The 56,455-nt window shown below is 71.1% G+C and carries 54 protein-coding genes and 1 pseudogene (1 of these 55 cut by a window edge); 27 read left to right on the forward strand and 28 right to left on the reverse strand.

All coding sequences use genetic code 11. From position 1 onward, the window contains the following. The coding region (locus tag ABD901_RS45960; RefSeq protein ID WP_345137976.1) for a transposase at positions 1 to 715 on the reverse strand (715 nt) is incomplete at its 3' end. Between the two features lie 200 nt (positions 716 to 915). On the opposite strand from ABD901_RS45960, the gene ABD901_RS45965 reads away from it, so the two are divergent. The 3 genes from ABD901_RS45965 to ABD901_RS45975 all read left to right on the forward strand — a co-directional run bounded on the left by ABD901_RS45965 (position 916) and on the right by ABD901_RS45975 (position 3,303). After that, a complete protein-coding gene (locus tag ABD901_RS45965) occupies positions 916 to 1,707 on the forward strand; it encodes a hypothetical protein (RefSeq protein ID WP_345137978.1) in 792 nt (263 codons plus the stop codon). A gap of 314 nt (positions 1,708 to 2,021) precedes the next feature. Then, positions 2,022 to 2,525, forward strand: coding sequence for an RNA polymerase sigma factor (locus tag ABD901_RS45970; protein ID WP_345137980.1), 504 nt, complete (start codon positions 2,022 to 2,024; stop codon positions 2,523 to 2,525). After that, positions 2,518 to 3,303, forward strand: coding sequence for a DUF4232 domain-containing protein (locus ABD901_RS45975; protein WP_345137982.1), 786 nt, complete (start codon positions 2,518 to 2,520; stop codon positions 3,301 to 3,303). The genes ABD901_RS45970 and ABD901_RS45975 overlap by 8 nt, the downstream gene beginning before the upstream one ends. 598 nt (positions 3,304 to 3,901) lie before the next feature. Here the strand turns inward: ABD901_RS45975 and ABD901_RS45980 are convergent. Next, positions 3,902 to 4,192 carry a hypothetical protein gene (locus ABD901_RS45980; protein ID WP_345137984.1) on the reverse strand — a complete coding sequence of 97 codons (291 nt, stop codon included), beginning with the start codon at positions 4,190 to 4,192 and terminating at the stop codon, positions 3,902 to 3,904. Between the two features lie 1,080 nt (positions 4,193 to 5,272). Further along, positions 5,273 to 5,749, reverse strand: coding sequence for a hypothetical protein (locus tag ABD901_RS45985; RefSeq protein ID WP_345137986.1), 477 nt, complete (start codon positions 5,747 to 5,749; stop codon positions 5,273 to 5,275). 305 nt (positions 5,750 to 6,054) lie between these two features. Here ABD901_RS45985 and ABD901_RS45990 point away from each other — a divergent pair, with 305 nt between their 5' ends. Further along, the gene (locus ABD901_RS45990) at positions 6,055 to 6,831 is read left to right on the forward strand and encodes an IclR family transcriptional regulator (protein ID WP_345138154.1); all 777 of its coding nucleotides are present in this window, start codon (positions 6,055 to 6,057) and stop codon (positions 6,829 to 6,831) included. 12 nt (positions 6,832 to 6,843) lie between these two features. Here the strand turns inward: ABD901_RS45990 and ABD901_RS45995 are convergent, their stop codons facing one another. Next, a complete protein-coding gene (locus ABD901_RS45995; protein WP_345137988.1) occupies positions 6,844 to 7,386 on the reverse strand; it encodes a hypothetical protein in 543 nt (180 codons plus the stop codon). Between the two features lie 123 nt (positions 7,387 to 7,509). Between ABD901_RS45995 and ABD901_RS46000 the strand changes: the two genes are divergently transcribed. Next, positions 7,510 to 8,037: a hypothetical protein gene (locus ABD901_RS46000; RefSeq protein ID WP_345137990.1), complete on the forward strand. Its 528-nt coding sequence runs from the start codon at positions 7,510 to 7,512 to the stop codon at positions 8,035 to 8,037. Here the strand turns inward: ABD901_RS46000 and ABD901_RS46005 are convergent. Together ABD901_RS46005 and ABD901_RS46010 are read right to left on the reverse strand one after the other, a co-directional pair. Next, positions 8,034 to 8,513: a discoidin domain-containing protein gene (locus tag ABD901_RS46005; protein ID WP_345138156.1), complete on the reverse strand. Its 480-nt coding sequence runs from the start codon at positions 8,511 to 8,513 to the stop codon at positions 8,034 to 8,036. The genes ABD901_RS46000 and ABD901_RS46005 overlap by 4 nt on opposite strands. Continuing rightward, positions 8,468 to 9,022, reverse strand: a pseudogene (locus tag ABD901_RS46010) (GDSL-type esterase/lipase family protein); the annotation flags it as partial. The gene ABD901_RS46005 and the pseudogene ABD901_RS46010, both read right to left, overlap by 46 nt. Before the next feature lie 215 nt (positions 9,023 to 9,237). Here ABD901_RS46010 and ABD901_RS46015 point away from each other — a divergent pair. Further along, positions 9,238 to 9,456: a hypothetical protein gene (locus tag ABD901_RS46015; RefSeq protein ID WP_345137992.1), complete on the forward strand. Its 219-nt coding sequence runs from the start codon at positions 9,238 to 9,240 to the stop codon at positions 9,454 to 9,456. Between the two features lie 15 nt (positions 9,457 to 9,471). Next, positions 9,472 to 9,627, forward strand: a complete 156-nt coding sequence (locus ABD901_RS46020) for a hypothetical protein (RefSeq protein ID WP_345137994.1) — start codon at positions 9,472 to 9,474, stop codon at positions 9,625 to 9,627. Between the two features lie 103 nt (positions 9,628 to 9,730). On the opposite strand, the gene ABD901_RS46025 is transcribed toward ABD901_RS46020, so the two are convergent. From ABD901_RS46025 to ABD901_RS46035, 3 genes are all read right to left on the reverse strand, one after another. After that, entirely contained in the window at positions 9,731 to 13,045 is a 3,315-nt protein-coding gene (locus tag ABD901_RS46025) for a glycosyl hydrolase family 95 catalytic domain-containing protein (RefSeq protein ID WP_345137996.1), read from the reverse strand. 67 nt (positions 13,046 to 13,112) lie between these two features. Beyond that, positions 13,113 to 15,632, reverse strand: coding sequence for a galactose-binding domain-containing protein (locus ABD901_RS46030; RefSeq protein ID WP_345137998.1), 2,520 nt, complete (start codon positions 15,630 to 15,632; stop codon positions 13,113 to 13,115). Positions 15,633 to 15,939: 307 nt separating this feature from the next. Next, entirely contained in the window at positions 15,940 to 17,166 is a 1,227-nt protein-coding gene (locus tag ABD901_RS46035) for an ROK family transcriptional regulator (RefSeq protein ID WP_345138000.1), read from the reverse strand. A 79-nt stretch (positions 17,167 to 17,245) separates the two neighbouring features. Here ABD901_RS46035 and ABD901_RS46040 point away from each other — a divergent pair, with 79 nt between their 5' ends. The 5 genes from ABD901_RS46040 (at position 17,246) to ABD901_RS46060 (ending at position 24,298) form a co-directional block, all read left to right on the forward strand. Then, on the forward strand, positions 17,246 to 18,094 hold the full coding sequence (locus tag ABD901_RS46040) for a LacI family DNA-binding transcriptional regulator (RefSeq protein WP_345138002.1): 849 nt from the start codon (positions 17,246 to 17,248) through the stop codon (positions 18,092 to 18,094). Positions 18,095 to 18,598: 504 nt separating this feature from the next. Continuing rightward, entirely contained in the window at positions 18,599 to 19,909 is a 1,311-nt protein-coding gene (locus ABD901_RS46045; protein ID WP_345138004.1) for an ABC transporter substrate-binding protein, read from the forward strand. Between the two features lie 65 nt (positions 19,910 to 19,974). Continuing rightward, positions 19,975 to 20,928: a carbohydrate ABC transporter permease gene (locus ABD901_RS46050; RefSeq protein ID WP_345138006.1), complete on the forward strand. Its 954-nt coding sequence runs from the start codon at positions 19,975 to 19,977 to the stop codon at positions 20,926 to 20,928. Beyond that, a complete protein-coding gene (locus tag ABD901_RS46055) occupies positions 20,925 to 21,752 on the forward strand; it encodes a carbohydrate ABC transporter permease (protein WP_345138009.1) in 828 nt (275 codons plus the stop codon). The genes ABD901_RS46050 and ABD901_RS46055 overlap by 4 nt, the downstream gene beginning before the upstream one ends. Next, on the forward strand, positions 21,749 to 24,298 hold the full coding sequence (locus ABD901_RS46060) for a glycosyl hydrolase 2 galactose-binding domain-containing protein (RefSeq protein ID WP_345138010.1): 2,550 nt from the start codon (positions 21,749 to 21,751) through the stop codon (positions 24,296 to 24,298). The genes ABD901_RS46055 and ABD901_RS46060 overlap by 4 nt, the downstream gene beginning before the upstream one ends. A gap of 95 nt (positions 24,299 to 24,393) precedes the next feature. Here ABD901_RS46060 and ABD901_RS46065 read toward each other — a convergent pair whose 3' ends face one another. Both ABD901_RS46065 and ABD901_RS46070 read right to left on the reverse strand, forming a co-directional pair. After that, the gene (locus ABD901_RS46065) at positions 24,394 to 24,948 is read right to left on the reverse strand and encodes a hypothetical protein (protein WP_345138012.1); all 555 of its coding nucleotides are present in this window, start codon (positions 24,946 to 24,948) and stop codon (positions 24,394 to 24,396) included. Continuing rightward, on the reverse strand, positions 24,945 to 25,553 hold the full coding sequence (locus ABD901_RS46070; protein ID WP_345138014.1) for a hypothetical protein: 609 nt from the start codon (positions 25,551 to 25,553) through the stop codon (positions 24,945 to 24,947). Before ABD901_RS46070 ends, ABD901_RS46065 begins: the two co-directional genes overlap by 4 nt. A 307-nt stretch (positions 25,554 to 25,860) precedes the next feature. Here ABD901_RS46070 and ABD901_RS46075 point away from each other — a divergent pair, with 307 nt between their 5' ends. Both ABD901_RS46075 and ABD901_RS46080 read left to right on the forward strand, forming a co-directional pair. Then, the gene (locus ABD901_RS46075) at positions 25,861 to 26,277 is read left to right on the forward strand and encodes a lipocalin-like domain-containing protein (RefSeq protein ID WP_345138016.1); all 417 of its coding nucleotides are present in this window, start codon (positions 25,861 to 25,863) and stop codon (positions 26,275 to 26,277) included. A gap of 9 nt (positions 26,278 to 26,286) precedes the next feature. Next, positions 26,287 to 27,129 (forward strand): MBL fold metallo-hydrolase, encoded by an 843-nt coding sequence (locus tag ABD901_RS46080; RefSeq protein WP_345138018.1) that lies wholly within the window; start codon positions 26,287 to 26,289, stop codon positions 27,127 to 27,129. A 58-nt stretch (positions 27,130 to 27,187) separates the two neighbouring features. On the opposite strand, the gene ABD901_RS46085 is transcribed toward ABD901_RS46080, so the two are convergent. The 8 genes from ABD901_RS46085 to ABD901_RS46120 form a co-directional block, all read right to left on the reverse strand. Continuing rightward, positions 27,188 to 27,643, reverse strand: coding sequence for an enoyl-CoA hydratase/isomerase family protein (locus ABD901_RS46085; RefSeq protein WP_345138020.1), 456 nt, complete (start codon positions 27,641 to 27,643; stop codon positions 27,188 to 27,190). A 190-nt stretch (positions 27,644 to 27,833) separates the two neighbouring features. Next, positions 27,834 to 28,319, reverse strand: coding sequence for a TOBE domain-containing protein (locus tag ABD901_RS46090; RefSeq protein ID WP_345138022.1), 486 nt, complete (start codon positions 28,317 to 28,319; stop codon positions 27,834 to 27,836). A 143-nt stretch (positions 28,320 to 28,462) separates the two neighbouring features. Then, positions 28,463 to 29,194, reverse strand: coding sequence for a substrate-binding domain-containing protein (locus tag ABD901_RS46095; protein WP_345138023.1), 732 nt, complete (start codon positions 29,192 to 29,194; stop codon positions 28,463 to 28,465). Positions 29,195 to 29,432: 238 nt separating this feature from the next. Continuing rightward, a complete protein-coding gene (locus ABD901_RS46100; RefSeq protein ID WP_345138024.1) occupies positions 29,433 to 30,893 on the reverse strand; it encodes a M1 family metallopeptidase in 1,461 nt (486 codons plus the stop codon). 178 nt (positions 30,894 to 31,071) lie between these two features. Then, complete coding sequence (locus ABD901_RS46105) at positions 31,072 to 31,902, reverse strand: class I SAM-dependent methyltransferase (protein WP_345138026.1); 831 nt, start codon at positions 31,900 to 31,902, stop codon at positions 31,072 to 31,074. Positions 31,903 to 32,105: 203 nt separating this feature from the next. Continuing rightward, positions 32,106 to 32,615, reverse strand: coding sequence for an EXPERA domain-containing protein (locus tag ABD901_RS46110; RefSeq protein WP_345138028.1), 510 nt, complete (start codon positions 32,613 to 32,615; stop codon positions 32,106 to 32,108). Between the two features lie 61 nt (positions 32,616 to 32,676). Then, positions 32,677 to 34,143: a COG1470 family protein gene (locus tag ABD901_RS46115; RefSeq protein WP_345138030.1), complete on the reverse strand. Its 1,467-nt coding sequence runs from the start codon at positions 34,141 to 34,143 to the stop codon at positions 32,677 to 32,679. A gap of 3 nt (positions 34,144 to 34,146) precedes the next feature. Beyond that, a complete protein-coding gene (locus tag ABD901_RS46120; protein WP_345138031.1) occupies positions 34,147 to 34,563 on the reverse strand; it encodes a hypothetical protein in 417 nt (138 codons plus the stop codon). A gap of 257 nt (positions 34,564 to 34,820) precedes the next feature. On the opposite strand from ABD901_RS46120, the gene ABD901_RS46125 reads away from it, so the two are divergent. Beyond that, complete coding sequence (locus ABD901_RS46125) at positions 34,821 to 35,015, forward strand: hypothetical protein (RefSeq protein WP_345138033.1); 195 nt, start codon at positions 34,821 to 34,823, stop codon at positions 35,013 to 35,015. 56 nt (positions 35,016 to 35,071) lie between these two features. Here ABD901_RS46125 and ABD901_RS46130 read toward each other — a convergent pair whose 3' ends face one another. The 4 genes from ABD901_RS46130 to ABD901_RS46145 are packed head-to-tail and all read right to left on the reverse strand — an operon-like array spanning position 35,072 to position 38,803. Continuing rightward, the gene (locus ABD901_RS46130) at positions 35,072 to 35,923 is read right to left on the reverse strand and encodes an acyl-CoA thioesterase (protein ID WP_345138035.1); all 852 of its coding nucleotides are present in this window, start codon (positions 35,921 to 35,923) and stop codon (positions 35,072 to 35,074) included. After that, positions 35,920 to 36,732, reverse strand: coding sequence for a DUF1295 domain-containing protein (locus ABD901_RS46135; RefSeq protein ID WP_345138037.1), 813 nt, complete (start codon positions 36,730 to 36,732; stop codon positions 35,920 to 35,922). The genes ABD901_RS46130 and ABD901_RS46135 overlap by 4 nt, the downstream gene beginning before the upstream one ends. Further along, the gene (locus ABD901_RS46140) at positions 36,729 to 37,607 is read right to left on the reverse strand and encodes an SDR family NAD(P)-dependent oxidoreductase (protein WP_345138039.1); all 879 of its coding nucleotides are present in this window, start codon (positions 37,605 to 37,607) and stop codon (positions 36,729 to 36,731) included. Before ABD901_RS46140 ends, ABD901_RS46135 begins: the two co-directional genes overlap by 4 nt. Beyond that, complete coding sequence (locus ABD901_RS46145) at positions 37,604 to 38,803, reverse strand: acetyl-CoA C-acyltransferase (RefSeq protein ID WP_345138041.1); 1,200 nt, start codon at positions 38,801 to 38,803, stop codon at positions 37,604 to 37,606. The genes ABD901_RS46140 and ABD901_RS46145 overlap by 4 nt, the downstream gene beginning before the upstream one ends. Positions 38,804 to 38,920: 117 nt before the next feature. Here ABD901_RS46145 and ABD901_RS46150 point away from each other — a divergent pair, with 117 nt between their 5' ends. The 5 genes from ABD901_RS46150 to ABD901_RS46170 all read left to right on the forward strand — a co-directional run bounded on the left by ABD901_RS46150 (position 38,921) and on the right by ABD901_RS46170 (position 44,084). Beyond that, entirely contained in the window at positions 38,921 to 40,147 is a 1,227-nt protein-coding gene (locus tag ABD901_RS46150) for an acetyl-CoA acetyltransferase (protein WP_345138044.1), read from the forward strand. A 32-nt stretch (positions 40,148 to 40,179) separates the two neighbouring features. Then, on the forward strand, positions 40,180 to 41,703 hold the full coding sequence (locus ABD901_RS46155; RefSeq protein ID WP_345138046.1) for a carotenoid oxygenase family protein: 1,524 nt from the start codon (positions 40,180 to 40,182) through the stop codon (positions 41,701 to 41,703). Beyond that, positions 41,700 to 42,656 carry a winged helix-turn-helix transcriptional regulator gene (locus ABD901_RS46160; RefSeq protein WP_345138047.1) on the forward strand — a complete coding sequence of 319 codons (957 nt, stop codon included), beginning with the start codon at positions 41,700 to 41,702 and terminating at the stop codon, positions 42,654 to 42,656. The genes ABD901_RS46155 and ABD901_RS46160 overlap by 4 nt, the downstream gene beginning before the upstream one ends. Before the next feature lie 61 nt (positions 42,657 to 42,717). Then, positions 42,718 to 43,392, forward strand: coding sequence for an AMP-binding enzyme (locus ABD901_RS46165; RefSeq protein ID WP_345138049.1), 675 nt, complete (start codon positions 42,718 to 42,720; stop codon positions 43,390 to 43,392). Then, positions 43,389 to 44,084, forward strand: a complete 696-nt coding sequence (locus tag ABD901_RS46170; RefSeq protein ID WP_345138051.1) for a VOC family protein — start codon at positions 43,389 to 43,391, stop codon at positions 44,082 to 44,084. Before ABD901_RS46165 ends, ABD901_RS46170 begins: the two co-directional genes overlap by 4 nt. Positions 44,085 to 44,105: 21 nt before the next feature. Here ABD901_RS46170 and ABD901_RS46175 read toward each other — a convergent pair whose 3' ends face one another. The 5 genes from ABD901_RS46175 to ABD901_RS46195 are packed head-to-tail and all read right to left on the reverse strand — an operon-like array spanning position 44,106 to position 49,453. Beyond that, the gene (locus ABD901_RS46175; protein WP_345138053.1) at positions 44,106 to 45,650 is read right to left on the reverse strand and encodes a long-chain-fatty-acid--CoA ligase; all 1,545 of its coding nucleotides are present in this window, start codon (positions 45,648 to 45,650) and stop codon (positions 44,106 to 44,108) included. After that, the gene (locus ABD901_RS46180; protein WP_345138055.1) at positions 45,647 to 46,678 is read right to left on the reverse strand and encodes an NAD(P)H-dependent amine dehydrogenase family protein; all 1,032 of its coding nucleotides are present in this window, start codon (positions 46,676 to 46,678) and stop codon (positions 45,647 to 45,649) included. The genes ABD901_RS46175 and ABD901_RS46180 overlap by 4 nt, the downstream gene beginning before the upstream one ends. Next, positions 46,678 to 47,409: an SDR family oxidoreductase gene (locus ABD901_RS46185; RefSeq protein WP_345138058.1), complete on the reverse strand. Its 732-nt coding sequence runs from the start codon at positions 47,407 to 47,409 to the stop codon at positions 46,678 to 46,680. Before ABD901_RS46185 ends, ABD901_RS46180 begins: the two co-directional genes overlap by 1 nt. Beyond that, on the reverse strand, positions 47,406 to 47,918 hold the full coding sequence (locus tag ABD901_RS46190) for a nuclear transport factor 2 family protein (RefSeq protein ID WP_345138060.1): 513 nt from the start codon (positions 47,916 to 47,918) through the stop codon (positions 47,406 to 47,408). The genes ABD901_RS46185 and ABD901_RS46190 overlap by 4 nt, the downstream gene beginning before the upstream one ends. Beyond that, a complete protein-coding gene (locus tag ABD901_RS46195) occupies positions 47,918 to 49,453 on the reverse strand; it encodes an AMP-binding protein (protein WP_345138062.1) in 1,536 nt (511 codons plus the stop codon). The genes ABD901_RS46190 and ABD901_RS46195 overlap by 1 nt, the downstream gene beginning before the upstream one ends. A 260-nt stretch (positions 49,454 to 49,713) precedes the next feature. Between ABD901_RS46195 and ABD901_RS46200 the strand changes: the two genes are divergently transcribed. The 7 genes in view from ABD901_RS46200 to ABD901_RS46230 are tightly spaced (at most 29 nt apart) and all read left to right on the forward strand, a layout consistent with a single transcriptional unit that may run on beyond the window. Then, positions 49,714 to 50,442 carry an ABC transporter ATP-binding protein gene (locus tag ABD901_RS46200; protein ID WP_345138064.1) on the forward strand — a complete coding sequence of 243 codons (729 nt, stop codon included), beginning with the start codon at positions 49,714 to 49,716 and terminating at the stop codon, positions 50,440 to 50,442. Positions 50,443 to 50,471: 29 nt separating this feature from the next. Further along, a complete protein-coding gene (locus tag ABD901_RS46205) occupies positions 50,472 to 51,182 on the forward strand; it encodes an ABC transporter ATP-binding protein (RefSeq protein WP_345138066.1) in 711 nt (236 codons plus the stop codon). A 13-nt stretch (positions 51,183 to 51,195) separates the two neighbouring features. Next, positions 51,196 to 52,092 (forward strand): branched-chain amino acid ABC transporter permease, encoded by an 897-nt coding sequence (locus ABD901_RS46210; protein ID WP_345138068.1) that lies wholly within the window; start codon positions 51,196 to 51,198, stop codon positions 52,090 to 52,092. Beyond that, positions 52,092 to 53,219: a branched-chain amino acid ABC transporter permease gene (locus ABD901_RS46215; protein WP_345138070.1), complete on the forward strand. Its 1,128-nt coding sequence runs from the start codon at positions 52,092 to 52,094 to the stop codon at positions 53,217 to 53,219. The genes ABD901_RS46210 and ABD901_RS46215 overlap by 1 nt, the downstream gene beginning before the upstream one ends. After that, complete coding sequence (locus ABD901_RS46220) at positions 53,155 to 54,459, forward strand: ABC transporter substrate-binding protein (RefSeq protein WP_345138072.1); 1,305 nt, start codon at positions 53,155 to 53,157, stop codon at positions 54,457 to 54,459. Before ABD901_RS46215 ends, ABD901_RS46220 begins: the two co-directional genes overlap by 65 nt. Positions 54,460 to 54,475: 16 nt before the next feature. After that, positions 54,476 to 56,191, forward strand: coding sequence for a class I adenylate-forming enzyme family protein (locus tag ABD901_RS46225; protein WP_345138074.1), 1,716 nt, complete (start codon positions 54,476 to 54,478; stop codon positions 56,189 to 56,191). Further along, positions 56,188 to 56,455: the 5' portion of a nuclear transport factor 2 family protein gene (locus ABD901_RS46230; protein WP_345138076.1), read on the forward strand. It continues 125 nt past the right edge of the window; 268 of the gene's 393 nt are visible here — the first part of the coding sequence; its start codon is at positions 56,188 to 56,190; its stop codon lies beyond the right edge, outside the window. The genes ABD901_RS46225 and ABD901_RS46230 overlap by 4 nt, the downstream gene beginning before the upstream one ends.

A 56,455-nucleotide genomic window follows, 5' to 3' on the forward strand; every position in this document is an offset into this window, starting at 1 on the left:
ACGGGTCGGCCGCCCGGATCGCCTGCGGGCAGTGCGTGGCGATGACCTCGTTCATCCACCGCGCGCTGTCGGAGGAGATGTGGGTCAGCTGCGCGCACCGGCGCGGTCCCAGCAGCGTGAAGAACGCTGTCAGGCCGGCCTGATCGCGGCCCTTGCCCACCCACACCAGGCGACCGGTGTCGTGGTCGACCACCACCAGCAGGTACTTGTGCCCCTTGCGGTAGGAGATCTCGTCGATGCCGATCCGGCGCAGCCCGGCCAGCAGGTCCACTCGACCGGCGGTGTCGGCCCATACCCGAGCCACCACCGCGCCCACCGTGCGCCAGGCGATGCGCATCAACTGGGTCACTGCGCTCTTCGAGCACACCGTGGCCAGCCAGGCCACCGTCTGATCGAAGGCCAGGGTGTGTCCAGCACCATGCCGCGCCCACGGCACCGCGGCGACGACTACGCCGTGCACCGGGCAGGACACCCGCGGCGCGTCCGCCTCGACGAACGCGCGGATTGTGCCCAGATCCAATGCTCGCCACCGCCGGCGACCCTCGCCCTGGTCATAGCCCGCACAGCGCCGCCGGCACACCCCGCACCGCCGCCGCTGTCCGCGCCCTGGGCGCACCGACACGACAACAACGCCCTCGTCCTCGTCGAACTCGACACGCTCAACCATCGCCTTGTCGACGCCGAGCAGCCCAGCCCATAACCTTGCAGTACGCACGCCGTTCTCCCGCCACCGCAGTTCTGACCTTCGACAAGCCAGAACCTAGGCAGGACAACGGCGTGCGCTATTCACGACGCGCCGAGCCGCCCATGGAAGCGTCAGAAGCGCCTCTTTTGATGTTTAGCGTTCGTTAGGCCCGGCCGGTTTGGCGGGTCCCGACCTGGCGAGGCCGGAACCCGCCTGGAACCATCTGAATCATGACGACCTTCCGTTTGCTGAGGCAGACGAATCGCTCATCGCGATTTGCTCAGGTCACCGTCGAGGTGGCGGCATCGAGCCGGTCGGAGGTCGAGGTGGCCGCCAGCGCTGCCGGCGAACACAGGCGGGAAGCTGAGCTGGGTGCTCGGTGGGCTTTGCGTGGCCTGCCCGCAGCGGCGAAGGTAACCGTGACTGATGTGGTCATCACCGAGGTCGACACCAGCCCAGGCGACGTCTACGAGGCCACCGCCCGCGCCGTGTGGCAGGCACTACGCGTCGAGCACAGGGCAGGGTACGTAGGCTTCAGCGATCCGGAGATAGTCGCAGCGTGGCTGAAGCGTATGTTCGGCCGACGGCTCGACGCCGTGACGGAGGCCCGGCAGTGGTACGAGGGACGGCGTAGGCCGGACGCCGAGAGCCTGCTGCACGCTTGGCTGTTCTTCGAATACGCGGTGCCGGTCCGCCTACACGGCCACGGCGACCAACTCCTGCTTGCGAAGGAGGATCCGTACCATTCCTACGACATGGACGAGCACGGAGAGACCAGGGTCGGCCCGGCACGGCCTCCAGACGTACTCTCCGGGTTCATCGGGGCCCGGCTCACCGACGGCGCCGTGATCGTCGGCCACGACGGCGACGCGGTCTGCGCTGGTCTCGTGCTGCGGTTCGAGAACGGCGACCTCGTTATCGGCACGCTCGGCGACGAGTGGGTCCTCGCCGTCGGCTCGGTGCCGGCGGACGCGGCTCACTACTGGGCTGTGCAGCCCTTCGTGCGCGGCGGCTGTCGGTAGCGGTCTCTTCTTCGTCTCCCAGCGGACCAGGCCGTGCGTGCCGGTCTCGCAGTAGCCGGTGCGGCCAGCGTGGCAGCGCCCAGACCGCGATAGCGACCATCCGCTTCTGCCGCTGACAGAGTGCGCCAGGCTGCCCGAATCGGTCACGCTTCGTGACCAGCATTCGGCGCCAGCGGGCGCCCGGAACTGCCGATGTGCGCGCGTCATCCGGTGTGACCTCGTCGCCGGATTGCCGCATGGAAGATCTTGGTCATGGGGCTCAACCGCGGTGGGTGGCGTGACGTCGCAGATTCGTGACGGTAACGGTGGCGGGGGTGCAGCGAGAGGCGGGCCGGGCGGCGATGCACGAAGACGTGCGACGCGACTTCTTCGCGGCGAACTACGCCCGCCTCGCCGGTTGGGTGCGTCGGCAGGTCGACGACGACGAGACCGCGCACGACATCGCCGCCGAGGCGTTCACCCGGCTGTTGTCGCGCTGGTCCGACTCGTACGATCCGCACGCCTACCTGTACAAGGTCGCGGTGAACCTGCTGCGCGACCACTGGCGGCGCTCGGTGCGGGAGCGCCGCGTGCTCAGCCTGGCCGCGGCCGACCAGCGCGACGTCCCGGACGGGCGGCCCGAGCGGGGCGACGACCTGCGCGCGACGCTGCAACTGCTGCCGGAGCACCAGCGCACCGCGCTGCTGCTGCACTACCTGGCCGGCTTCTCGGTCCGGGAGGTCTCGGCGATCGTCGGGCGCCCGGAGGGAACGGTGAAGTCGGATCTGTTCCACGCAAGGGCACGGATCCGAGCGGAACTGGATGGCACCGATGACTGACCCCGACGACCAGTTCGACGAGCGGTTCGAGGGCTGGCTGGACCGGCACCAGGTCGAGCCGCTCGGCCCTGCCCCCGGCGCGTACGAGCGGATCGCCCGCTCCGCCCGCCGCCGGCGCACGGTGCGGGTGACCGCCGTCGCCGCCGCTGTGGCGGTGGCACTCACCGGCGCCACCGGCGTCGCGTACCGCATCGCCACCGGACCAGGCCCCGTGCTCCCGCCGGGTGCCTCGGCGTCGCCGACGCGCTCCGCGCCGTCGTCGCACGAATCGCCATCGCCCTCGCTGGAGCCGCCGGTCTCGGCCGAGTCGCCGTCCACGTCCGCGACAAGCACGCCGGTCCAGTCCACGCGTTGCCGCACCGGGGAGCTGCAGGTGACTGCGCAGGGCTCTCCGGGTGGCGGGGCGGCCGGGAGCGTGTACCACTGGCTGGTGTTCCGCAATGTCTCGGCGCGCACCTGCACGCTGTACGGGTACCCGGGGGTCTCGTGGGTGACCGGGCCGTCGGGGCAGCAGGTCAACGACCCCGTCCAGCGAATGACGGACGTGACACCGGTCCGGGTCGTGCTGGCGCCGCAGGGGGTCGCCCACGCGGTGGTGCGGCAGGGGCAGCCGGGCGCATTCGAACCTCAGTGCCACGCGGTGCAGGTGGCCGGGTTCCGCGTGTACCCGCCCGACGAGACGGCCGCGGTGTTCGTGCCGTGGGCGAACCAGGCGTGCTCAGCGAAGGGCATCGACGTGGGCACCGTCTCGCCGATCGTGGCCGGGCTCAACGAGTAACAGGCGCCGGCGCGGGCCCGGCAGCGGCGCGGTGCGCACGGTGGTCGGGGTGTCGGGCGCACCCCGCCCGCATGCCCGACCATGCCCGGGACGGCCGCGGCGACGTTGAGGAAACACCCCAAGATCAGGTGCACGGATCTGGTTGATACGCAGGTGGTCGTGAGGGACGCAGTACCACGTCGCTGTCGTCCATTGAATCCGGATGCAGCGGCCGCCAGCGCGGTCAGGCTCAACACGGCCGTCAGCGCATCCTCCCGGACCGCGGCTTCCGCGATGTTGTGGACGTCGGCATCCTCATCGGCAAGGTAAGCCGCGACCCCGTCGACCGCAGCCCGCCACGATTCCGTCTTCACCTCTGGACACCAACCCAGTGTCTCGTAGGCATCATCTTCTGCCGCCGTTGGTGCACGGCGGCCGGCCCGTGCACGTCACAGCGTGTGACCAGCACGGCGAGGCCAAGGCTTCCTATCCCGCCGATGTGCGGATACACCGTGCCGTCCAGCGCCGATTGCGGTACAGGCTCCGCCGCCCCGGCAGCGTTCGTGAACACCGAGGACCCCATATGCTTACGGGTGCCGGCGGTCGGGCGGCGATTCGGCTACGGCACCTCTTCCACGCCGTCGTCGGTTAGTGGAACCGATAGCATGCCCGGGATCCGCCGGTCATAGCGTTCGATCTCCAGCTCGGCCTTGCGCACCTCCAGCGCGGTCTGTCGGTTCTGCTCCTCGGCCAGCTTCGCCTTCGCCTGCTCCAACTTGACCTTCTCCTTGGCCATCGCCAATTTGAACCTGTGCCGGCGGGACTGGAGGTGCTGGACGAACCCAGCGATACTGCCGCTGAAGAGGAACAGGAATATGACGATGTACCAGAACACGTCGTCGAACTTCACAGCACCTCCGTAGGCCGGGCGACTTCCTGGGCGAATCGACGGAACCACGATGCGGCAAGGCCACCATACGGGGATGCGTCAAGTTCGATGGTCCGAGTGACGCCAAGTCATCGCCGAGGGCAAGGTGCTGGCGATTACGTCGCTCGTCTAGCGGTCGGCGGCACCGCCAAGCCAATCCGACGAAACGCCCTCTGGAGTGTCCTGATCTGCCGCCGACCGCGAGCGCAAGGTATCGAAGTTCACGGACCCCATCGACTTCGAGACCACCAGCAGGCAGTACACCACCTGGGAAATCACCCTCAAGGCGTCCGCCGGCGGCAACGCACACACCGACTCGGTCGACCCGGCCGACTAGCCACAATGACCCGGCACCGCTGTGCAGGCCGGAACTGGGCAAGTCGTGCAGGCCGTGTCACCGCATCCGCTCCTGGCCGGCCGCACTCGACCGCGGGGCTCTACTGATTACGTGAGGCGTCCTCATCTCATTCGGCGGGCTGCGGATGACAGCGGCGCCGACCGCCGGATCTTGGCTTCCGCTCATGCCGCGGCGAGCGCTCTGGAGTTCATCCCCGCTGGTGACGCACGGTGATGTATGCCTACCATTCCTGTCTCCGACGCCCGTGTTGCGGCCCCTCGGTGAGCTCCTACTGCATGCGGCCCACCCCAACTAAATCCTCGCCGCCTACATGGCCTCCGGAACCTGAGGACACCGGCATGGTCCTCGCTGCCCTTCCCGGCCAGCATCACCTCCTGGGCTGGCACATCACGGCTGCGGATCTGGCATTCCTGGTCTCGATCCACGCCGATCTCGACGTCGACGAGTACGGCTGATACACCCATGAACGTCGGCTCTGTGAAGGTAACGCCGACCTCGCAGCATCTGCTCATGTCGCGAAGAGCGCGCTGCCTGCGGCAGTAGCCAGTTGGGATGACGAGCACCCGGGACCAGTCCTCGCGACCGGGGCGCGTTGCTGGTGTCCGCCTGTCGAGCGGCGCGCCCATCGAAATGGCGCGCCTCGCACTCGATGCTCGATCGTTGAGCGAGCCAGCTCGGCAAGCCTCTCGACGGAGCGACGGACACTAGCTGCTGGATGCGTGGACGAAGAGGTCGGCGAGCGGAGTGGTGTCCAGGTCGGTGGCGAGTTCCACAGTCGCCGGTGAGGTCCGGTTGGCGGCGATGGAGTAGCCGGTGAGGAGTCGGTTGTCCGGCCAGCCACACGCATCAGGCGCTTCGGTGACGAACGTCGGCGGCCTGTCCTCAGCGTCGATGAGTTCGGCAGCGTTCACTGACAGGAACTGTTCGATGCATCCACGCGACGCGGAGATCCGCATCAGCATGTCGGCCTCGCCGAAGATGTTGCTGTAGTACCCGTACCGCAGCCCGCGCTCGCCGCACTCCGGCAGCTCTAAATGGGCCCAAGTCAGCGCGTTCCAGAGCATGACGTGGTCGCTGCCTGGGTACTGCCGCGGGTCGTACACGCGGCGCCAGAGCACGACCACCGCCGTCGCCACAATGGCAATCGCGAGCACGGTGAGACCAGCGATCCAGCGGCGCACGAGCAAGATTCTTCCCGCGGTCGCCACCGGGCGCAAGCGCGCTCTGCCGTGCTGTCGCTCTGCTTGATTACGTGCGTGCTCATGCCGCAGGCGGTGCGCGGCGGAGTCCGAGTTGGCGACGGTCCGTGACGGGGCTACGCGGCGCGAAGGTGCCAGGTCCGCTACGCCTTCAAATAATCCCCCCTAAGCTGATCACCTGACGGCCGCTGACCCGCGCCGACTTCTTCCTGCTGCATCGCTGGCTCAAGACACCCCACGTGCAGACCTGGTGGCGAGGAGAACCGGTCACCCACGAGCGGGTGACAATGGTGCGGGGCCGGAAGACGGCCGGGGAGGGCGTGTTGGACGACGACCACACGGTGATCGGGCGGGTCTTCTCGATCCTCGACGCGGTGACGGCGCTCGGGGACCGGGCCACGCTCGGTGCGCTCACGCGCAGCACCGCGATCCCGAAGCCGACCGTGCGGCGCATCGCCGGGCAGCTCGTCGAGCGCGGGGTGCTCGACCGCAGCGGCAATGTGTACCGGCTGGGATCGCGCCTGCTGGAGTTCGGGGCGCTGGCCGGCGAGCAGCGCGGGTACCGGCCCGCCACCGCCTACCTGCAGGACCTGCACGCCAGGTCGGGAGAGATCGCCTTTCTCATGGTGTCGACCGAGACGACGAACGCGATCGTCGACTCGGTGTTCGGTGCGAACCGCCTCGCCGACGTGCGCCGTCCCTGGCCCAGCCTGATCCGGGACCCGGTGTTCCTCGCCTCGGCCTCGGGCCGCATCGTGCTGGCGGACCGGCCCGCCCTGGTCGACGACCTGCGCGGCCGGTCACTGGGGCGCGCCACGACCCGTACCGTCACGCACTGGCGCGCCATGGAGGCCGTGCTCGCGACGATCCGCGACACCGGTATCGCCGTGGAGCACGAGGAGGCGACCCTCGGCTTCAGTTGCGTGGCGGCGGCCGTGCGGGATTCCAGCGGCCGGGTGGTCGCCGCGGTCGGCGTGACCGGTCGCACCCCGACGCTTCGCCCGCAGCTGCTGTCCCGGCCCCTGCTTGCGGCCGCGGACGCCATCGGCCGGACGATGGTGTGACCGGGTGCCGGCTCAGCAGACGAACTCGGTGGTGACCGCCGAGCCGCCTTCGTCGGCGAGCCGGACGTAGAACCGGTTGCCAGAGAACCGGCCCCGGATCTGCACGATCTGGGTCTGTTTGTCGTCGAGCCGGCCGGACGCGGGGTCGATGACCACGTCGGGCGCGATGCCGCCGGTCGGGGAGTTGCTCAGCGCGGTGCCGGTCCACCGGGCCCGCCCCCCGTACGCCTCCAGCCGGACGTCGACCTTGATGTTCCCGCACGCCGCGACCGCCTTGCCCGACGAGTCGAAGACGTTGCCGCTCGTCCCCCGGTACGACGTGGTGATCCGGCCCGGGAAGGCCTCCGGGGTACGCGCCGGGGTGGTCTTCGGCGCCGCCGAAGTGCGCTCGACGTCGACCTTGGGACCCCGGCCGCCGCCGTCGCCGCCGTCGTGCCGCTCGTCGTCCGGCCCAGCCGCTTGGGTCGGCAGGTGGACGTCAATCCGGCCGGTCGCGACGTTGTAGGCGAGGACCGCGAGAACCACGACGAAGGCAATTTGCAGCAGACGCTTCACGTGATCGATTCTCGGCAGCGCCGGGGTGCGGCCGACATGCCGTCGTGTCACTGAATGACCCGGTCGAACGGGGTCATTCAGGTCGTGCCCCACGACAACCGCTGCGTGGTCTACAGTTCGGCCATGATCGACGCGCCCGCGCCCGCGTCTCGCACCCGTCAGGGCAGACTCGCGCTCGTACTCGCGAGCGTTAGCCTCGTGCTCTCACTGCTCTCGTGCGGCGTGGCGGGTTTTGTCGCGGACGCTGCCGGCGTCAACCTGCTGCCGACGCAGTCCAAGCCGGAGATGGCGAGCGCGTCCCAGGTGGAGGCGGTGGCCCACGTGACCCTTCCACCCGGGACAGTGCTGCTCGCCGCCGTCTACAGCAACGGTCTGGAAACCTATCTCTCGGCGAAGTTCCGCATCCCGCGCACCGGACTCGACGCGTTCGTCGCCGGCGGGAAGTTCACCGCACCCCCGACACCGGGGCTGCGGGCCATCACCGCGAAGCACAACCTCGGTGGGGGCAACCTCTGGGATCCCGAGACCGCCAAGTCCGTCTCCGGCATCAAGGAGGACCAACCGACGACCGACGGCACATACCGATCGGTGATGTTCAACCTCGATGCCGAAGACGCCATCACGGTGTACCTCTACGCCAGCCGCGGCTAGGAGCCGAGCACCTGGAACGACCAGAGGGAGTACCCCCACTGCGTGGCCCGCTGGGTGCCGTACATCCGCACATAGCGCCCGGTGCCGGAGACCGTCAGGTCGTCGACGCCGCCGTCCCCCGACGCCGTCGAGTAGACCGTCGTCCAGCTGCTGCCGTCCGGCGATGTCTGGATCTGGTACGCCCGGCCGTACGCCGCCTCCCAACTCAACCGGACCCGGCTGATCGAATACGTGGCACCCAGATCCACGACCAACCACGACGGGTCCACGTAGTCACTGCTCCACCGCGTCGCCTCCGAACCGTCGACCGCATTCGCCGCACCCAGACCTGTGCCAGGGCCGACGCTGACGCCTGCGCCGGTCGGCCCTGCGCCAGATCCCGCACCCCGCCGCCGGAGCCGAAGATGGCGGGAATGTCGACGGCGTTGGCGATGGCCTGGTAGCCGGCGTCGTTGGGGTGCAGGTGGTCGCCGCAGTCGTACGCGGGCAGGAACGCCTGCGGGTTGCCGGGGTCGTGCGTGGCGGTGTCCTGGTCGAGGACGTGGTCGCATCCGCTGCCGGCGCCGCGGATGAAGCTGTTGATCGCCGCGCGGCCGTTCTCGCCGGTCTGGGTCCAGTAGCCCGCGCCCTTGAACGGGGTGAGCGTGGAGCAGATGAACTTCAGGCCGGCGGCGTGCGCCTGCGAGATCAGCTGCTGGATGCCGCTGATGAGCTGGGCGGCGGTCGGCGGGTTGGGGTCGCCGAGGTCGTTGATCGGGTCGTCGGAGAGGACCACCCACTTGGCGCCGGGCTGCTGGAGCACGTCGCGCTGGAAGCGGTTGAGCGCGCTGGGTCCGGCGCCGTCCTTGAGCAGGTCGTTGCCGGAGATGCCGGCGTTGAGCACGCCGACGGTGTGCCCGGCGCTGTTGAGCCGGCCGGCGAGCAGGTTGGGCCAGCGGTGGTTGGCGCCGAAGGTGGAGGCGTAGCCGTCGGTGAGCGAGGCGCCGAGCGTAACGACGGCCTTCCGCGGCCGGGTTCTGCACGTCGACGTTGGTCAGGAACGAGTACGAGCCCGTCGTGGCGGCCCCCGACAGCGTGGTCTGCCCCGCCACGTCGCCCGCGACGACGTAGTTGTTCTGGTTGCCGAGCTGGTGCTGGGTGGCGTTGCCGGTCGCCGAGGGCAGGTAGAAGCTCACCGCGACGTCCGACTCCGCGCCGACCGTGAAGGCGACGGAGTCGCTGAGCACCGAGCCGCCGGCCGGTACCGTCACCGATCCCGCGCCGTTGAACGTCACGGTGCGGGTGGATCCGGCGACGACGGACGATCCGCCGGAGTACTGGGCCAACTGGACGTCGGCGAAGGTGACCGGCTGGTTGCCGAACACGTTGGAGAGCTTGATTCGCGCCGCGGTACCGCCGATCGAGGTGCGTACGATCTGACGGATCGTCTGCCGGTTGAACGTCGCGTTGCTGGACTGCGGCGCGACCGCCCAGGTGCCGGTCCAGTCGCCGGCGGCCGCCCGCGCCGTTGCCGGGCGCAGCACCGCGCCGGCCCCGGTGATCGCGAGCGCCACCGCGAGCACGGCGACGATGACCGGCCAGCGATGTTAGGTGATGCGTCGATGTCTCGGTCCCACCCTGGTCGTCCTTTCGTAGTTCGTCCCGCGCAAGGTGCCGGGCGGGCGCCACGCAACGCCCGCCCGGGAGAGTTCGTTCAGTAGACCTGCAGCTCGTACAGCGAATAGCCCCACTGCCCGGACAGTTGTGTGCCTTGCATCCGGACGTATCTGGCCTGGCCGCTGACGGTGATCCGCTCGGTGCCGCCGGCGCCGGTGGTCGTGGTGTACATGTCTCGCCATGACGAGCCGTCAGTGGAGGCCTGCAGCTTGTACCCCTTCGCGTACGACGCCTCCCACAGCAGGTCCACCTCGCTCAGGTTGAACGTGCCGCCGAGGTCGACCTGGATCCAGTTGTTCGGGTCCTGGCTCGCCGCCCAGCGCGACGCCGTGTCGCCGTCGACGGCTTTCGCGGCGGACTGGTCGGCGCTGGACTGCGACGACGCCGTGGCGGGCTTGCCCAGCGCCAGGTTGGTCCGGCCCGCGGTCGTGGTGATGTTGAGGGTGGTCGCCCGGCCGGCCTGCAGCGGCACGACGCGGGCGATGTTGCCCAGCGGCGAGCTCTGGACCGCGCCGCCGTCGGTGGTGATCGAGGCGATGCCGTTGCGCTGGATCAGCGTCAGGTTCTGGTTGATCTTCGACGTCAGCGTCACCTTGATCGTGTGGGCGTTGTTGTCCCAGGTCAGGTTGTTGATGGTGAACTGGCCCTTGCCCAGCATGCCGTTGATGGAGCCCTTCGACAGGCCCGCGGGCATCGCCGGCAGCAGCTCGAGGGTGCCGGGCTGAGTGGCGGCCGCCATCTCCATCATGATCGTGGGAACGGAGTTGACCACGTCGGTGGCGAAGACGCTGTGGTTGTTGTAGTGCGACGTGGCCATGCTGCTGTAGTAGTAGTCGTCCTTCGCGAAGCGCAGCAGCTTGGCGTTGACCGAGCCGGCGTCGTTGAGGTCGGCGGCGATGAGGGCGCCGTGCAGCAGGCCGTGCCCGGCGTTCTCGTAGTTACCCTGGTCCTTCTTCTGCAGGAACACGTGGGCCGCGTTGTACTGCGCCCGGTTCGTCTCCGGGGTGATCTCCCGGTACGGCCAGACCGGCATGAGGCCGCTGGAGTGCCGGTGCTGGTACTGGTTCTGGTTGGCCAGGCCCGGCGTCGCCCACTCGGCCAGGGCGCCGTCGTTGTTGACGATGTACGGCGGCAGGTTGTCGAGCTTCTCCTGCCAGACCGGGATCTTGTCGGCGTCGCGGCCGAGCGTCCGGCTCGTCTGGATGAGCGTGGACAGGGCGAAGCGGGCGCCGGAGATGTCGTACACCGAGTTCACCGCCAGCGGCACGCCGTTCGGCGGGCGGTTCTCCGGCGAGATGGACCCGGCGAGGATGTACTTGCCGTTGCCGTCCTTCTTGACGAGGAAGTCCTCGTAGAAGTCGCCCATGTCGCGGATCAGCGGGTAGTACTTGTTGGCCAGGAAGGTCGTGTCGCCGGTGACCTCGTAGTACTCCCAGAACGGGTACAGCAGCCACGACTCGCCGCCGGTGACGTACTGGTACGGGTAGTCGAAGTTGATGTTGGAGATGAGGCCTTCCTCGTTCGGCGTGTTGCCGCCGGTGAGCATGCCCCGCGTGCCGAGCAGCTTGCGCGCGTTGGTCCGGAAGTCCGCCTGCCACTGCTGGTTGAGGTAGAAGTACCCGGCCATGGCCTCCGGCATGTTGCCGACGTTGCCGCTGGAGATCTGCAGGTTGAGGTTGGCGTCGAGGTGGTAGTAGCCGTCCCAGCCGACGTTGCTGTCGCCGGTCCAGTTGCCCAGCAGGTCGGGCGCGGCCGTGTCGTTGCTTGAGGCGAGCAGGTGGTACCGCCCGGCGTAGAACATCCGCTCGTAGAGCGCCAGATTCGGCGTCGAGGAGTTCTTCTGCTCCGACAACAGCTGCTCGGTCGGCTTGGCCCGGTCCGTTGCGCTCGCGCCGAAGTCGATGTTGACCCGGCCGAAGATCTCCCGGTGCTTGGCCGTGTGGCGGTTCAGCAGCGTCTGGTAGCTGTCGTTGATCCCGTTCAGCTGCGACTGCAGCAGCTGCCGGTTCCACTCCGTCTCCGCGGTGACGCCGCCGTTGTAGGTGCCGTTGTACCGCTGCGTGAGTGACAGCAGCGTCACGTAGGTCGCGTTGGCGACGACGACGTTGGTGCCGGACATCGTCTTCGTGCCGTCGGTCACGATGCGGGTGACGCCCTCGTAGCCGGCGTTGTAGGAGCCACTGGGGTACTTCGCCCGCAGGTTGAGGAAGTTCACGTTGGAGTTGTTGGTGTAGGTCACGCCCTTGTTCGTCAGGTTCATGCCCGGGTCGATCGTCAGGCCCAGCGTCACGTTGAGCCGCTGCCCGGACGGCGCCGGAATGTACTGCACCGTGACCCCGTCGGTCCGGGACACGAACGAGTCCCGCTGCCAGCTGCCCATGTCGTCCGCCCACTTCACCGACACCACGCCGTTGGCGTAGTCCGTGGAGCGGGTGTAGTTGCGCACCGTGCCGGCGTCGGGCATCTGCATGGTCATCTTGAAGCCCGGATGCTTGCTGCCCTCACCGCCGCCCTGGTACCCCTGGACGTCGGCGGCGAGCTGGTTCGCCTGCTGATACTGCCCGGCGATCGCCATGTCGCGGATGCGGTTGATGTTGTCCGCGCTGACGGTGTTGAACGTGCGGTGCGGCCGGGCCTCCGTGCGCGCCATGAAGAACCGCTTGTCGTTGAACACGACGGTCTCGTTGCGCGGGTTGCCGAACACGATGATGCCCTGCTTGCCGTTGCCGGCCAGCAGCCCGTTCGCCCAGTCGCCGTAGGTCTGCGGGTAGGTGTTCGACGTCGCGATCGCCGGCGCGCCGCCGGTCGGCGGCGGCGGTGGCGGCGGGGTGCTGCCGCCGGTGCCCCAGACCTCGAACTCCCACAGCGAGTAGCCCCACTGGGTGTTCGGGGTCAAGCCCTGCATCCGCACGTACCGCGTGGTGCGGCTGAAGTTCACCGTCTCGGTGCCGCCGGCGCCGGTCGTGGTGGAGAAGACGTCGGTCCAGCTCGACGCGTTGTCCGAGACCTGGATCTTGTACGCCTTGGCGTAGGCGGTCTCCCATCGCAGCACCACCGACGTCACGGCGTAGGACGTGCCCAGGTCGACGTAGATCCACGCATTGTTGTCGTTGCTGTGGTCGCTGGACCAGCGGGTTGCGGTGTTGCCGTCGATGGCGTTGGCGGCGACCAGCGTGCCGTCCTGGTAGGAGGCGACCGCCACGGCGCCCGCGTTGCGCGACAGGTTCACCGGCGGGTCGGCCGCGCTGGCCTGCAGCGCGGCGGGGGTGAGCAGGAGGACGGCCGCGGCGACGCCGAGCACGCGTCTGAGGACGGCGCCGCGGGACATCGTGCGGTGTTGGCCCTGTTTCATGGGGCTCCTTCACATGGGGGTGTACCCCGGGGCGGAGAGCGGCCGCCCCGGGGTCAACAGCAACGGATCAGGCGGTGGTGACGCGCAGCGAGGAGATGGCGTCGTTGTTGCCGGTGTTCAGCAGGTTGGTGTTGTCGGCGCGGAAGGTCCACGCCGTGCCGGCGAAGCCGGCGTCGGCGTATCCGGTGACGACGTATCCGGACGGCACCCGGATCGAGGAGACGGTGTCGTTGGCGATGCCGAGCGCCTGCAGCTGCGCCAGGTCGTAGTTGCCGACCGCGAGCTGCGCCGAGGGGCCGGTGAAGTTGGCGTCGCCGTATACCGTCGGGCCGCCGGACGGCGGCGGGGTGGTGCCGCTCGTGCCCCACACCTCGAACTCCCACAGCGAGTATCCCCACTGGGTGTTCGGGGTGACGCCCTGCATGCGCACGTACCGGGTGCTGCGGTTGACGGCGATGGTGTCCGAGCCGCCGTCGCCGGTCGTGGTGGAGAAGACGTCCGTCCAGGTCGACGCGTTGTCCGACACCTGGATCTTGTACCCCTTGGCGAACGCGGTCTCCCAAGACAGCGCCACCTGCTGCACGTTGTAGGTGCCGCCCAGGTCGACGTAGATCCACGCGTTGTTGTCGTTGCTGTGGTCGCTGGACCAGCGCGAGGACGGGTTGCCGTCGATGGCGTTGGCGGCGACGAGCGTGCCGTCCTGGTACGACGCGACGGCCCGGGCGCCGGCGTTGCGCGACAGGTTCACCGGCTGGTCGGCCGGTGGCGCCGGCGGGTTCGGCACGACCTGCCCGGCGGGCGGCCACAGCGTGTACGAGTTCGCGCCGGTGTGCGCGTTGGCGAACGGCCCCGCCACGACGTTGGTGGCCGGGATCGCGTTGCCGAAGAAGTCGGTGTTCACGTCCGAGGCGATGCTCTCGTTGGCCTTCGGGATGATGCCGACCCGCGACTTCGTCACCTGCGTGAGGCCGCTGACGGTGCCGCTGACGGTGAAGTTGAGCTGCAACGACGTGTTGGTCGCGGTGGTCTGCACGCCGGAGATGACGTTGGTGAAGTTGCCTTCCTTCACGAATGTCTTGTTCGTTGCGTCGTTGGGCAGCGTCGAGCCCCGCACGAGGTTGTTGTAGAAGAAGTCCTTCGTCGGCGACGTGAGCGCGGTCGTCTCGTTCATCGTGCCGGGCTGGAAGTAGTACGCGTCCCGGCCGCTGCCGTCGATGTTGATGTTATGGTTGTCGATGAACAGGTTGTTGGCGAAGACGATGCCGGTGGCGTCCAGCGTGCGGATGTCGCTGTTGCCGATGAAGACGTTGTTGTCCACGAGGATCGGGCCGAAGACCGCCTCGGCGTAGTAGCCCCAGGGTGCGTTCATCACGATGTTGCCGGTGATGCGGACGTTCTGGTTGCCCCAGTCGGTCCAGATGCCGGCGGAGTTGCCGCCGCGCGAGTTCTTGACGTAGTTGCCCTTGATGAGGCCCTCGTTCATGTAGTGGACCTTGATCGGGGCCGTCTCGGCGCCGCTGAACTCGTTGCGGTAGTTGGTGTCCTCGATCCGGTTGTACAGGATGTCGGAGTTCCAGGAGAAGACGCCGGCGATGCCGGACTGCCCGGACTTGGCGATGTAGTTGTTGCGCACGATGTGCGAGCCGTACTGGCTCGTGTTGTGGAAGTTCGTCCTGGTGGTGCCGGGGCGGTTGCCGGCCCACTCGTCGCAGCCCAGGCCGATGTCGATGCCGATCGTGCGGGCGTTGATGACGGTGTTGTTCTGGATGATCCAGCGCAGGCCGCCGTTGACGCTGATGGCGCCGGCCTGCCGCCGCGACGGGCTGCTCGGGAAGTCGGAGTAGGTGCCGGCGGCGTGCTTGACGGTGAACCCGTCCACGGTGATGTAGCCCAGGCCCCACACGTCCGGTGCGAAGATCTGGCGGCGCACGTTGATCTCGGCGAGCCGGGCGTTGGGGTCGGCGCCGCCGAAGTTCGCCCAGATGGTCGTGATCCCGCCGGTCACCTGCGTGAACCAGGTGCTGGCCGCGTTCTGCACGTCGGTCAGCGCGGCCTTCTCGTAGTACGCCGTCTCGTCCAGGTAGACGTCGCCCGCGGTGTAGCCGGGGAACGTGGCGTCGCCGCCGCCCTGCGGCTGCCCGGTCGCGTACGGGTTGAACGAGCCGAAGTAGGTGTTGGGCAGCGTGACGCTCCAGACGTTGCCGCTGGACCGCACCCAGTTGTTGATCTCTTCGGAGCCCTTGATGACCGCGTCGCCGTCATGGGCGGTGGTGTAGGTGATGCGTGCCGTCTCGCCGGTGCCGCCGCGCGCCGGCTTGACCTGCTCGCGGTACAACCCGGCGTGCACGACCACCGTGTCGCCGGGCTGCGCGTCCTGGGCCGCGCGGTTGATGGTCAGGTAGGGGGCGGCCTGCGTGCCGGCGTTGGCGTCGCTGCCGTTCTTGGCCACGTGGATGACGCGGGGCGCGGCGGACGCGGACTGGGCCGCGAGCGACGGCACCGCGATCCAGACGACCGCGGCGGCGACGCCGAGCGCGGTGATCCCGGCGGCGCCGCGAGCGGCCCGCCGGATCCTGCTGTGGGTCATGGGGCTCCTTCACGAGCGGAGACTCCCAGCGGGAGGCGGAACCCCGTTGGGAGGCGGAATCCCACCGTGAACGCCGATCACGATGGCAGCGGAGGGGCGCGTCCTCGAGGCTGCCGAATGGCCCAAGGATGTACCGAATAAGTTACATTATTAATCTATGATGATCGTAGAGCGTCGTCAACCTGAGGCGGGCGGCTGATCTGAGCACCGTACCCGTGGCCCCGGCGATCGCGCTAGACCCACCCGCGAGGCGACCGTTGCATCGACCGCGGTCGCTGATGGTGTGGTGGCGAGGCCTGTTCCGGCGCTAGACCCGCGAGGCGACCTCGGGGCCGTGGCCGGGGGCGACCGAGGCCTGCAGGACCAGGGCGGCGCCGCCGATCGCGGCCGAGTCGCGCGGGTTGCTCGACAGGTCGACCCGCACCTCGTGGACCTCGCGGGCGAAGGCGCGCTCGGCGAGGCGGCGGCGGATCTCGGTGACGTAGATCGAGCCGGCGACGGCGAAGCCCGGGCCGGCCAGCACGAGCGTGTCGATGTCCCACAGGTTGGCCAGCGCCAGCGCGCCCTCGGCCAGCAGCGCCGCGGACTCGTCGACGAGTGCGCGGGCCCGCTCGTCGCCGTAGATGGCCGCGCGGGCCAGCACGTCGAAGGCGCGCGCGTCCGGGTCGTCGGGGCGGATGCCCAGGCGGTCGGCGAGGCCGCGCTCGGCCCGGGCGCGGGCCACGACGACGTGGGGCGCGGCGTACTGCTCCAGGCAGCCGCGGTTGCCGCAGTGGCACGGCTCGCCGTCGCGGACGACCGAGACGTGGCCGAGCTTGCCGGCGTTGGAGCTCGCGCCGCGGTGCAGGGCGCCGTCGAGCACGACGCCGGAGCCGATGCCGGAGTTCATGTACAGGCAGCCGAAGGTCCGCTCGCGCGAGACCTGCCGGCCCCAGAACTCGCCGACGGCGGCCGCGCCGGCGTCGCTGTCGACGAGCACCGGCACGCCGAGGCGGCCGGTCAGCGCGTGCGCCAGGTCGAGCCCGGCCGGGCGCTGCGGCCCGGGCAGCGCGACGAAGCGGCCGCGGGCGACGTCGACCGGGCCGGGGCCGACGACGGCCATGCCGGCGACGCTCTGCGGCGGCAGCCCCAGGCCGTTGGTGACGTCGTGGTACAGCGTGGCGAGGCGCGCGGCCACGCTCTCCGGCCGCCCGTCGGCCGGAGCCGCGACGAGCTGCCGGCCGACGGTGCCGCCGCGGGTGTCGGTGACCACGCACGTGAGCGTGTCGGCGCCGACGTGGATGCCGACGCCGTAGGCCGCGCGGGAGTTGATGACGAGCATCGAGCGGGGCTTGCCGCGGGTCGCGACCGTGTCGCCGGTCTCGCGCACCACGCCGTCGTCGATGAGCCGGCGCACGATGTTGGAGATCGTCGGCTGGGTCAGGCCGGTCGCGTTGACCAGCTCCACCCGGCTGATCGGGCCGGAGGAGCGGATGAGGTCCACGATGAGCGCGCGGCTGCCGGGCCCCGCGGCCGCCGACTCCCGTCGCGCCACGCCCACCGCCTCTCGTCTCGCCGTACGCTGTCGCACGACTACGTTACGGGGACGTAGGTTAAACCACGAGGAGGCAGCGATGGCCGCGGTACCGACGCCGCAGCAGGGCACGCCGGTCGGGCTTGCCCTCGTGCGCGACGCGGAGGTCCTCGGCGCCGAGCCGTTCTTCCACGAGTTCATCGCCGGCATGGAGCGGGTGCTCGTCCCGCTGGGCGTGCCCGTGCTGCTGCAGGTGGTGGCCACGGTGGCGCAGGCTGTGGAGCGGATGCGGGCCTGGGCGCAGTACGGCCAGGTGCAGGGTGTCATCCTCATCGACCTGCTGCCCGGCGACGAGCGCGCCGCCCTCGTCAAGGACCTGGGCCTGCCCTGCGTCGTCATCGGCGACCCGCTCACCGCCGACGGCCTGCCCACGGTGTGGACGCAGGACGAGGTCGCCATGCGCGACGTGGTCGGCGAGCTGGTCGCGGCCGGCCACACGCACCTCGGCCACGTCGGCGGCCCGGCAGCGATGGCGCACACCATCATCCGCCGCCGCACGTTCGAGGCCGTCGCCGCCGAGCACGGCGCGCGCACCACAGCGTTCGACGGCGACTACTCCGAGGCGGCCGGCGTGCGCGCGGTGACCGCCCTCGCCGCCCTCGAGCATCGCCCGACCGCGCTGGTCTTCGACAACGACGTCATGGCGCTCGGCGCGCTGCACGAGGCCGGCCGCCTGGGCCTGGCCGTGCCGGCCGACCTGTCCCTCGTCGCCTGGGACGACTCGGCGCTGTGCCAGCTGGCGGTGCCGCCGCTCAGCGCCGTCAGCCACGACGTGCAGGAGCTCGGCGAGCTCGTCGGCTACGCCCTGTCCGACGCCTTGTCCGGCGCGCCGCCCCGCACGGTCCGCGCGGCCCCGGCCAAGCTCATCGTCCGCGGCTCCAGCCGCTAGCCCCCACCACCAACGACCCGCCCGAACACAGCGCATTTACGACATGTCGGGCGCTGGCGCGCCACGACATGTCGGATTTATACCCTGACAGAAGATAAATCGGATAAGTCGCGCGCACCAGCGCCCGACTTATCCGGCATAACAGGAATAACGGCGTTTCCTTGGCCCCGCTGCTGTCCGCTCCAGGCTGTCGGCAGCGTTTTCTCTCCACGATCATGCGGAACGGCCGAGGACAAATCAGACATCGCCATGATCGTGGAGAGAAAACGACGCTGCGCCGCAGCGGGCTCACCGTCCGCGCATACCGGCCGGACCAACCAGTCGAGCAGTGCCGATCGCGAACTTTTGCTGCGTCCAGCACTTTCATAGATTAAAAATCTTTGTTGTTGACTTCAGGGACCGCGGCGGGGACGCTGTGTGGCGAACACCCCTCGGCGGCGGCCGGTCGACACCCCCGGTGCGCGTCGCCGTTCCTTCCTGCACGCAGACGCAAAGGACTCCCCTATGGACCACCGCACCAGGCCCCGGGCCGTGCGCGGCGCCGCGGCCTTCGTCGTCGCCGCCCTTGCCCTCGGACCCGCCCTCGTCGCCTGCGGCGGCGATGACGACTCCGCGGCCGCACCGACCTCCATCGACGTCGTCACGCGCTGGTCGGCGGGCAACTCCGCGGCAGCCGCGCAGAACCGGGTCTTCCAGGCGTTCACCGCCGAGACGGGCATCAAGGTCAACGTCACCGAAGGCCTGGAGACCATCGACGACAAGGTCGAGAACGCGGTCGCGGCCGGCAAGTCGCCCGACCTCGTGATCGTCAACCTCTTCGACAAGACGCTGGGCTGGCTCGACGCCGGCGTCACCGTGCCCGCGGACCAGTACGTCAAGGACTGGGGCCTCGAGGGCAAGATCAAGCCCGCCGCCCTGGACGAGTGGCGCGTCGGCGGCGCGGCCGGCGGCAAGCTGCAGGGCCTGCCGTTCTCCGGCTTCAGCTGGCCGCTGTGGTACAACAGCGACCTGCTCAAGCAGGCCGGCGTCGACAAGATCCCGGCCACCACCGACGAGCTGATCGCCGCCGCGCAGAAGCTGCGCGCGAAGGGCATCGGGCCGCTGACCGTCGGCGGCAACGACTGGACCGGGCAGAAGCTGTTCTACCAGATCGCGCAGTCCTACACCGACGCCGCGGCCATGAAGAAGGTCATGCAGTCCGGCGGCTACTGCTCCACCCCGTCGGTGATGGACGGCATCAAGCTGTTCACCCAGCTGCGCGACGGCGGCGTCTTCGTCGACAACGCGGCCGGGCTCATCGCCGACGGCATGTACGCGGCGTACTACGGCGGCAAGGCGGCCATCATGCCGGCCGGGTCGTGGGCGTACACCGAGTCCACCGCCTCGGGCACGGGCATCGACAAGAAGACGACGCTGGGTGGCTTCCCGGTGCCGAGCGGCTCGACGTTCAAGAAGCCCACGGCGTACCGCGGCTTCACCGGCGTCGGCTTCATGATCACCAAGAAGGGCGCCGAGGCGGGCCACATCGACAACGTCAAGCGCCTGGTCACGAAGTTCTACGCGGACACGGCCGTCGGCGACTTCGTCAAGGACTCCGGCATCCTGCCGCCGACGTCGGGCGACTTCGCCTCCTACGCCACCAACCCGCTGCTGTCGCAGTCGCTGGGCCTGGACAACACCGTCGACTACGCGGTGCTGCCCGACGTGTGGATCGGCTCCGCGTCCGACCGGATCATCCAGGTCCTGACCGGTGCGTACGGCAAGTCGACGCCGCAGCAGATCTGCGCCGGCCTCGACACCGCGACCAAGGGCTAGCCGTCCCGCCAACGGGGGCCGCCCGCGACCCGGGCGGCCCCCCTGCTCCGCCGAAGGAACCCACGATGTCAACGACCAGCGTCCTGGCCGGCGCCGCCCGGCCGCGCCCGGCCGAGCCCCGACGGCGCGGGCGCCGCGGCGGCGGGCTGCACTCCGCCCGCGTCCTGTGGCTCACCGTCCCGTCCCTGGTGTGGTTCGCCGTCTTCTCCGTCGGCCCGCTCGCCGCGATGTTCGTCATCGCAACGCTGCGGTGGAAGGGGCTGCTGTACGAGCCCTCGTACGTCGGCTTCGAGAACGTCGACCACGTGCTGCACGACCCGGTCTTCTACGACGCCCTGCGCAACAGCGCCCTGCAGGTCGCCGTCGTCATCCCGGTGATGATCCCGCTGGCGTTCATGCTCGGGTACCACCTGAGCACCAAGCCCCGCGGCTACCGCGTGCTGTCGGTGCTCTACTTCTCCCCCGGCCTCATCTCCATCTCCGTCACCGGCATGATCTTCTACGGCGTGCTGTCCCCCGACGGGGGCGTCAACGGTGCGCTGCGCGCGCTCGGCCTCGACTCGCTGGTCACTCCGTGGCTCGCCGACCCGGCCACCGCGCTGCCCAGCCTCATCGCCATCGACCTGTGGCGCGGCGTCGGCTGGACCGCGGTGCTGTTCGCCGCGCGGCTGGCGAGCCTGCCCGCCGACGTGGTCGAGGCGGCCCGCATCGACGGCGCCGGGCGCCTGCGCATCATGTGGCAGATCGCGTTCCCGATGGTCAAGGACTACGTGCGGACGCTGACGATGCTGCAGTACCTCTGGACGCTGTTCACCTCCGCCGCCCTCATCCTGCTGCTCACCAAGGGCGGCCCCGGCACCTCCTCGACCACGCTGTCCTACCTGGTGTACGCGAAGGCGTTCGCCCAGCGCGACCTCGGCTACAGCCAGGTCGTCGGCGTGGCCCTGCTCGTCCTCGGCGTCGCCGGGATGCTCCTCATCCGCGCGCTGCTGCGCAGTTCCCTGGAGAACACTCGATGACCGCACAGAAACAGCGAGGGTCGGTCGCGACCATCCTGTCGTGGCTGTACGCGCTGCTGCTCGCGCTGCCGCTGTACTACCTCGCCGTCAGCGCCCTCAAGACCAACATCGAGATCTTCACGCGGCCGTTCGCGCTGCCGTCGCACTGGCTGTGGGCGAACTTCTCCACCGCCTGGCGCACCGCCGGCCTCGGCCAGGCGCTGCTCAACTCGCTGCTCATCTCCGCCGTGGCGATCGTGCTCACGCTGACCCTCGCCGTGCCGGCCGCATACGCCCTCGCACGCCAGGACAACCGGCTGGCCCGCGCGGTCACCGGCGCCTTCTTCGCCGGCTTCCTCATCCCGCCCTTCGCCGCGCTGATCCCCACGGTCATCCTGGCGATCCGGATGGACCTGTTCTACACCCGCGAGTTCCAGATGCTGTTCCTGCCGGCGAGCGCACTGCCGCTGTCGGTGCTGCTGCTGACCCAGTTCATGCGCACGGTACCGCCGGCGCTCATCGAGTCGGCGGCGCTGGACGGCGCCGGGCACTGGCGGCTGCTGCTCAGCGTGTTCATCCCGATCGCCATGCCCGGCCTGGTGAGCGTGACGATCCTGCAGCTGCTGACGTTCTGGAACGAGTACCTGTTCTCGCTGGCCATCACCGGCACCGGCCCCGACGTGCGCACCGTACAGGTCGCGCTGCCGACGCTCGTGTCCGACGCCACCAACTTCGGCGTGCTCACCGCCGGCACCGTGCTCACACTGCTGCCTGTCTACGTCGCGTACTCGCTGTCGAGCCGCCGCATGCAGGAAGCACTCACCGCAGGGGCGGTCAAGGGATGACTCTCACCACGCAGGCCACGACGGCCGCGCTGACCCGGCTCGACCTCGGCGGCGCCTGGGAGCTCACGTGGGCGGGCGGCCCGCCGGGCGTGCCCGACGCGGTGCGCGGCGCCGCCGTCCCCGCGCAGGTGCCCGGCGAGGTGCACACCGCGCTGCTGGCCGCCGGCCTCATCGCCGACCCCGACGCCGGAACGGGCGAGCACGACCAGATGTGGGTGGGCCGCTCCCGCTGGACCTACCGGCGCAGCGTGCACTGGTCGCCCACGCCCGGCGCCCGCACCGATCTCGTCGCCGACGGCCTCGACACGTTCGCCGAGGTGTACGTCAACGGCCTGCTCGTCGGGGCGGGGCGGGACCAGCACCTGGCGTACCGCTGGAACGTCGACGACGCCCTGCGCCCCGGCGACAACGTGGTCGAGGTCCGCTTCGCCTCGGCGTGGGACGCCGCCCGCGAGCACGAGCGCGCGCACGGCCCGCTGCCGAGCCCCTACGACGAGCCGTACGCCCACGTGCGCAAGGCCGCCGCGAACTTCGGCTGGGACTGGGGCCCCCACCACGTGACCGCCGGCATCTGGCGCGACATCCGCCTCGAGACGTACACCGGCCGCATCGAGCACGTCCGGCCCCTGGTCCGCCTCGAGGGCCGGCGGGCCAGCATCACCGTCCATGCCCGCATCGACGCGCCGGCCGGCTCGCGAGTGCGCGCTCAGCTCGTGGACCCGTCCGGGACGCCCGCCGCGGCGGGGAGCAGCACGGTCCAGGGCGACGAGATCGCGATCACGCTGCTCGTCATCGAACCGGAGCTGTGGTGGCCGGTCGGCATGGGCGAGCAGCCGTTGTACCGCCTGGAAGTCGAACTGGAACACGAGGGCACCCCGCTCGATGCCACGACCGCCCGGCTCGGGCTGCGCAGCGTCGCGCTCGACGAGTCGCCGGACGCGCTGGGCACCCGATGGGCGCTCGTGGTCAACGGCCGGCCGGTGCGCATCCGGGGGTACAACTGGATCCCGGACGCCACATTGTCCAGCCGCGCAACGCCCGAACGAGTCGCGGCCCGCATCGACCAGGCCGTCGCCGGCAACGCCAACCTCCTGCGCGTCTGGGGCGGCGGCCACTTCGCCACCGAGGACTTCCTCGACGCCTGCGACGAGCGCGGCATGCTCGTCTGGCACGACTTCCTCTTCGCCTGCGCCGCGTACTGCGAGGACGAGGAGATGCGCGCCCTCGTCACCGCCGAGGCCGAGCAGGCCGTGGCCCGGATGTCGCCGCACCCGAGCCTGGTGCTGTGGTGCGGCGGCAACGAGACGGTGCTCGGCCGCCACCACTGGGGCTGGGCGGACCAGATCGGCGAGCGCGGCTGGGGCGCGGCCTACTACCTGGACGTGCTCCCGCGCGTGCTGGAGCGCCTCGACCCGACCCGCCCGTACGTGCCGAACTCCCCGTGGTCGGGCACCCTCGAACGCGACCCGGCCGCCGACACCCACGGCCCGACCCACCTGTGGGACGCCTGGAACGAGGCCGACTACTCCCACTACCGCGACCACGACCCGTCGTTCGTCGCCGAGATGGGCTGGTGCGGCCCCGCCGCCTGGACAACGCTCGAAGGAGTCCTCGGCGGCGAGACCCCCGGCCCGGCCTCGGAGCTCACCCGCCACCACCTGCGCGCCATCGACGGTATGCACAAGCTCACCCGCGGCCTGCAGCCGCACGTGCCCACCCCGGCCGACGGCCCCGACTGGCACTTCGCGACCCAGCTCGTCCAGGCACGCGCGGTCGCGGCGGGCGTCGAGTGGCTGCGCTCCCGCGACCGCTGCGGCGGCGCCGTCGTGTGGCAGCTCAACGACTGCTGGCCGGCGATCAGTTGGTCCGCGGTCGACGTCGCCGGCATCGAGAAGCCGATGTGGCACGCCCTGCGCAGCGCCTTCGCACCCCGGCTGGCAACGGTGCAGCCGGTGCACCCCGGCCCGACGCACGACCCCACCGGCCCCGACGGCCTCGTGCTCGTCCTGGTCAACGACACCCCGGCGCCGTGGCGCCCGGACGTGCTCATCCGCCGGGTCGGCCCCGACGGCCGCGAGCTGGCGCGGGCCCGCCTGCGCCCCGAGTGCCCGCCCGGCGCCGTCACGCGGCTGGCCGTCGGCCCGGAGGTCGGCCACCCCGACGACCCGGCCGCCGAGCTGCTCGTCGTGGACGCCGACTGGTCGCGGACCACGTGGGCGTACCGCCCGGACCGCGACCGCAGCATCCCCGCACCGCAGCGCCGCGTCGACCTGGCGGTGCTCGAGGGCCGCCTGCACATCGGCGTGACCGCGGCGACGGTGCTGCGCGACGTGTGCGTCTTCGCCGACCGGCTGGCCGCCGCGCTCGGCGTCGAGCCGGCCGACCTGGTCGTCGACGACGCGCTGGTGACCCTGCTGCCCGGCGAGCGGCACGTCTTCCGCGTGACCCGCCGCGACGGCCGCCCCTTGCCCGCGGACGCCGCGACGACCCTGCCGGCCGCCCTGCTCGGCGTTGCCGTCCGCTCGGCCGGCGAGCTCACGATGTAAACGGGGTCGGCTCTCACGAGCTGCTTCATCGTGATGTCCAGGCACCTCGAGGGGATCGAACGGTACCGCGGCGGGTCGACCTCTGCCCGCCGCGGTCAGGCTTCGGATGCCGCTGTGTCCACGACGTCGAGCCAGGTCTGCGCGCGTTCGATCCACCGCCCGACGTCCAGGTGTACGTCATTGCGATGAGGCTCCAGGGCCGCGGCGCATGCGGAGATTCTGGTGCGAAGATCATCGATTGCCGCGTGGATGTCGTAGTTCGCTTCGGCGGCCGCGACGGCCCGCGCCGAACGCCGGTTCCACACCGCCGAGACCGCCGACGCGAGCAGCGTGGCGAGGATTCCACCACCGGCCAGTGTCACCGCAAGCACGGATGGTTGTGCCGGATGCGGCACGGCGAGCAGCACCGCCGTGCACGAGATCACCCAGCCGCCCATCAGCACCGCCGACTCGATCATGGAGCGGCGCGGCGGGACCGGAGACGAGTCGAGGAGCCCGGCGGCGTGGGACAGGGTCTCGGCGACGAACTGCAGTCCGCCGATGATCTCGGTGTCCGTGCCCGGACCGTTGGACTCGCCATGCTGCCGTTCTGCCGCGGCGCGCTCGGCGACGGAGGAGGCCTCGCGCAGTTGGGGGGCAATGGCGCTCATGCCTCGTCCAGCGTGGGCAGCCAGGCCTCGATCGAGCAGATGACCTGGCAGAGGTGCCGGTCGGCCAGGCTCAACCAGAACAGTTGCGGGTCATGACGGCGCAACCAGTCGAAGCCCGCCGCGGTCCGCGCAACCCGCCCGAATCGGTGATCCGCAACCCGCCGCCGCACCGCCGCGGCGAGATCGTCTCGAGCCATGCGCAGCAGCGCCAGGATCTCGGCCGCCGGCCCGACGCCGGCCGGCGCCGCGATCGGCGGCGGCGACGTGGGCCGTTTGGTGCGTCTGCGGTCGACGCGCTGCGCCAGTGCGTTGGTGAACGCGTACACCGGCCAGAACGCGCCCCCCAGAGCGGCAACGGCGACTGCGATCGTCCAGCCCGCGGGGAGTCCGACACGGTCACAGAGTGCGGCCGCCGCCCACGCTGCGGCCCCGAGCCCCGCAACGCCGATCCACGTCCGTGTCCACGGGGAAAGGCCACCCGCCGCGCGGATCGCAGCCGTGTCCGCTGCCTTGAGCCGGCTTCGCGCGGTCTCGACGAGGGGGTGGTCCACGCCCCCGGTCATCCTCGCGAACCGCACGGTCGCGGTCTCCACGCGGTATCGCATCAGCGCAAGCGATCCGGAAACGTCCTTGCGGGCCACGGCATCAGGATCACACACCACCGCCAACCGGCCGTTCTCAGCGACGGCGTCGACCGTGTCGGGTGTCCATCCGACGGTTCCTCCACGGCCACCAAGGACGATCGTCGGCTCTACTGGCCCGATGAATCCAGATAGCGCTGCCGAAAATACTGCCGCTCCATCGAAGCGGGGAAGCTCAGCGTGTGTGGGATGACCGCGGCCGGGTAGCTCCCATACCGGCCAGCGTTCTCGAACTGTGTGCACCCTGCCGCGATGGTCAAAGGAGGCGCCGATGCCCCGGTCGAAGATCCGTGACCGGCTTGCCGGAGGGTGGCGGCTCGCCGGGTACGAGGTGACCGCCGGCGGCAAGACCGAGCGCCCGCTGGGCGATGACCCGCGCGGCGCGATCCTCTACACCCCGGACGGCTACATGTCCGCGCAGCTGGCCGGGCCGGGACCATACGCAGATGACGACGCGCCGGATGCCTACTACATCGCGTATTCCGGGCCATATGACGTCGACGAGAACAGCGAAACGGTGGCCCATCACGTGCAGGTGTCGGTAATACCGAGCTGGCTGGGCACGACGCAGACCCGGCAGGTGCGGTTCCACGGCCCGGACAGCCTCACGTTGTCTGTTTCGGAACGCCGCCGCGACGGCGTGACGAGCACAACCTCGATCAGCTGGGTACGCCAGCCGCCACGATAAGGGAAACGCATGACAGCCACCCGGTCCGCACTGAGCTACGACGTCTTCGTCGCCCCGGAAAAGCCGTTCGTCGCCCCGACGCCCGCTGTGGGCGACGCGCCGGCCTGGGACCCGACGACGTCGACGTTGATCTTCGGTGCCCGCGATGCCGTGCTCGTGGATCCGCTGATGACCGTGCGCGAGGCCACTGCCCTGGCCGACTGGGTGGCGCTGCACGATCGCCACCTCACGACTGTCTATATCACGCACGGCCACGGTGACCACTACCTCGGCCTGCCGGTTGTCCTTGATCGTTTCCCGGACGCGCGAGTCGTGGCCACGGCAGGGACGGTGCGGCGGATGCAGGACGGCCAGGCGCTGGACAACTCGCTCAGGGCGGGGTTCCCCGGTCAGATCGCCGACTCGATCCCGCTGCCCGAACCGCTCGCTTCGCCCGAATTCCAGCTCGAGGGTTGCTCCATCTTGGTGATTGACACCGGCCACACAGACACGGTGGACACGACCTCACTGCACGTGCCCGACCTGGACCTGATCGTCTCTGGCGACGTCGCCTACAACCACTGCCACATGTTCGTCGGCGCAACGACATCGGAAAGCCGGGCTGAATGGATTGCCGCGCTCGACCGGCTGGCCGAACTCCACCCCGCCGCCGTCGTCTGCGGACACAAAGATCCGACCCAAGGCAACCCACCTGCGGTCCTCGGCGAGTCTCGTGGCTACCTCGAGTATTACGGGCAGCTCCGCGACACAGGCATGCCGGATGGGGAGCTGTTCGACGCCATGGTCGACCGCTACCCGGGCTGGGTCAGCCGCCAGCAGTTCCTGATACTCGGCGCTGTCACGACCCAGTGATCGGGACCGCGCCGAGGGGATGGCTCGCCCGACCGAGCCCTTGAGAGCCGCCCAGCTGTCAGCCACTTAGCCGACCCAGCAAGCGGGGCAGGTCCAACTCCGCGTCCCGGGTCTGGAACCCGGCCTTCGCCGCGGCTTGAACCTGGCGCTGCGCGTCGGGTGTTCGCATCCCCTCGCCGAACAGATCGGAATCGCGTCGGAAGTCGTCGACGGGCGCGAGCGTGATCGCATTGACCCGGTCTTTGACCGCGGCGCGGCCCGCCGGCGGGACGGCGGCGATGCGGTGGGCGAGCTTCCTGACGAAATCGCCGAGCTCGGCAGCGGGCAGCGCCCGGTTGATCCAGCCGTATCGTTCGGCCAGCGCGGCGTCGTAGTCCTCGGCGCCCAGCAGGACCTCGAGCGCCCGCCCCCGACCCAGGAGACGGGCCAGGTGCTGCATGCCGCCTCCGCCGGGAGGTGCTCCCACAGACGCCTCGAACTGACCGAAGATCGCCGACTCCCGCGCAAGAAACATTACCGTGGTGCGGCGATGCCATGCTGAGAAACGGCCGAAGAACGCTCTGATGCCGCGTTGGCGTCCTCAGCAGCAGGATCGCGAACGGCAGGCCGAACGCGACGTGGAACGCCACCACCGCCGGGATGCTGCCGGACACGGCGAGCAGGCGGAACACCCGCGCGTCCGGGATGATCTCACCGTGCCGGCATCACCTCGGAACGGGAACGCGACCGGCGCCGAATACCATCAGATGCCGAGCGTCCACGGCGAGCATGATCGGGGCGTCCGGCGCCGCGCCCGAGCGGCCGCTCACCCGGGCCACCACCGTGGGCACCGGCACCCCGCCGGAGTCCACATCGGCCAGTTCCACGTACACGATCCGCTCGGCTCCGGCCGGCCGGACCTGCCGAACCACGCCGTGCAGTACCAGGACCGCCGGCCCCGCACCGGCGGGCCGCCCGACCACCGCGTCCTGCAGGTGCTCGGGCCGCACGCCGACGACGATCGGCCGGCCGACATGGCGGCGCAGCGAGGGGCGCTGCCGCAGCAGCCCCGGCACCGGTAACTGCTGCCCGTGCAGCGCGAGGACCGCAGTACCGAGGCGCTCGCAGAGCATCGCCGGCAACAGGTTGATCCGGGGCTCACCGGCGACCAGCGGGCCGGCATCCCGGTCCAGCACGGTGCTGACGCTCATCGGCCTCTTCCAATCACGTGTGCGGCGTGTCAGAAGAGTGTTGGCGCCGGACACGGCCGCGCACCAGAGCCGGTCACGACGTGTGGCCGTTCTGCAAGACGTCTCACAAGATCACCACCCGCCGGGTCCGGCCGCGGCCGCCTTCAGCCGACGTTGATCCTCGTCGTACTCACGCGCCGCTGGCCAGTGCCGATCGTGCCGTTCGCCCCGTACTGCCCTACGTAGCCGGACACCCCGAGGTCGCCGGGCTGCGCGATCATGCCGGAGCCGGGCGGGACCGGGAACGCCGAGGTCGGCACGCACCCGCAGGTCGGCCCATGCCGGGCGGCCATCCACCGGGTGAACTGCAACGTCGTGCCCGCCGAGTCGGAGCGGACGACCGGCACGATCGGGATCGCCGGCAGGGCCAGGCCGGGGTTGTCCGCCGCGATCGCCGGGTCGTTCCACCGGGTCAGCGCACCGGTGAAGATCTTCGTGACGGTCTCGCCGGACAGGCGCAGATTCGTGACCCGCGTGGTGCCGATCTTCAGGTTGTATACGAACGTCGTGGCGACCGCGACGCTCGGCACGTACGTGTACCCGCGCACGGGCGGCTGGTCGTCGACGCCGTACGGAATGTCGGACACGGCCCAGTCGTACACGCCCTCGCGGAACTTCGACCGGCCCGCGGTGTTGCCGGAGCGCTCGTAGTCGACCCGCATCCCGAACTGCGCGACATTGCCCGACCATGCTTGGAACGCGTTGAACGCCATCGTCGAGCCGCCGCCCGAGATCGTCACGTACCCGGCCGCGGCCGCCGGCCCGGCGATCCCGGCGACACTCAGCAGCGCGCCGAGCACAATGGCAGCACCAACCGCCCGGAAACGAATCATCATGCGACACCCCCCGTGCGGGGGCAGCGTGGACCTTGCGGGTATCCCCAAGATCGGACGGCCCGCGGACGACGAATATTCGTCAGGTGAACATCTCGCGGCCGCGACGCGTTCGGGCAGCGACGGCCCCGCCCGCTCACCCAACGACTTTGCCGAGGCCCTGGGTGGGGCACCCGCCCGACCGCCGACGGCAAAGCCGTCTGGTGTATGCGCTCGATCTGGCGGGTTCCCCTTCAGGGGTCTACTTCGGTGTGGTCGGAGAGTCCAGCCAGGTGTTGATGAGCGACGTGAAGTCCTTGCCGGTGTGCTGGTTCACGAACGCGATGAACGAGGCCCGGTCCTGGGTCGTGCCGCGGTTCTTCTGCGCCCAGTCGGTCGCCATCGCGAAGAACGCGGCGTCACCGATCTGCTTGTGGATCTGGTGCAGCATGAGGGCCGGGCACATGTAGACGTTGCTCTCCGCGAAGCTGTCCGCCTTGGGCTTGCCGGGCGGGCCGAGGTTCTTGCGCAGCCGGGCGTCGACGCCGCGGGCCCAGTCCTCCCACTGCTTGGCCGTGACCTTGTCGCGCTCGTTGGTGTACAGGTGCTGGGCGTAGGAGGCCCAGCCCTCGTTGAGCCAAAGGTCGTTCCAGTTCGTCGGGGTGACCGCGTCGCCGAACCACTGATGGGCGTACTCGTGCAGCAGGTCGGCGTCGAAACCGGCCTTGAAGTTGGCGTCGTTGCCGTAGTCGGGCAGGCCCATGGTGATCATCTGCTGGGTCTCCATGCCGGAGACCGACGGCACCATGAGGACGCCCGCGCTGTCGAACGGATACGGGCCGAAGTGCTTCTCCAGCCAGTCCAAATACTGCGGCGACTTACGCAGGTACGGCAGGGCCTTGTCGTCCGGGCCCTGCCGGTACCAGTAGGTGAGCGGGATCCCGTGCGGACCGGTCGCCGCCTCCTTCTTGTACTGCCCGACGGCCAGGGTCGTCAGGTAGCTCGCCACCGGCTGCGCCGCGGTGTACTTGAACGTGTTGCCGTCCTGGCTCTTCAGCGTGCCGCTCGCGATCGCCGACCAGCCGTCCGGCACGGTCACCGCGATGTCGTACAGCGCCTTGTCCGACGGCTGGTCGTTCACCGGATACCAGGTGGCCGCGCCGTACGGCTCCTGCATCGTCCACAGGCCGCCGTCCTTGGTGACGGTCAGCCCGAGCGGCTCGACGTCACTGCGGTGCGACGGCATCGGCACCGTCGTCGGCGTGCCGTGGTACTTGACGACGAGTGTTGCGAACGCGTCCTTGGCAACCGTTCCGGGGACCGTGAGCTTCGTGTCCGCGACGGTACCGGTGGCGGCCACCCCGTTCAGCGTGACCCCGTCGAGCGCATATGCCTTCGAGAAGTCGAGCTTCACCTCGGTGAGATCGGCCGCGGCGCGAAGCTGGAGCGTCGCCGTGCCGGTCAGCGTCTTCGTCTCCGGCTGCCAGGCGAGGTCGAGCCCGTAGTGCAGCACGTCGACACCGGAGTTGCCGTAGTTGGGGTACACCGGATCGGCGACCGGCGTAGAGCGACCCGCCGCCCACACGCTGTAGTCGGGGCCGGCCGGGCTGGGCGAGACGCTGGGCGCCGCACTGTTGGTGGCCTCGGGCTTCGGGTTGCTATCGGTGCAGGCCGCCGTGAGCAGGGCCGCGGAGAGAACGACTGGGAGCCATGATCGACGCACGGCGCAGACCATACGATACCGCGGCTCGCCCCGATGCCCCGTGACAACGAGCCCGGCCGATTCGGTCAAGGCCAGTAGAGCGGGAGGGCGCGACCACCATCGAGGCCTCCGCGCGGCAGTCACGAGGTCCGGAGGGCGTCGGTGGGGTTGCGCCGGCCACGGCGCCGGCGAACATTGTTCACGCTTGGTATGCGACCAGGCGCGGAGAGAGACGATAGGTTCGCGGCCGATCCGGATCAGGCAGGGCCCGCAAGCGCTCGACGGCGGGCAGCACCACGCGGCGCCAGGTTGCGTCGTCGACATTCCACAGGTACGACCACTGGCGTTCTTCAATGGTCGTCGCGAACTCGTTCGGCGACTCCGCGAACCCCGTCGACGCCACCCAGGCCACGCCCGCAGGTCTTAGATCGGCGGCCGCCGCCGCAGCGTCGAGCGTCGGCGCGGTGTCGGGCCGGTCGTCACGCAGCGGCGCAAGCGGTGCCACGGCCGCGTTCATGTCGTCGTCGTCGGGCGTACGCCGGGGAATGCCGTGCACCGCCACGACCCGCCCGCCGGGCCGCACCACGCGGGCCGCCTCCTCGATGGCGCCGTAGACGTCGCCGATCGCGTGCAGCGCGGTGACGAACACGGCGTTGTCAACGGAGGCGTCGGCGAAGGGCAGCGCGGTGGCGTCGGCCTGCGCGACGCTCGGGCCGAGGCGTTGCCGCGCGTGGCGCAGCATGCCGCCGGACAGGTCGACCCCGAACACGGTGCGGCCGAGCGCACGCAACGCGACGGAAACGACGCCGGTGCCGACGCCGACCTCGAGCACAGATCCCGGCGACAGCCAAGGCTCGATATCGGCGGCCAGCACAACGCCTCGCTCAGCGCCGCCGCGCCGGTCGTCGTACCGGTCGGCGATGCGATCGAAGGAACGTGACGAGCGCCCGTGCATGCCAGAGACGGTATCGCGCTCAGACCCGTTGCAGGGGTGGCGACTTTCCCCTTCCTCAACAACCTCCGACCACAACGCCGCGTTATGCCGTGCCGCGGTATCGACACTGCGCCGGCAAGCTGGGCGAGACGATGATCAGCCCGTTGCTTGCCTCTGCAGGCGCGGACATCAGGGTGCGCGGTGGCCGGGTATGGTCGGCGACCGGCTCAGAGGTGGCGGTCGTACGGGTCCCAGTCCTCCGGCACCGCCTCTGACCTGCGGCGCCCGGCTCGTGCCGGCTAGAAGCGTCTGGTGAACGGCAGGGGTTTGCGCATCCGGACCAGCAGGACCAGCGGCACCAGCACGTACGGCAGGTTGAACAGCAGGAACTTGACGGCGTTCTGGGTACGGAACTCCGGCTCGCCGAAGAACTCGACGCCGAACACGACGATGCCGGTGAGCGAGGAGATCATGGTTGCGTAGATCACCGACGGTAGCTGGATCCAGTTCCGTGCGGCGAGCAACGCGTACACCAGCACGATGTAGAAGGGCATGTACACGAAGGCGGAGAGCCCGGTGATGATCCGCATCCAGTCCGGAGGGTTCATGAACAGCGGGTCCGCGTCGTGCGCGTACCAGTAGTTTGACTGCACGAAGAAGTTGTCGGACGGCTGCGAGAAGTCGACCCCGACCGTCGGTAACAGGTCGCTGATTATCGAGGTCACCGTGAATGCCGAGAAGACGACGGCGAAGAAGATGTCGATCCTGCGGTCGCGAAGCGCGAGGTTTACGGGCACTGGCCTGGCCATGGTTGGCGATCGTAGCCACCTGCGCTGACACACTCCAGGCATCAGTGCTGATGGGGCACGGCTACGCGCCGAACTGGTACCCGTGGCTGAGCCACACCGACCGCAGTGGGTCCCACGAGCCGTGCAGGTCGGCGTCCCACTTCGCCGACAGCATCGCCGCGTCGACACTGGCCGGGTCGTTGTCGCCACCGTCCCACCAGATCCGCGCCCAGCACTGCCCGGTGGTGTCCGTGACGGAGTACTCCAGGTACTGGCCGCCGCGCCCGCCGGACCCCGTCCAGGTGCCGTGCCGACTCTGGGTGGCGCACCCCTTCGCGTCGAGCGCGGCTCGCTTGTCCCGGTCGGCCTTGCGGGCGTCCTGGCTCGGGTACGACCACAGGTACAGCTCGGCGCCGCCGAACCGGCACAGCGATCCGGTGGGTCCGGCGGCGCCGCCGTCGAACGGCCCGCACGGCAGGCCCGGCCAGTCGGCGCTGTAGGCCACCGCCTCGGACGGTTTCGGCGTGGGGGACATCGCGACCCGCGGAGCCGACGATCTCGCGGTCGGCGACGGCGACGCGGCCCTGGTGCCGGGGCCCTGGCAGTTGCTCAGCAGCATCACCAGCACGACGAGGCCGACGGCGCCGCTGGCAAGCAGGCCTCGTGGTGCCGTGACGGGGCGCCGACCCCATCGGACGAGCGCGGCAGCGGCCTCCTGCAGGTCCTGGCCGAGGCCACGGTCGACCAGCTCGAGGTGGTCGGGTTCGAGCGTGACGCCGTCGCGGTCGACGGCGGCGCGCAGGGGCACGCGCAAGGTGCGTTCCCCGAACGCCCGTCCGGTAAGCGCGACAGACACTGTGACGCTGCCGCTCGCGCCCGGCAGCAGCTCGAAGCTGCCCTCGCAGGCCGCTCTCCACAGCGGCACCTGTCCCGCTGGAGCGGGCAGTACCGCCTCGATGGTGCCGGCCACGCGGGCATTGCCGGAGTTGGTCACGGCCACCTGCGTGGTGTACCGCATGGTGCCTGGTACCTGCGTGAACGGTGCGGCGTCCAGTTTCAGCGCCGGCTTCGGCAGCACGCGCACGCGTTTCGGACGGCTGGTGGCGCAGCGCTGGCGGTTGACGGGGTCCGCGGCGAAGACACTGATATCGCGGATCCCGGCGGGAGGCTCCTGCGGGCGGCATCGGACGATCAGCGTCGCGACGACATCGGCCGACGGTGGCACCGAGACGATGGCCTTTCCCTTTGGATGCAGCACACCGTCCGCCGTGCGGATTTGGTAGGTGCTCTCCGGCATCTCGGGCACGAGGAGCTCGAGCCGCTGTTCGCTGGCGGCGTCGTTGCGGATCTCGATGGCGAACAGCGTGGCGCGGTCGGGTTCCAGCACGACCTCATCGGCTTCGTGATGCAGGTGCAGCCGGAAGTCCCGCTGGTTGGCCGCGTCGCCCCAGTAGTTGATCATGTTCCCGGCGGCGATCGGCATCTGGGCGTGCCCCGACGCGCTGGCGTTGATGTGCTGCGGCGGCCGCGGCTCCTGCTCGTCCCCCACCGACTAGTCCCGAGGGGTGTGGAAGTAGTTGGTCATGTTGCCCCCGGCGATCGGCGCCTGTGCCTGGTCGTTGACGACGGCGTTGATCACCACGGACGTGTGCGCGCCGGTCGTCGGCCCGAGTCGTTGGGCCTCCCGGACCAACGCGGCGAGATCCGCGCCGAAGGCCGGATCGGCCCGGACGGCCTGCCGCACCGACAGCTCGACCCGCTGGGCGGTGAGCGGATCGTCCACGCCCTCTGCCGCTTCGCGTTCCAGCTGGCGCAGCGCGGAATCGGCACCGAGCTTGCCGAGCACCCGGTCCACGAGGGCCTTCAGTGCCTTGTCGAACCGACCGTCGACGTGCGTGCCGACGGTCTTCACCTTCTGCTTGGCCCAGTTGATGAAGTACCCGACGACCAGCGCTTCCAGACCCGTCAACCGAACCACTCCCACGTCCGTGTGCTGTGTCCCGCGGACCCCACACGGTATATGTTGCGAGGCCGGACGAGTATCGACCGTACCGATCTCGCCGAAGGCGGGCGCACCGGCCGGTGGCACGTGACGCGCGACCGTCGGGGGAACGTTGGCGACGGCCGCCCCAACACTCGCGACTGCCCCTTGTGGCGAGGGCGGGTCGGACCCAAAATGGTTGACCCCGCGGCAGCAGGTCATCCCGGCTGCCGTCTGGCCGGCGGGTGATCGGGCTGCACAGCGGCCGTGACGGCACCGGCGACCGCATGTGGCACCGCGCCGTTGACCCGTGGGGCGCCGAGCACTGGGTGACGACCAGTCAGCTGCAGGAGCTGCTGCACCGGCACGGGCTCGACGTCGGCGACCTGACACCGGTCGCGCCGTCCCGGACGGTACGCGGCGGCGATAAGTGCGAGTAAACGTGCTGCAGCGCCCTACCCGCTCGGGTGGGGGCGCACTGTCCGTCGGAGAAAGGTCAGGTCAGGGGCGTGGCCACGAGCAGGCCCTCCTGGGTGACGGTGGCGACGAGCTCGCCGGAGCGGTCGAAGACCTGCGCGGTGGCCAGGGCCCGGCCCCAGGAGGCGACCGGGGACTGCTGGTCGAACAGCAGCCACTCGTCGGCCCGTGGAATTCGGTGCAGCCACAGGGCGTGGTCGAGGGAGACGGTGTCCCAGGCGTGGTCGTGGTCGCGCTCCCGGCCCAGGCGCAGCCCGTGCGGTACCAGGGCGGCGGAGAGCAGGGTCAGGTCGGTGAGGTAGCAGAGCACCGCGGCGTGAACGGCTGGGTCGTCGGGCAGGGGGCCGGCCGCGCGCATCCAGACCAGGCCGCGGGACGGGTGCGCCGGCGGGTGCGGGGCGACGCGGATCTCCACGGCGCCGAAGTCGGTCCACAGGCCGGCGAGGCCGCCGAGGTCGGCGATGCTCTCGTCGAGGGTGGGGGCCGACTCGGGCGCGCCGGCCTCGGGGGCCGGGACCTGGTGGGTGACGCCGGTCGCGGGGGCGCCGAACGCTGCGGTGAGGCGCAGCACCGCCCGGTCGTCCTGGGTGGCGGTGACCGCCCGGGTGGTGCGGCCGCGGCCGTCGCGAACGCGCTCGACGGTGAAGCGGGTCGGCCGCTCGGGGCGGCCGGGGCGCAGGAAGGTGGCGTGCAGCGACTGCGGCACGTGCGGCGGCGCGACGGTGCGCCCGGCCGCGACCAGCGCCTGCGCGGCGAGCTGGCCGCCGAAGACCCGGGGCAGGTCGAGGGCGCTGTTGCGGCCCTCGAAGGTGTGCTCGCCGACCCGCCGGAGGTCCAGGACGTCCAGCAGGTCGGCGGTGTCGTGCCTCATGCGGCCCGGCCGGCGGCGCGGCGGGGCGGGCGCGGGAGGAAGCCGCTGGTGCGGGCGACATAGTCGGCGTACTCGGGGCCGCGGGAGCGGCTCATCCGCCGCTCCAGCAGCGCCTTGCCGCTCTTGTTGAGCAGCATGTGCGTCATAAGGACCGGGCTGACGACGGTGAGCAGGCCGGCCCAGTGGGAGCAGGCGAGCAGGAACAGGCCGCACCACACGACGCTGTCGCCGAAGTAGTTCGGGTGGCGGGTCCACGCCCACAGGCCGCGGTCCATCAGCCGGCCGGCGTTGGCCGGATCCTTCTTGAACCGGGCCAGCTGCGCGTCGCCGACCGTCTCGAACGCGAAGCCGACGGCCCAGACGGCGGCGCCGGCCCAGGTGAGGATGCCGGGCTTCGCCTCCGCGTACATGGCGACCTGGACGGGCAGCGAGACGACCCACATGATGGCGCCCTGCGGCCAGTAGATGGTGCGGATGACGTACGGCACCAGCCGGCCCTGGTTGCGCCGCAGCAGCGCCGCGTAGCGCGGGTCCTCGCCCTTGCCGTGGTTGCGGGCGAAGATGTAGGCGCCGAGGCGGATGCCCCACGCCGCGGTGAGGGCGAGGGTGAGCCAGCGCCGGACGGGGTCGCCGTCGCCCGCGGAGAGCAGGAACGACACGGCGGCCACGACGACGAAGCCGAGGCCCCACACGGTGTCGACGATGCTCTGCTCGCCGCGGCGCAGCGCGTACAGCATCGTGGCGGCCATCGTCAGCGCGACCGCCACGACGGTGGCGCCGAGGTTGAGCAGCAGGTCGGTCCAGTTCACGGCATTGTCTCCCCGGCGAAGTCCGCGAAGGCGTCCTGCGCGGTGCGGTACTCGTGCGGCTTGCCGGCCCGGCTGGCGGCCAGCAGCCCGGCGAGGCCCTCGGGGTCGAGGGCGGCGGGGACCCGGACGGTGCCCCACTCGATGGTGGCGGTCGCGCGCAGCGACCCGTTCGCGGCCACGATCACCTCGCCGTTGAGGGTGCCGCGCGGGTCGACGAGGGCGGCGACGACCGGTGCGACCGAATCGGCGGTCATGGCGTCGCGGAACTGCTCGGCCATACCGGCGTCGGTCATCTGCGTGGTCGCGTAGGGCAGCAGCACGTTGGTGAGCACGCCGCGGGCCGCGCCCTCCTCGGCGATGGTCCGCCCGAGGGCGATGACGGCGCCCTTGCTGGCCGCGTACGCCGAGACGGTCGGCTCGCCGTGCAGGCCGGCGGTGCTGGCCACGAGGACGATCCGCCCGCCGCCGGCGGCGCGCAGGTGCCGGGCGGCGGCGGCCGCGACGCCGGCGGTGCCCAGGACGTTGACGGCCTGTACGGCGGCGAAGGCCTCCAGCGAGGTCTTGTGGAACATCGCCGGGGCGCTGACCGCGGCGCTGGTGACGCAGAAGTCGAGCCGGCCGAACTCGCGCAGGGCGAGCGCGACGAGGTCCTCGCCGGCGTGCGGGTCGGCGACGTCGCTGTAGTCGGCGACGGCGCGCCCGCCGGCGGCGGTGATCTCGGCGGCGACCCGGCCGGCCGAGTCGACCTCGCGGTTGCGGTTGTTGACCACGACGGCGGCGCCGAGGGACGCGAGGTGCAGGGCGAAGGCGCGGCCGAGGCCCTTGCCGCCGCCGGTGACGATGCCGGCCCGGCCGGTCAGGTCAACGGCGCTCACGCGTCGACCCGCTCGACGAGGACGGCCACGCCCAGGCCGGCGGCGCCGCTGACCGCGGCGACCCCGTACCGCCCGCCGCGCTCGTGCAGCTCCTCGACGCACTGGCCGAGCAGGATGGCGCCGGTGGCGCCGAAGGCGTGGCCCATGGCGATGGTGCCGCCGTTGGGGTTCATCCGGTCCGGGCCGGCGCCGAGGTCGCGGCGGAAGCGCAGGCACAGCGCCGAGAACGCCTCGGCGAACTCGAACACGTCGATGTCGGTTGGGCGCAGGCCGGCCTTGGCGATGACCTTCTCGACGGCCTGCTGGCCGGCGGTGAGCATGATGACCGGGTCGGTGCTCGCGGTCGCGGCCGCCAGGACGCGGGCCCGGGGGGCCAGGCCGCTCGCCTCGGCGGCGGCGCGGGTGCCGAGCAGGACCAGGGCGGCGGCGTCGGCGAGGGCGGGAGAGGTGCCGACGGTGTGGCGGTGCTCGACGGCGCCGGCCTCGGGGTGGGCGGCCAGGGCGATGGCGTCCTGGCCCGCGGCGCCGAGTTCGGCGAAGGCCGGCGGCAGCGCGGCGAGGCCCTCCAGGGTGGTGCCGCGGCGGACCAGCTCGTCGGCGGCGAACCCGTCGATCGGCACCACCGCGCGGGCGTAACGGCCGGCGTCCCAGGCGGCGGCGGCCTTCGTCTGGGTCTCCAGGCCGTAGGCGTCGAGCTCGTCGCGCTTCCAGCCGTCGAGGGTGGCGTTGAGGTCGGCGGCGATGCCCATGTGGATCGAGCCGACCCGGCGGATGGTGTCCGGGTCGCTCCACAGCGGGCCGTCGTCGGAGAACATCGGTACCCGCGAGACGCTCTCGACGCCCCCGGCGACGGCCAGGTCGAGGTCCTCGGCGCGGACCCGGGCGGCGGTCTGCGCCACGGCGTCGATGCCGGAGGCGCAGAACCGGTTGAGGCTGACCCCGGGCACACGGTCGCCCCAGCCCGCCAGCAGCGCGGCGGTGCGGGGAAGGTTCGCGCCCTGCTCGCCGCTCTGGGAAGCGAGGCCGAGGGTCACGTCGTCGATGCGGCCCGGATCGAGCCCGGTCCGCTCGACGAGAGCATGCTGGAGGCGCACGACGAGCTCGGTCGGGCTGAGGTGGTGCAGGGAACCCTTCGCCGAGCCCTTGCCGCGCGCCGTCCGCAGGTACTCCAAGACGTAGACGTCGCGTGTAGTCACTCTGTTAGGTGTAGTCTCATCGGGCCGCTTAGGCAATACCGAGCTGCGACTGTGCCCCGTGTACGTTGACGGGCGACTCTGGTTGTTATAGTAAGGAAGCTTGAATGGAGGTGGCTCATGGCAACGTCTGGCACGTGGGTCGCAGGTGGCTTCCAGACCGACTTCGCCCGCAACTGGGCCCGCGCCGGGCACGGCTTTGCCGAGCTCTTCGCGGAGGTGGTGGCCGGCACCCTCGACGCGTCCGGCATCGATCCCGCCGATATCGGGGTGATCCACGTCGGCAACGCCTTCGGCCAGCTCTTCACCGGGCAGGGTCAGCTCGGCGGCATGCCGGCGACGGTCGACGAGCGGCTGTGGGGCATCCCGGCCGCCCGGCACGAGGCGGCGTGCGCCTCCGGCGGCATCGCCGTGCTCTCCGCCATGGCGGATCTTGAGTCCGGGCGCTACGACGTGGCCCTGGTCCTCGGCGCCGAGCTGGAGCGCACGGTCCCCGGCGACGAGGCCGCCGGGCACCTCGGCGCCGCCGCCTGGGTCGGCCACGAGGGGCAGCAGGCCAAGTTCATGTGGCCGTACATGTTCAGCGCGCTGGCCGACGAGTACGACAAGCGCTTCGGCCTCGACGACGCGCACCTGCGCGAGATCGGCCGGCTCAACTTCGCCAACGCCCGGGTCAACCCCAACGCGCAGACGCGCGCATGGAGCTTCACCGACGCGAGCTTCACCGCCGACGACGCGGCCAACCCGCCGGTCGAGGGGCGGCTGCGACGCAACGACTGCAGCCAGGTCACCGACGGCGCGGCCGGCGTGGTGCTGGTCTCGGACCGCTACCTGGCCGCCCACCCGGGCCTGGCCCGGCGGCCGCTGTCGCGGGTGCTCGGCTGGGGCCACGCCACCGTCGGGCTGCCGCTGGAGCAGAAGCTGCGGCGCAGCGCCGACGAGCCGTACGTGCTGCCGCACGTGCGCCGGGCCGTACTCGACGCGTTCGGCCGGGCCGGCGTCGGCGGCGTCGAGGACCTCGACGGGATCGAGACCCACGACTGCTTCACGATGTCGCAGTACGCGGCGATCGACCACTTCGGCATCACCGCGCCCGGCGAGAGCTGGAAGGCGGTCGAGTCCGGCGAGCTGGCCATCGGGGGACGGATCCCGATGAACCCCAGTGGCGGGCTCATCGGCGGCGGCCACCCCGTCGGCGCCACCGGCGTGCGGATGCTCCTGGACGCGCACCGGCAGGTCACCGGCGCGGCCGGCGACTACCAGGTGCCCGGGGCGCGCACCTTCGCAACCCTCAACATCGGCGGCAGCACCACGACGACGGTCAGCCTCGTCGTCGGCGCGGCATAGCCGGCCCACAGACCGTATCTAGGGAGCGAACGATGGACGTCGAGCTGGTTGGGCACGCCCTGTCCACGCTGCCGGAGGACGACGACCACCCCTACCGCACCGGGCCGTGGCGGCCGCAGACCAGCGAATGGCGCGCCGACGACCTGACGGTGACCGGGGAGATTCCGGCCGACCTCGACGGCGTGTACCTGCGCAACACCGAGAACCCGGTGCACCCCGCGATCGCCGGCCGCTACCACCCGTTCGACGGCGACGGCATGATCCACGTCGTCGGCTTCCGGGACGGCAAGGCCTTCTACCGCAACCGCTTCGTGCGCACCGACGGCTTCCTCGCCGAGCAGGAGACGAAGGAGCCGCTGTGGGCGGGCCTGGCCGAGCCGCCCGCGGCGAGCCTGCGCCCCGGCCGGGGCGCCCGCGGCGGGCTGAAGGACTCCTCCAGCACCGACGTCGTCGTGCACGCCGGGGTCGCGCTGTCGAGCTTCTACCAGTGCGGCGACCTCTACCGGCTCGACCCGCTGACCCTCGACACGCTGGGCAAGTCGACGTGGGGCGGGAGCTTCCCCGGCCAGTGGGGCGTCTCGGCCCACCCGAAGAGCGACGAGCACACCGGCGAGCTGCTGTTCTTCAACTACGGCAAGGAGGCGCCGTACCTGCACTACGGCGTCGTCGACGACCGCAACCACCTCGTGCACTACATCGACGTGCCGCTGCCCGGGCCGCGCCTGCCGCACGACATGGCCTACACCGAGCACTACGCGATCCTCAACGACTGCCCGCTGTTCTGGGAGCCGGAGTTGCTCGCTCAGGGCGTGCACGCGGCCCGCTTCCACCCGGAGCTGCCGCTGCGCATCGGGGTGGTGCCGCGCCGGGGTACCTCGGAGCAGGTGCGCTGGTTCGAGGCCGACCCGACCTACGTGCTGCACTGGGTCAACGCCTACGAGGAGGGCGATGAGATCGTCCTGGACGGCTTCTTCCAGGACGACCCGGAGCCCCAGGACCGCGGCGACGGCTCGTACTACCAGCGCATGTTCCGCTTCCTGGCCCTCGACCGGATGCAGTCGCACCTGCACCGGTGGCGGCTCAACCTGGTCACCGGTCAGGTCCGCGAGGAGCGGCTGCGTGACACGGTCACCGAGTTCGGCATGATCAACGGCCGGCACGCGGGCCGGCGCAACCGCTACGCCTACGCCGCCACCGGCGTGGAGGGCTGGTTCCTGTTCGACGGCGTGGTCAAGCACGACCTGCAGACCGGCCACGACGAGCGGTACGCCTTCGGCGAGGGCGTCTTCGGCAGCGAGACCGCGATGGCGCCCCGCGTCGGCTCGAGCGGCGAGGACGACGGCTACCTTGTCACCATCGTCACCGACATGAACCGCGACGCCTCCGAGTGCCTCGTCTTCGACGCCCAGCGGGTCGCCGACGGGCCGGTCGCCCGCATCGCACTGCCCGAGCGGATCTCCAGCGGCACCCACGCCACCTGGGCCGCCGGCTCCTCGATTCCCGGCTGGGGCACCGCCGACACCATGGCCGCCGCCCTGCGGATGGGCCCTGCATGACCGACATCGAAAACCCCGGAGACGCCCCCACACAGCTCGCGGCCGGAGGCCAGAACGCGGTCGCGCACGCCCTGGGGATCATCGGCGACGAGTGGACGCTGCTCATCCTGCGCCACGCGACCGCAGGGGTGCGGCGGTACAGCGATTACATGGACCGGCTGCCGATCTCCAACTCGGTGCTGACGAACCGGCTCACCCGCCTGGCCGAGCTGGGACTGCTGGAGAAGGTCGCCTACCAGCAGCGGCCGCCGCGCTTCGAGTACCGGCTCACCAAGCGCGGCCGCGACACCTGGCCGATCCTGCTCGCCATCTGGGCGTGGGAGGCGGCCTGGGTACCGCAGCACGAGGAGCAGCTGCCGGTCATGCGCCACGGCCGGTGCGGGCAGGCCTTCCAGCCGCTGCTCATGTGCGCGGCCTGCGGCAAGGCGGTCGAGCCGCGCGACGTCACCGGCGGCTTCGGCCCCAGCGGCACCTGGGAGCGCAGCGTCCCGGCGGCCACCACCCGCCGCCGTTCGTTCGCCGGCAGCAGCGCCAGCCCCGGGCTGTTCCCGCAGACCATGGCGCTCATCGGCAACCGCTGGTCCTCGGCCCTGCTGGGGGCGGCGTTCCTCGGCGCGCATCGGTTCAAGGACTTCGAGCAGCGCCTCGGCGCCCCGCCGACCATGGTCGCCGACCGGCTGCGCACCTTCTGCGACCTCGGCGTGCTGCGCCCCGCGCCGGGCGTCGACCGGGCCGACTGGCTCAGCTACCACCTCACCGCAAAGGGCCGCGCGTTCTTCCCCGTCGTCATGTGCACCCTCGACTGGGGCCACCGCTGGTTCAAGGCGCCGGAGGGCCGGGCGCTGGTGTACCGGCACACCGAGTGCCGGCGCATCTTTACCCCGCGGCTGTCCTGCGACCAGTGCCGGGAGCCGCTGCGCGGCAGCGACGTCACCATCGAGCACGCGGCGTAGGCGCGCGATGGGCGAGGTCCTGGGGCTGCTTGAGCGCAATGTTCGGAAATTTCCGGATAAAGTGGCAATCACGGGCGACGACCGCACCGTCACGTACGCCATCAGCCGGGCCACCGCCGTGTTCGGCGCCGCGTTCCACCAGTCCTACGGCCTGACCGAGACCACCGGCGTCGCCACCGTCCTCGACCCGGGCGAGCATCGCCCCGATGGCCGGCTGGGCTCCGTCGGCCGGACGCTGCCGGGCCTGGAGGTCCGCGTCGACGGCTCCGGCGAGATCCTCGTGCGCGGCCCAGCGGTCACCTCCGGCTACTGGCGCAACCCGGCGGCAACGGCGCAGAGCATCGTGGACGGTTGGCTGCGCACCGGCGACGCCGGCTCGTTGGACGCCGACGGCTACCTGTACCTGCACGACCGGATCAAGGACATGATCGTCTCCGGTGGGGAGAACGTGTACCCCGCCGAGGTCGAGCGCGTCCTGGCCGCCCACCCCGCCGTGCTCGACGTCGCCGTCGTCGGCGTGCCGTCGGCGCGCTGGGGCGAGTCCCCGGCCGCCGTCGTCGTCCCGGCCGGCGACCTCGACGGCGCGGCGCTGATTGCCTGGTCGCGCGAGCGCCTCGCGCACTTCAAATGCCCCGTCGCCGTCCACGTGGTGGACGCACTCCCCCGCAACGCCGCCGGCAAGGTGCTCAAGCGCGTCCTGCGGCAACGGTACCGATCGTCAGGAGACACCCCATGACCGACTGGGCCCTGCTGCGCCAGGTCGTGCTCGCCACCCCCGACATCGCCGCCGACGGCCGGCTCCTGCGCGAGCACCTCGGCCTCGGCGCCGGCTTCGCCGACCCGGAGCTGGCCGCGATCGGCATGGCCGACGACACGATGGCCCTCGCGGGCGGCTCCTACCTCGAGCTCGTCGCCCCGCTCACCCCGGACGTGTCGATCGCGCGGTGGCTGGCCCGGCGCGGCCCCGGCGGATACGCGCTGTCGGTGCAGCACGGCGACCCGCTCGCGGCCCGCGACCGCGCGCTGAAGCTCGGCGTGCGGGTCGTCGCCGACCAGCTCGTCATGGGCCACCCGATCGTGCAGTTCCACCCCGCCGACGCCGGGCTGCTGCTGGAGCTGGACGGCATCGCCGAGCGCGACGCCTGGTTCTGGGACGGCATGGGCGTCGACCCGTCGCCGCACGCGCTGGTCGACGACGTGGTGTCGGTGACGGTACCGGCCCGGGACCCCGCCACGACCGTCGAGCTGTGGGCGGAGATCCTCGGCTACCCCGCCGCCTCGGCCGGCTCGATCGACCTCGGCGGCCGGCTGGTGCACTTCCGCCCGGCCGCCGAGACCCCGCGGTGGACGATCACGCTGCGCCGCTCCGCACTCGGCGGCGCACTGCGCGACGAGACGCTGCTCGGGGCCGCCTTCCGCTACGAGTGAGCGGAAAGACGGCCGCGGCCGCTACGAGCGAGCGTAGGTCGCCCGCAGGGCGTGCTTGAGCAGCTTGCCGGAGGCATTGCGAGGCAGCGCCTCCACCACGTGCACGGCCACCGGGCACTTGAAGTGGGCGAGGCGCTCCCGGCACCAGGCGATGACCTCGGCCTCGTCCGGTTCCCGGCCCGCGCGCGGCACGACCACCGCGACCGGGGACTCGCCCCAGCGCGCCGACGCCACGCCCACGACCGCCACCTCGGCCAGGTCCGGGTGGCCGGTCAGCACGCTCTCCACCTCGGCCGGGTACACGTTCTCCCCACCGGAGACGATCATGTCTTTGATCCGGTCGTGCAGGTACAGGTAGCCGTCCTCGTCGAACGACCCGCCGTCGCCGGTGCGGACCCAGCCGTCCACGACCGTCGCGGCCGTCGCCTCCGGGTTGCGCCAGTAGCCGCGCATCACGTGCCCGCCGCCGATCATGACCTCGCCGCGCTCGCCGGCCGGGAGATCCTGCAAGGTCACCGGGTCGACGACGCGCACCTCGACGCCGGGCATCGGGCGGCCCACCGAGCGCAGCCGGCGCTCCTTGCCCGGCGGCGGCAGGTGGTCCTGCGGCCAGAGCACGGTGACGCCGCCGGTGGACTCCGTCAGCCCGTACGACTGCAGGAACTGGCAGCCGAAGACGTCGGTCGCGGCCCGGATCACCGGCAGCGGGATCGGCATGGCGCCGTAGACCAGGTACCGCAGCGCCGACCAGTCCGTCTCCCGGCTGCGGGGCAGGTTCAGCAGCGTCTGCAGGATCGTGGGCACCACGGCGGCGTGCGATACCCGCCGCGCGGACAGCAGCGTCATGAGCTCGTCCGGCCCGGACGCGGTCTGCAGCAGCAGCGAGGCGCCGTTGAGGTTGGCCACCAGCGCCAGGCCCAGGCCGGAGATGTGGAAGTACGGGATGGGCGCCATCGCCACCGACGTGGTGGTGAGCTCCATGTCGTAGTGCATGGTGGCGAGGGCTTGGCCGAGGTTGTCGCCGCTGAGCATGATGCCCTTCGGGCGGCCGGTCGTGCCGGAGGTGTAGAAGATGACCGCGGTGTCGCCGGGCGCGACGGGCACGAGCGGGTCGGCCGTGTCCGCGGCGGACAGCCAGGCCTCGTAGCCGGGCCCGGTGGTCACGACGTGCGGGACGCCGTGCGCCGGCGGCACCAGCGACGGCTGGTCCACGACGAGGACGGCGGGCTCGGCGTCGGTGAGGATCGCGGCGATCTCGGGCGGGGCGAGGCGGTTGTTGACCGCGGTGGCGATCGCGCCGGCCTTCGCGGCGCCGTAGAGCACCTCGAGGAACTCCGGCGCGTTGGCGCCGATGTAGGCGACCCGGTCGCCGGGGCCCACCCCGAGCGCGAGCAGCGCCTGCGCGACCCGGCTGGAGCGCTCGTCGAGCTCGCCGAAGGTGGTGCTGCGGTGCGGCTCGACGACCGCGACGAGCGACGGAGTGGCCGCGGCGCGGCGGCGGATGATGTCGGCGACCCGTTCGACCCGGGTGCCGTCCGCGTGGCGGGCGAAGATGTCGCGGTTCACGCCGACCACGCGCCGAAGACGGACGGGCGCATGATGCCCGGCGGGGCGGCGAGGACAAGGGGGATGGCGCGGATGACCGGGCCGGCCGTCACGTACTGCGCGGCGGTGGTGCGCACCCCGGGATCGTCCGGCTCGACGAGGTTGACGGTCATGACCACGCCGGGCCGGCCGTGCAGGCGGATGGTCCAGTGGTCGCGCCCGGCGTAGCGCGGCCGCTGCGGGTCCATCGTCCAGATGATCGACAGGGTGACGAACCGCTCGCCGGCCACGACGCCGTGCCAGCGCCACTCGGTCGCCGCGACGGTGCCCTTGCGGATGGTGCCGGCGGCGACGGCGATGTCTTCCGTGGCGAGCTCGAGGTGATGGTCGGGCTCGATCCGGTCGTACCGCACGCCCATCGCGTCGCCCATGAAGCGCAGCGTCTCGGCGTAGAGCTCGCCGTAGAGCACCGGCAGGGTGCCGCGCTCGAGGTCGACCGTGTCCGGGTCGGCGCCCATGCCCATGACGTTGAAGACGAAGTCGGGGTCGGGCATCCCGCGCGCGTCGAGGACCTCGTCGATCTCGACCCGGTCGAGCCGGACCGCGACGCCGGTCAGGGCGAGGGCGAGCCGCTCGCCGATGACCCCGGGGCTGACCCCGACGCCGAAGAGGGTGCTGCCGCCGTCGCGGGCGGCCCGCTCGAACCGCGCCGCGCGCTCGGGTGCCGGGTAGTGGTGCCCGGCGGTGGTGATGACGTTCTTGCCGGAGCGCAGCAGCCGGCAGATGTCCTCGTCGTGCTCGCCGTAGTCGGTGCGCAGCCGCGGGGCGTGGATGACGACGTCGGCGTCCAGGGCCAGGATCGCCTCGGCGTCGCGGGTCGCGGTGACCCCGGCCGGCGGGCGGCGGGCGATGTCGCCGGCGTCCCGGCCGGCCTTGCGCTCGCCGTAGACGTACAGGCCGACGAGGTCGAGGTCCGGCGCGTCGAGCACGGCCCGCAGCGTGGTCTTGCCGATGGCGCCGGTGGCCCACTGGATGACCCGGGTGCCCATCAGTCGCGACCCGTCCGCAGCACCGCCTTGTGGATGAGGCGGCCGAGGCCGCGCTCGTAGCGCACGGGGTCGCGGGCCAGACGAGCCCGGGCGTCGACGGCCATCCAGTCGGTGTCGGCGGTCCACTCCCCCTTCGCGGCGGCCTTGAGTCCGGCCCGGGCGATGTCGCGCGGGTCCTCCTTGTGCCCGTCGACGTGCTCGGCCATGCGGGTGTCGACCGAGCCGACGATGAGTGCGGTGACCTTCGTGCCCTGCGGCTCCAGCTCGGCCCGGGTGATGCCGGAGAGGAACAGCGTGGCGGCCTTGGCCGGCGAGTACCCGCCCATGAACGCGGTCGGCACGATCGCGGCGACCGACAGCACGTTGATGATCTGGCCGCCGCCGTTGGCGGCGAGGACCGGGGCGAACGCCCGGGTCATCGCGAGCGTGCCGAAGTAGTTGACCTCCATCTCGGCGCGCGCGGCGTCGGGGTCCCCGGCCTGCACGAGCCGCTGGTTGGTGAACAGGCCGGCGTTGTTGACCAGCAGGTTGACGTCGGCGCAGGCGGCCGCGGCCGCGGCGACCTGGGCGGGGTCGGTGATGTCCAGCGCGACGGGGATCGCACCCGGCGTGGTGACGGCGGCGGGGTCGCGGCTGCCGGCGTAGACCTTGGCGCCCTGTTCGAGCAGCTCCTCGGCGAACGCCCGGCCGATGCCGCGGTTGGCGCCGGTGACGAGGGCGACGATGCTCATGAGCCGTACACCGGGTCGGCCGGGAACTTGGCGCCGCGGTGCAGCGCCGACGGGTCGGGGACGAGCATGCCGAAAATCCAGCCTTCCGTTCGCTCCATGTCGTGGTTCCACTCCCACAACAGCCGCCGGTGGCGGATGCCCCAGCGGCCGTCGACCTTGCCGAAAACGTCGAGCATCCGGGCCACGGTCAGCGTGTCGCCCGGCTTCACCCGGGCGAACGCGGTCACGTAGCACTCGACGTCGGCGGTCGTCCCCGCCTCGTCGAGCTCGATGAGGACGTTGGACAGCACGTGGGTGGTGACGGCCTTCGGGTGGGTCAGGGTGCGCGCGATGCTGTCGACGTACTCCCCGGCCGGCCCGCTGTAGACCCCGCCGTGCTCCTCGACCGCGCCCGGCAGGTAGCAGGCGCGCAGCGTGTCCAGGTCGCCCCGGTCCACGGCCCGCATGTACCGCGTCAGGACCTCGGTGATCTCCTGCTTGTCGAGCAGCCGTCGCAGTGCGTCCTGCACTATCCCACCCTCCGTTCGTGGCCTTCCCAGAGCGGCTCGCGCAGCACGCGCCGCAGGACCTTGCCCGAGGCGTTGCGCGGCAGCGCCTCGACGAAGTGCACCGCGACCGGGCACTTGTAGTGGGCGAGCCGGTCGCGGACCCAGGCGATGAGCGCCTCCTCGGTCAGCGCGCTGCCCGGCTCGCGGACGACAACGGCCACCGGGGACTCGCCCCATCGCGCCGACGGTGCGCTGACGACGGCGACCTCGGCGATCTCGTCGTGGGCCTGCAGGACCCGCTCGACCTCGGCCGGGTAGACGTTCTCGCCCCCGGAGACGATCATGTCCTTGGCCCGGTCGACGAGGTAGAGGTACCCCTCGTCGTCCAGCCGGCCGACGTCGCCGGTGCGCATCCAGCCGCCCTCGAGCAGCGTGTGCGCGGTCTCCTCGGGCCGCTGCCAGTAGCCGGCCATGACCTGCGCGGAGCGGATCAGCACCTCGCCGGGCTCGCCGGTGGGCAGGTCGGCGAGCGTCACCGGGTCGACCACCCGCAGCTCGCTGCTGGGGTCCGGGCGGCCGCAGGAGCGCAGCAGCCCCGGCTCGTCGCGGGCCCGGTCGTGGTCCTCGGGGCTGAGGAAGGTGGCGCCGCCGGAGACCTCGGTCAGCCCGTAGGACTGCTCCATCGCGGCGCCGAGACGCTTCGTGGCCTCCACCAGGACCTGGGCGGAGATGGGCGCGGAGCCGTAGAGGATCAGCCGCAGGCTGCTCAGGTCGGCCTCGTCGAGGCCGGGGCTGCGCAGCACGACGTCGATGAGGACGGGCACGAGCACCGCGACCCGCACCCGCTCGCCGGCGATCATGCCCAGCAGCGCCTGTGGCGCCGCGTCGCGGACCTGGGCCAGGATCGCGCCCTGGCGGATGCTGTGCACGGCCCAGGCGAAGCCCAGCACGTGGAAGTAGGGCGAGACGTTCAGCGAGGCGTCGCCGGGGTCGAGCTGCCAGCGGCGCCGGGCCACGTCGAGCATCGAGTGCAGGTTGCGGTTGCGGATCATGACGCCCTTGGGCAGGCCGGTCGTACCGGAGGAGTACAGCAGGCAGGCCAGCTCCTCCGGGCCGGTGACGACGCCGGGGTCGGCGTCGGGCTGCGCGGCCAGCCAGGACTCGTAGTCGCGCTCGAGGGTGAGCGTCCGGCGCAGCGCCGGCAGCTCGGCGCCGGCGAGCAGCGCGGCCTGGGCCGGCTCGGCGAAGAGCACGACGGCGCCGGAGTCGGCCAGGACGGCGGCCAGCTCCGGGCCGGCGAGGCGGAAGTTGAGCGGGACGGGTACCGCGCCCGCCTTGGCCGCCCCAGCCATGATGTCGAGTGCGTCGGTTCGGTTGAGCCCCGCGTAGGCCACCCGGTCGCCGCGGCGCACCCCGAGGGCGAGCAGCCCGGCGGCGACCTGGCTGGAGCGCCGGTCGAGCTCGGCGAAGGTGGCGGGGCGGTCCTGCCCGGCGACCGCGGCCGCGCCCGGGCGGTCCTGCGCGGCCTGCCGCACGACAGTGGCGATGGAGAACATCGTTGACCTCCAAACAACCTTCAAACGGTGCCAACAAGCTACAACTAGAAGAGTGACTTGCCCAGGGGTCCGGTGGTTGGAATATTTCCGCACCGTTTCTGGATGGTTGCCCGGCCGCCCTGCGGTCATCGTGAGCTGCGGGGACGTCGGGCCGTCGCGACTGACCATTGACGGGTAACTCCGATTGTTGTAGTAAGACCAGTAGCACCGTCAATTGAAGTAAGCGGTGGTCCCGACCCCTCGAAGCGGAGGTGCGGCCGGTGTCGGTTGCTGTGTTGGACGTTCGCGACGTCCGGATTCACTTCGGCGGTGTGACCGCCCTCGACGGCATCAGCCTGACCGTGGACCCCGGCGAGATCTGCGGCCTGATCGGGCCCAACGGCGCCGGCAAGACCACGCTGTTCAACTGCATCACGCGCATCTACCGCCCGGACGCGGGCACGATCCGCTTCGGCGGTGCCGACCTGCTGGCCGTGCCCCGCCACCGCATCGTGCGCCACGGCGTCGCCCGCACCTTCCAGAACCTCGCACTGTTTCCCTCGCTGAGCGTCCTGGAGAACACCGTCGTCGGCGCGCACGTGCGCCGCGGCCGGCACCGCGCCCTGCGGGCCGAGGCCCTCGGCATCCTCGCCGCGCTGGACCTTGCCGACGTGGCGCACCGCCCGGCGCAGGGGCTGCCGTTCGGCACCCTCAAGCGGGTCGAGCTGGCCCGGGCGCTCGCCGCGCATCCCCGGCTGCTGCTGCTCGACGAGCCCGCCGGCGGCCTGACCCACGCCGAGGTGCGCGACCTGGGCGCGCTGATCAAGCGCATCCGCGACCGCTACGAGCTCTCGGCGCTGCTCGTCGAGCACCACATGGGCCTCGTCATGGGCATCTGCGACCACGTCGTGGCCATGGACTCCGGCCGCAAGATCGCCGACGGCCCGCCGCAGGACGTCCAGCGCGACGAGACCGTCGCCGCCGCCTACCTCGGGCGGGCCGCCGCATGAGCGGCCCACAGCGCGGCGAAGGTGACCCGGTGAGCCTGCTGCAGGTCGAGGGGCTCGTCGCCGGGTACGGCCCGGCGCAGGTACTGCACGGCGTCGACCTGACCGTCGGGGAGGGCGAGGTCGTCGTCGTGCTCGGCGCCAACGGGGCCGGCAAGACCACGCTCATGCGGGCGATCGCCGGCCTGCTGACCAGCCGCGGCACCATCGCCTTCGCAGGGCACCGGCTGGGCAACCGCCGAGCGGAGCTCGTCGTGCGGGCCGGGATCAGTCTCGTGCCCCAGGGCCGCGGCACCTTCACCGCCCTCACCGTGCTGGAGAACCTGCGCGTCGGCGCCGCCGTGCGCACCGACCGCGACGGGGTCGCCGCCGATATCGAGCACTGGTTCGGCGTCTTCCCGGTGCTGCGGGACCGCGCGAAGCAGGTCGCCGGCACGCTGTCCGGCGGCGAGCAGCAGATGCTCGCCGTCGCCCGGGCGCTGATGAGCCGGCCGCGGCTGCTGCTGTGCGACGAGATCAGCCTGGGCCTCGCCCCGAAGATCGTGGCCGGGCTGTTCGAGGTGCTCGGCCGGATCAACGCCGAGTCGGGCACCGCGCTGCTGCTCGTCGAGCAGAACGCCGAGCTCGCCCTGGCGCTGGCCGGCCGCGCCTACCTGCTGGAGGTCGGCCGGGTCGCCGGGCAGGGCGCCGCCGGCGAGTTCCGCGACAACGACGCGGTCCGCCGCGCCTACCTGGGCTACTAGGAGAGGGAACCCCGTGTCGCTGCTGCTCGACCGGCTCTTCGACGGCATCACCAACGGCTGCGTGTACGCCATCATGGCCCTCGCACTGGTGATCGTCTTTCGGGGCTCCGGCACCATCAACTTCGCGCAGGGCGAGCTGGCCCTGTTCACCACCTACATCGCCTGGTGGCTCACCACGCTCGGCGCCCCGATCTGGGCCGGCCTCGTGGTGTCCGCGGTCGCCGGGCTCGTCCTCGGCGCCGGCATCGAGCGGACCCTGATCCGCCCGGTGCGAAGGCGCAACGACATGGCTGTGCTCATCGTCTGCCTCGGCCTGTTCACCGCGCTCAACGCCCTCGCCGGGCTGCTGTGGAACTCCGAGACCAAGGTGATGCCCAGCGTCTTCCCCAACGGCCTGGACGACTACGTGGCCATCGGCGGCGCCCGCCTGTACTTCGACGGCCTCGGCGTCTGGCTCGTCGTGCTCGTCGTCGTCGCGCTGATGTTCCTGCTGTTCAACCGGACCCGGCTCGGCCTGCACATGCGGGCGGTCGCCAACGCCCCCGAGTCGGCCGCACTCAGCGGCGTGCGCACCGGGAGGGTCCTCATGTTCGGCTGGGCCGTCTCCGCCGCGATCGGCGCCGTTGCCGGGGTGCTCGTCACCCCGCTCTCCCCGCAGCAGCTGGGCCTGCAGACGATGTTCCCGATCCTCATCTACGCCTCTGCCGCGGCGCTCTTCGGCGGCCTCGACAGCCCGATCGGCGCCGTCGTCGGCGGCCTCGTCCTCGGCGTCCTGCAGCAGCTGATCATGGGCTACGTCGGGTTCATCGGCGACACCCTGCCGCAGACCGCGGCCCTGACCATCATCGTCGCCGTGCTCGTGGTGCGCCCCACCGGCCTGTTCGGCACCAGACAGCTGGAGCGCGTGTGATGCCTGCCCCGTTCGTGCTCACCCGCGGCACCTGGCCGCACCGTCTGCTGCTGCTGGCCATCGCGGCGCTCGCCGCGCTCGCGCTGCTGTGGGCCTCCGGGCTGGCCCAGTTCCGGGTCTCGCAGCTCACCAGCGTCTTCATCTACGCCATCGCGATCAGCGGGCTCAACCTCGCCACCGGCTACACCGGCCTGCTGTCGATCGGGCACAGCGCCTTCTTCGGCCTGGGCGCCTACACCACCGGCGTGCTCGTCATGCGGTACAACTGGGATCCCCTCGCGACGATCGCGCCCGCCGTGGCGTTGTGCTTCGCCGTCGGCTTTGTCATCGGCCTGCCCGCGCTGCGTATCCGCGGCCTCTACCTGGCCCTGGTCACCCTGGCCGTCGGCGTCGCGTTCCCCGAGCTGGTGCGCCGCTTCTCCGCGCTCACCGGCGGCGCCCGCGGCCTGGTCATCCGCCGCCGGCTGCTCAACCCGCCGGCGTGGAGCGGCTTCGGCCCGGGCGAGCGCACCCAGTGGCTGTTCTGGCTGTCCGCGGTGGCCCTCGGCGCGGTGCTGCTGCTCATGCACCTCCTCGTGCGCAGCCGTGCCGGGCTCGCCATGATCGCCACCCGCGACAACGAGATCGCCGCCGCCGCATCCGGCGTGCGGGTCGCCACCGTCAAGACCTCCGTCTTCGGGCTCTCCGGCGCCGTCACCGGCCTCGCCGGCTGCCTCTTCGCGATGTACCTTGCCGCGCTGTCCCCGGACGGCTCCTTCACCCTGCTCAAGTCGATCGAGTTCATCACCGGCCTCGTCATCGGCGGCGCCGCCACCCGGCTCGGCCCCGTCGTCGGCGCCTTCGCCGTCGTCTACATCCCGTACCTGACGGCCAGCCTCAACCCGTCGAACGTCAGCCAGGGCCAGCTCTCCGGCGTGCTGTTCGGCGTCGTCCTGATCCTGATCATCTTCCTGATGCCCGACGGTGTCGTCGGCGGGCTCAGCCGGCTGAGCGGGCGGCTCGTGCAGCTGCGCCCCGCTCGCGTGAACACCCCCACCCCGCCTGCTCCAGAGGAGAACAACCATGAGGCGTCCCCGCTACCTGGCGGCCGCGACGATCGCGACCTTACTGCTCGCGGCGTGCAGTAACGCCAACTCCGGCGACGAGCCCGAGGCCGCCGGCACCGGCAGCGCGGCGGCCGGCGCCTGGAAGGCGCCCGTCGCGGACTGCGACGATCCGGCCGCGGCCACGAAGCAGATCACCGGCACGCTCAAGGTCGGCTGGTCGGCGGCCCTGTCCGGCCCGCTCGCCGGCGCCGTCGGCGCCGTGCTGCAGGGCATGAAGGACCGCTTCGCCGTGGAGAACGCGGCCGGCGGCATCGGCGGCGTCAAGCTCGAGGTCGTCACCCGCGACGACGCCTTCGACCCGGCCAAGGCGAAGGCCAACGTCGGGCAGCTGATCCAGAGCGACAAGGTCGACGTGCTCGACGTGTTCGGCTCGGGGCAGCTCGACGCCGTCGCCGACGACCAGAACGCCGCCTGCGTGCCGCTGCTGTTCGCCCAGTCCGGCGTGCCGACGTTCCGCGACGTGAAGAACTTCCCGTGGACGACGCAGTACCTGCCCTCCGCCGACGTCGAGACCGCCTTCGACGTCGAGCTGCTCAAGCAGAAGTACCCCAACGGCGCGAAGGTCGCCATCGCCGCCAACCAGACCGAGTCCGGCAAGGGCCTCGCCGACGGGTTCAAGAAGGCCCTGCAGGGCACCAACCTCGAGCTGGTCAAGGAGGTCTCGCTGGCCGACCCGGCGGCGGCCGCCACGACGCTGAGCGCCAGCGGCGCCCAGGTGCTCTTCGACGCCGGCGTGACCACCGACTGCCCGGCGCTGTCGATCGCGGTCGGGCGCAGCGGCTGGAAGCCCGAGACGTTCATCCAGCCCTCCAACTGCGTCGACGGCAACACCCTGTACAAGCCGGCCGGCGCCGCCGCCGACGGCCAGCTCGTCCCGGTGTGGCTCAAGAACCCGGCCAGCACCCTCTACGCCGCCGACCCGGGCATGCAGGACTACCTGGCCAAGCTCAAGGCCCAGAACAACGCCGCGCCCACCAACAGCTACACCGTCAACGGCTGGGTGATCGGCGACCTCATGGTCGATGTGTTCAAGAAGGCCGCGGCCTCGTCGTCGAAGCTCAGCCACGCCGGCATCATGGAAGCGGCCAGGGTGCAGGAGTACCAACCGCCGATGTTCATCGACGGGATCAAGTGGAAGATGGCACCCGACGCGCCGCTGGGCATCCTCGCCTTCCGGCCCTTCCAGTGGAACGCCGCCGACACGCAGTTCAAGCCGTTCGGCGAAGTCATCGACATCTCCAGCAAGTACCTCACCAAGTAGACAGGGACGGTCGGGCATGCCGGGACGTAAGCTGCACCCGCCGGAGCGCGTGGCCGAGTACACCGCGCGCGGCTGGTGGTCGCAGGACACCATGGACGCACTGCTGCGGGCGCAGGTCGCCCGGCAGCCCGACCGGCTCGCGGTCGTCGACCCGGCCAACAAGGCCACGCTCGTCGGCACCGAGCCACGCCGGCTCACCTGGCGCGAGCTCGACACCGAGACCGACCGGCTCGCCGCCGTCCTGCTCGGTCTCGGCGCCGAGCAGGGCGACGTGCTCGCCGTGCAGCTGCCCAACACCGTCGAGCTCGTCGTGGCCTACCTGGCGGCCTGGCGGATCGGCCTGATCGTCACCCCGTTCCCGGTGCAGTTCCGGGAGCACGAGATCGTGGCGATGGCCGGGCTCGCCGAGGCCGGGTTCCTCCTCACCGCCGGGCGCATCGGCGAGCGGGCCCACGCGCAGGAGGTCGCCGGCTACCGCGCGGCGATCCCCTCCCTGCGGCACGTGCTGGCCCACGGCACGGATCTTCCGGCGGGGGTACTGCCCGTGGACACCCTGACCGCCGCGGCCGGGGACACGGCCGCGGTGGGCCAGTACGCGGCGGCCCACCCGGCGGACCCGAACGACTGCGTCACGATCTGCTGGACGTCGGGCACCGAGAGCACCCCGAAGGGCGTGCCCCGCTGCCACTACGACTGGCTCGCCATCTGCTGGGCCACCGTCGAGGCGCCCCGGCTCGCCGAGGACGACGTGCTGCTCAACCCGTTCCCGATGGTGAACATGGCCGGCATCAACGGCATGTTCCTACCGTGGCTGCGGGTCGGCTGCGTGCTCGTGCAGCACCACCCGTTCGACCTGCCGACCTTCCTCGCGCAGATCGGCGCCGAGCGGGCCACCTACACCGTCGCCCCGCCCGCCCTGCTCACCCTCCTGCTGCAGCGCACCGAGCTGCTCGCCGCGGCCGACCTGACGAGCCTGCGGCAGATCGGCTCCGGCTCGGTACCGCTGCAGCCGCCGATGGTCCGCGGCTGGCAGGAGCGCCACGGCATCGGCATCATCAACTTCTTCGGCTCCAACGAGGGCATCTCGCTGCTCACCGACCCGCACGACGTGCCCGACCCCGAGCAGCGGGCGCGGTTCTTCCCCCGCTACGGCGTGCCCGGCTACACCTGGAGCTCCCGGGTCACCGAGTGGACCAGTGTCCGGCTCGTCGACCCGGCCACCGGCGCGGAGGTCACCGCCCCCGGCGTCCCGGGCGAGCTGCGGCTGAAGGGCCCGACGGTCTTCGCCGGCTACCTGCACGGCGAGCGGCTCGCCAGCCCGTTCGATGAGCAGGGGTACCTGCGCACCGGCGACGTGTTCGTCATCGCCGGCGAGGACGGGCAGTTCCTGGAGTACGTCGACCGGGCCAAGGACCTCGTCATCCGCGGCGGCATGAACATCGCCCCGGCCGAGCTGGAGGGGCTCATCGCCGCCCACCCCGCGGTCGCCGACGTCGCCGTCGTCGGCTACCCCGACGACGTGCTCGGCGAGCGGGTGTGCGCCGTCGTGGTGCCCCGCGACGGCCAGGAGCTCGACCTGTCCGCCCTGGTGCGGTTCCTGCAGGAGCAGCGGATCGCCTCCTACAAGCTCCCGGAGCGGCTGCAGCTGCGCGAGGCGCTGCCCCGCAACCCGGTCGGCAAGATCCTCAAGCGCGAGCTGCGGGACGAGATCGCAAAGGAGACCACGCAGTGAACGAGCTGGACGCGGCGCGCGAGATGATCGACGCCTGGAACCGGATGGACTGGGACCGGGTGGTGGCCCTCTTCGCCGAGGACGCGGTGCTGCACAGCGTGATGCAGGACCCGATCGCCGGCCGCGGCGCCATCGAGGCGCGCATCCGCGCCCTCACCGCCGGGCTGGAGCGCATCGAGCTACGGGTCAAGGCCATGGGCGTCATCGACGGCCGGGTCTTCATCGAGCGCGTCGACGACTTCGACGTCAACGGCCACCACGTCG

This window comes from Dactylosporangium darangshiense (assembly GCF_039537565.1).
GTDB lineage: Bacteria > Actinomycetota > Actinomycetes > Mycobacteriales > Micromonosporaceae > Dactylosporangium > Dactylosporangium darangshiense.

Coding starts and splice junctions, on each gene's coding strand:
- ABD901_RS45965 (WP_345137978.1), top strand. CDS start 916: ATGACGACCTTCCGTTTGCTGAGGCAGACGAATCGCTCATCGCGATTT.
- ABD901_RS45975 (WP_345137982.1), top strand. CDS start 2,518: ATGACTGACCCCGACGACCAGTTCGACGAGCGGTTCGAGGGCTGGCTG.
- ABD901_RS45990 (WP_345138154.1), top strand. CDS start 6,055: ATGGTGCGGGGCCGGAAGACGGCCGGGGAGGGCGTGTTGGACGACGAC.
- ABD901_RS46000 (WP_345137990.1), top strand. CDS start 7,510: ATGATCGACGCGCCCGCGCCCGCGTCTCGCACCCGTCAGGGCAGACTC.
- ABD901_RS46025 (WP_345137996.1), bottom strand. CDS start 13,045: ATGAAACAGGGCCAACACCGCACGATGTCCCGCGGCGCCGTCCTCAGA.
- ABD901_RS46030 (WP_345137998.1), bottom strand. CDS start 15,632: ATGACCCACAGCAGGATCCGGCGGGCCGCTCGCGGCGCCGCCGGGATC.
- ABD901_RS46040 (WP_345138002.1), top strand. CDS start 17,246: ATGGCCGCGGTACCGACGCCGCAGCAGGGCACGCCGGTCGGGCTTGCC.
- ABD901_RS46045 (WP_345138004.1), top strand. CDS start 18,599: ATGGACCACCGCACCAGGCCCCGGGCCGTGCGCGGCGCCGCGGCCTTC.
- ABD901_RS46050 (WP_345138006.1), top strand. CDS start 19,975: ATGTCAACGACCAGCGTCCTGGCCGGCGCCGCCCGGCCGCGCCCGGCC.
- ABD901_RS46055 (WP_345138009.1), top strand. CDS start 20,925: ATGACCGCACAGAAACAGCGAGGGTCGGTCGCGACCATCCTGTCGTGG.
- ABD901_RS46060 (WP_345138010.1), top strand. CDS start 21,749: ATGACTCTCACCACGCAGGCCACGACGGCCGCGCTGACCCGGCTCGAC.
- ABD901_RS46065 (WP_345138012.1), bottom strand. CDS start 24,948: ATGAGCGCCATTGCCCCCCAACTGCGCGAGGCCTCCTCCGTCGCCGAG.
- ABD901_RS46070 (WP_345138014.1), bottom strand. CDS start 25,553: ATGCGATACCGCGTGGAGACCGCGACCGTGCGGTTCGCGAGGATGACC.
- ABD901_RS46075 (WP_345138016.1), top strand. CDS start 25,861: ATGCCCCGGTCGAAGATCCGTGACCGGCTTGCCGGAGGGTGGCGGCTC.
- ABD901_RS46080 (WP_345138018.1), top strand. CDS start 26,287: ATGACAGCCACCCGGTCCGCACTGAGCTACGACGTCTTCGTCGCCCCG.
- ABD901_RS46085 (WP_345138020.1), bottom strand. CDS start 27,643: ATGTTTCTTGCGCGGGAGTCGGCGATCTTCGGTCAGTTCGAGGCGTCT.
- ABD901_RS46090 (WP_345138022.1), bottom strand. CDS start 28,319: ATGAGCGTCAGCACCGTGCTGGACCGGGATGCCGGCCCGCTGGTCGCC.
- ABD901_RS46095 (WP_345138023.1), bottom strand. CDS start 29,194: ATGATGATTCGTTTCCGGGCGGTTGGTGCTGCCATTGTGCTCGGCGCG.
- ABD901_RS46110 (WP_345138028.1), bottom strand. CDS start 32,615: ATGGCCAGGCCAGTGCCCGTAAACCTCGCGCTTCGCGACCGCAGGATC.
- ABD901_RS46130 (WP_345138035.1), bottom strand. CDS start 35,923: ATGAGGCACGACACCGCCGACCTGCTGGACGTCCTGGACCTCCGGCGG.
- ABD901_RS46150 (WP_345138044.1), top strand. CDS start 38,921: ATGGCAACGTCTGGCACGTGGGTCGCAGGTGGCTTCCAGACCGACTTC.
- ABD901_RS46155 (WP_345138046.1), top strand. CDS start 40,180: ATGGACGTCGAGCTGGTTGGGCACGCCCTGTCCACGCTGCCGGAGGAC.
- ABD901_RS46160 (WP_345138047.1), top strand. CDS start 41,700: ATGACCGACATCGAAAACCCCGGAGACGCCCCCACACAGCTCGCGGCC.
- ABD901_RS46170 (WP_345138051.1), top strand. CDS start 43,389: ATGACCGACTGGGCCCTGCTGCGCCAGGTCGTGCTCGCCACCCCCGAC.
- ABD901_RS46180 (WP_345138055.1), bottom strand. CDS start 46,678: ATGGGCACCCGGGTCATCCAGTGGGCCACCGGCGCCATCGGCAAGACC.
- ABD901_RS46185 (WP_345138058.1), bottom strand. CDS start 47,409: ATGAGCATCGTCGCCCTCGTCACCGGCGCCAACCGCGGCATCGGCCGG.
- ABD901_RS46195 (WP_345138062.1), bottom strand. CDS start 49,453: ATGTTCTCCATCGCCACTGTCGTGCGGCAGGCCGCGCAGGACCGCCCG.
- ABD901_RS46215 (WP_345138070.1), top strand. CDS start 52,092: ATGCCTGCCCCGTTCGTGCTCACCCGCGGCACCTGGCCGCACCGTCTG.
- ABD901_RS46220 (WP_345138072.1), top strand. CDS start 53,155: ATGAGGCGTCCCCGCTACCTGGCGGCCGCGACGATCGCGACCTTACTG.
- ABD901_RS46225 (WP_345138074.1), top strand. CDS start 54,476: ATGCCGGGACGTAAGCTGCACCCGCCGGAGCGCGTGGCCGAGTACACC.